At 67.7% G+C, this 57,047-nt stretch carries 51 protein-coding genes and 3 pseudogenes; 37 read left to right on the top strand and 17 right to left on the bottom strand.

The window, feature by feature from the left end; translation table 11 throughout:
• From ACFWN7_RS05545 to ACFWN7_RS05580, 8 genes and pseudogenes are all read left to right on the top strand, one after another.
• Positions 1-225: hypothetical protein (locus tag ACFWN7_RS05545; RefSeq protein WP_376937741.1), on the top strand; the 225-nt coding region annotated here is incomplete at its 5' end.
• Positions 226-267: 42 nt separating this feature from the next.
• Complete coding sequence (locus ACFWN7_RS05550; RefSeq protein ID WP_376937920.1) at positions 268-744, top strand: ATP-binding cassette domain-containing protein; 477 nt, start codon at positions 268-270, stop codon at positions 742-744.
• Positions 745-761: 17 nt separating this feature from the next.
• Positions 762-2,411: an amidohydrolase gene (locus tag ACFWN7_RS05555; RefSeq protein WP_376937742.1), complete on the top strand. Its 1,650-nt coding sequence runs from the start codon at positions 762-764 to the stop codon at positions 2,409-2,411.
• Between the two features lie 111 nt (positions 2,412-2,522).
• A complete protein-coding gene (locus tag ACFWN7_RS05560) occupies positions 2,523-3,797 on the top strand; it encodes a flavin-dependent oxidoreductase (RefSeq protein ID WP_376937743.1) in 1,275 nt (424 codons plus the stop codon).
• The gene (locus ACFWN7_RS05565; RefSeq protein ID WP_376937744.1) at positions 3,794-4,093 is read left to right on the top strand and encodes a hypothetical protein; all 300 of its coding nucleotides are present in this window, start codon (positions 3,794-3,796) and stop codon (positions 4,091-4,093) included. The genes ACFWN7_RS05560 and ACFWN7_RS05565 overlap by 4 nt, the downstream gene beginning before the upstream one ends.
• 29 nt (positions 4,094-4,122) lie before the next feature.
• Positions 4,123-4,515 (top strand): annotated as a pseudogene (locus ACFWN7_RS05570) (sugar ABC transporter substrate-binding protein); the annotation flags it as partial.
• 161 nt (positions 4,516-4,676) lie between these two features.
• Positions 4,677-5,231 carry an ATP-binding protein gene (locus ACFWN7_RS05575; protein WP_376937745.1) on the top strand — a complete coding sequence of 185 codons (555 nt, stop codon included), beginning with the start codon at positions 4,677-4,679 and terminating at the stop codon, positions 5,229-5,231.
• A gap of 39 nt (positions 5,232-5,270) precedes the next feature.
• Positions 5,271-5,936, top strand: a complete 666-nt coding sequence (locus ACFWN7_RS05580; protein WP_376937746.1) for a DUF4143 domain-containing protein — start codon at positions 5,271-5,273, stop codon at positions 5,934-5,936.
• Between the two features lie 31 nt (positions 5,937-5,967).
• On the opposite strand, the gene ACFWN7_RS05585 is transcribed toward ACFWN7_RS05580, so the two are convergent.
• Together ACFWN7_RS05585 and ACFWN7_RS05590 are read right to left on the bottom strand one after the other, a co-directional pair.
• On the bottom strand, positions 5,968-6,282 hold the full coding sequence (locus ACFWN7_RS05585) for a CocE/NonD family hydrolase (RefSeq protein WP_376937748.1): 315 nt from the start codon (positions 6,280-6,282) through the stop codon (positions 5,968-5,970).
• Positions 6,272-6,739, bottom strand: a complete 468-nt coding sequence (locus ACFWN7_RS05590; protein ID WP_376937749.1) for an SRPBCC domain-containing protein — start codon at positions 6,737-6,739, stop codon at positions 6,272-6,274. Before ACFWN7_RS05590 ends, ACFWN7_RS05585 begins: the two co-directional genes overlap by 11 nt.
• 524 nt (positions 6,740-7,263) lie before the next feature.
• Between ACFWN7_RS05590 and ACFWN7_RS05595 the strand changes: the two genes are divergently transcribed.
• The gene (locus ACFWN7_RS05595) at positions 7,264-7,749 is read left to right on the top strand and encodes a DUF1269 domain-containing protein (RefSeq protein ID WP_376937750.1); all 486 of its coding nucleotides are present in this window, start codon (positions 7,264-7,266) and stop codon (positions 7,747-7,749) included.
• Positions 7,750-7,865: 116 nt separating this feature from the next.
• Positions 7,866-8,378: a hypothetical protein gene (locus ACFWN7_RS05600; protein ID WP_376937751.1), complete on the top strand. Its 513-nt coding sequence runs from the start codon at positions 7,866-7,868 to the stop codon at positions 8,376-8,378.
• Between the two features lie 27 nt (positions 8,379-8,405).
• Here ACFWN7_RS05600 and ACFWN7_RS05605 read toward each other — a convergent pair whose 3' ends face one another.
• Positions 8,406-8,867 carry a MarR family winged helix-turn-helix transcriptional regulator gene (locus tag ACFWN7_RS05605; protein ID WP_376937752.1) on the bottom strand — a complete coding sequence of 154 codons (462 nt, stop codon included), beginning with the start codon at positions 8,865-8,867 and terminating at the stop codon, positions 8,406-8,408.
• A gap of 153 nt (positions 8,868-9,020) precedes the next feature.
• Between ACFWN7_RS05605 and ACFWN7_RS05610 the strand changes: the two genes are divergently transcribed.
• Positions 9,021-10,538 carry an MFS transporter gene (locus ACFWN7_RS05610; RefSeq protein ID WP_376937753.1) on the top strand — a complete coding sequence of 506 codons (1,518 nt, stop codon included), beginning with the start codon at positions 9,021-9,023 and terminating at the stop codon, positions 10,536-10,538.
• Positions 10,539-10,616: 78 nt separating this feature from the next.
• Here ACFWN7_RS05610 and ACFWN7_RS05615 read toward each other — a convergent pair whose 3' ends face one another.
• On the bottom strand, positions 10,617-11,621 hold the full coding sequence (locus tag ACFWN7_RS05615; protein WP_376937754.1) for an SDR family NAD(P)-dependent oxidoreductase: 1,005 nt from the start codon (positions 11,619-11,621) through the stop codon (positions 10,617-10,619).
• A gap of 230 nt (positions 11,622-11,851) precedes the next feature.
• Positions 11,852-12,076: a hypothetical protein gene (locus ACFWN7_RS05620; RefSeq protein WP_376937755.1), complete on the bottom strand. Its 225-nt coding sequence runs from the start codon at positions 12,074-12,076 to the stop codon at positions 11,852-11,854.
• A 243-nt stretch (positions 12,077-12,319) separates the two neighbouring features.
• On the opposite strand from ACFWN7_RS05620, the gene ACFWN7_RS05625 reads away from it, so the two are divergent.
• Both ACFWN7_RS05625 and ACFWN7_RS05630 read left to right on the top strand, forming a co-directional pair.
• Positions 12,320-14,557 (top strand): MMPL family transporter, encoded by a 2,238-nt coding sequence (locus tag ACFWN7_RS05625; RefSeq protein WP_376937756.1) that lies wholly within the window; start codon positions 12,320-12,322, stop codon positions 14,555-14,557.
• Between the two features lie 275 nt (positions 14,558-14,832).
• Positions 14,833-15,255, top strand: a complete 423-nt coding sequence (locus tag ACFWN7_RS05630) for a DUF1269 domain-containing protein (protein WP_376937757.1) — start codon at positions 14,833-14,835, stop codon at positions 15,253-15,255.
• Positions 15,256-15,367: 112 nt separating this feature from the next.
• Here the strand turns inward: ACFWN7_RS05630 and ACFWN7_RS05635 are convergent, their stop codons facing one another.
• The 3 genes from ACFWN7_RS05635 to ACFWN7_RS05645 are packed head-to-tail and all read right to left on the bottom strand — an operon-like array spanning position 15,368 to position 17,642.
• Entirely contained in the window at positions 15,368-16,033 is a 666-nt protein-coding gene (locus tag ACFWN7_RS05635; RefSeq protein WP_376937758.1) for a response regulator, read from the bottom strand.
• Positions 16,030-17,220 carry a sensor histidine kinase gene (locus tag ACFWN7_RS05640; protein ID WP_376937759.1) on the bottom strand — a complete coding sequence of 397 codons (1,191 nt, stop codon included), beginning with the start codon at positions 17,218-17,220 and terminating at the stop codon, positions 16,030-16,032. The genes ACFWN7_RS05635 and ACFWN7_RS05640 overlap by 4 nt, the downstream gene beginning before the upstream one ends.
• On the bottom strand, positions 17,217-17,642 hold the full coding sequence (locus tag ACFWN7_RS05645; RefSeq protein WP_376937760.1) for a hypothetical protein: 426 nt from the start codon (positions 17,640-17,642) through the stop codon (positions 17,217-17,219). The genes ACFWN7_RS05640 and ACFWN7_RS05645 overlap by 4 nt, the downstream gene beginning before the upstream one ends.
• A gap of 987 nt (positions 17,643-18,629) precedes the next feature.
• Between ACFWN7_RS05645 and ACFWN7_RS05650 the strand changes: the two genes are divergently transcribed.
• From ACFWN7_RS05650 to ACFWN7_RS05690, 9 genes and pseudogenes are all read left to right on the top strand, one after another.
• Positions 18,630-20,054: a GH1 family beta-glucosidase gene (locus tag ACFWN7_RS05650; protein WP_376937761.1), complete on the top strand. Its 1,425-nt coding sequence runs from the start codon at positions 18,630-18,632 to the stop codon at positions 20,052-20,054.
• Between the two features lie 78 nt (positions 20,055-20,132).
• The gene (locus ACFWN7_RS05655; RefSeq protein WP_376937762.1) at positions 20,133-21,383 is read left to right on the top strand and encodes an extracellular solute-binding protein; all 1,251 of its coding nucleotides are present in this window, start codon (positions 20,133-20,135) and stop codon (positions 21,381-21,383) included.
• A gap of 125 nt (positions 21,384-21,508) precedes the next feature.
• Positions 21,509-22,393, top strand: a complete 885-nt coding sequence (locus ACFWN7_RS05660; protein WP_376937763.1) for a carbohydrate ABC transporter permease — start codon at positions 21,509-21,511, stop codon at positions 22,391-22,393.
• 100 nt (positions 22,394-22,493) lie between these two features.
• Positions 22,494-23,297 (top strand): carbohydrate ABC transporter permease, encoded by an 804-nt coding sequence (locus ACFWN7_RS05665; RefSeq protein WP_376937764.1) that lies wholly within the window; start codon positions 22,494-22,496, stop codon positions 23,295-23,297.
• Positions 23,298-23,314: 17 nt separating this feature from the next.
• Positions 23,315-24,907 (top strand): glycoside hydrolase family 5 protein, encoded by a 1,593-nt coding sequence (locus tag ACFWN7_RS05670; RefSeq protein WP_376937766.1) that lies wholly within the window; start codon positions 23,315-23,317, stop codon positions 24,905-24,907.
• A complete protein-coding gene (locus ACFWN7_RS05675; protein WP_376937767.1) occupies positions 24,894-26,141 on the top strand; it encodes an ROK family protein in 1,248 nt (415 codons plus the stop codon). The genes ACFWN7_RS05670 and ACFWN7_RS05675 overlap by 14 nt, the downstream gene beginning before the upstream one ends.
• 48 nt (positions 26,142-26,189) lie before the next feature.
• Positions 26,190-26,336, top strand: a complete 147-nt coding sequence (locus ACFWN7_RS05680; protein WP_376937768.1) for a hypothetical protein — start codon at positions 26,190-26,192, stop codon at positions 26,334-26,336.
• Positions 26,327-26,473, top strand: coding sequence for a hypothetical protein (locus ACFWN7_RS05685; RefSeq protein ID WP_376937769.1), 147 nt, complete (start codon positions 26,327-26,329; stop codon positions 26,471-26,473). Before ACFWN7_RS05680 ends, ACFWN7_RS05685 begins: the two co-directional genes overlap by 10 nt.
• A 138-nt stretch (positions 26,474-26,611) precedes the next feature.
• Positions 26,612-27,541 (top strand): annotated as a pseudogene (locus tag ACFWN7_RS05690) (IS1595 family transposase); the annotation flags it as partial.
• A 719-nt stretch (positions 27,542-28,260) separates the two neighbouring features.
• On the opposite strand, the gene ACFWN7_RS05695 reads toward ACFWN7_RS05690, so the two are convergent.
• Both ACFWN7_RS05695 and ACFWN7_RS05700 read right to left on the bottom strand, forming a co-directional pair.
• A complete protein-coding gene (locus ACFWN7_RS05695) occupies positions 28,261-28,482 on the bottom strand; it encodes a hypothetical protein (RefSeq protein ID WP_376937770.1) in 222 nt (73 codons plus the stop codon).
• A gap of 220 nt (positions 28,483-28,702) precedes the next feature.
• Complete coding sequence (locus ACFWN7_RS05700) at positions 28,703-29,929, bottom strand: DUF2130 domain-containing protein (RefSeq protein ID WP_376937771.1); 1,227 nt, start codon at positions 29,927-29,929, stop codon at positions 28,703-28,705.
• 106 nt (positions 29,930-30,035) lie between these two features.
• Here ACFWN7_RS05700 and ACFWN7_RS05705 point away from each other — a divergent pair, with 106 nt between their 5' ends.
• The 5 genes from ACFWN7_RS05705 (at position 30,036) to ACFWN7_RS05725 (ending at position 36,998) form a co-directional block, all read left to right on the top strand.
• On the top strand, positions 30,036-32,057 hold the full coding sequence (locus tag ACFWN7_RS05705) for a hypothetical protein (RefSeq protein ID WP_376937772.1): 2,022 nt from the start codon (positions 30,036-30,038) through the stop codon (positions 32,055-32,057).
• An 8-nt stretch (positions 32,058-32,065) separates the two neighbouring features.
• Positions 32,066-33,670 carry a type I restriction-modification system subunit M gene (locus ACFWN7_RS05710; RefSeq protein WP_376937773.1) on the top strand — a complete coding sequence of 535 codons (1,605 nt, stop codon included), beginning with the start codon at positions 32,066-32,068 and terminating at the stop codon, positions 33,668-33,670.
• Positions 33,667-34,884: a restriction endonuclease subunit S gene (locus ACFWN7_RS05715; RefSeq protein WP_376937774.1), complete on the top strand. Its 1,218-nt coding sequence runs from the start codon at positions 33,667-33,669 to the stop codon at positions 34,882-34,884. The genes ACFWN7_RS05710 and ACFWN7_RS05715 overlap by 4 nt, the downstream gene beginning before the upstream one ends.
• A gap of 68 nt (positions 34,885-34,952) precedes the next feature.
• Positions 34,953-35,606: a hypothetical protein gene (locus ACFWN7_RS05720; protein ID WP_376937775.1), complete on the top strand. Its 654-nt coding sequence runs from the start codon at positions 34,953-34,955 to the stop codon at positions 35,604-35,606.
• Positions 35,607-35,639: 33 nt separating this feature from the next.
• Positions 35,640-36,998, top strand: a complete 1,359-nt coding sequence (locus tag ACFWN7_RS05725) for a hypothetical protein (RefSeq protein ID WP_376937776.1) — start codon at positions 35,640-35,642, stop codon at positions 36,996-36,998.
• Between the two features lie 65 nt (positions 36,999-37,063).
• Here the strand turns inward: ACFWN7_RS05725 and ACFWN7_RS05730 are convergent, their stop codons facing one another.
• Positions 37,064-38,308: an ATP-binding protein gene (locus ACFWN7_RS05730; RefSeq protein WP_376937777.1), complete on the bottom strand. Its 1,245-nt coding sequence runs from the start codon at positions 38,306-38,308 to the stop codon at positions 37,064-37,066.
• 200 nt (positions 38,309-38,508) lie between these two features.
• On the opposite strand from ACFWN7_RS05730, the gene ACFWN7_RS05735 reads away from it, so the two are divergent.
• A complete protein-coding gene (locus ACFWN7_RS05735; RefSeq protein ID WP_376937778.1) occupies positions 38,509-41,697 on the top strand; it encodes a type I restriction endonuclease subunit R in 3,189 nt (1,062 codons plus the stop codon).
• A 171-nt stretch (positions 41,698-41,868) separates the two neighbouring features.
• On the opposite strand, the gene ACFWN7_RS05740 is transcribed toward ACFWN7_RS05735, so the two are convergent.
• The 5 genes from ACFWN7_RS05740 to ACFWN7_RS05760 all read right to left on the bottom strand — a co-directional run bounded on the left by ACFWN7_RS05740 (position 41,869) and on the right by ACFWN7_RS05760 (position 45,665).
• Positions 41,869-42,213 carry a DUF1036 domain-containing protein gene (locus ACFWN7_RS05740; RefSeq protein ID WP_376937779.1) on the bottom strand — a complete coding sequence of 115 codons (345 nt, stop codon included), beginning with the start codon at positions 42,211-42,213 and terminating at the stop codon, positions 41,869-41,871.
• A gap of 1 nt (position 42,214) precedes the next feature.
• Positions 42,215-42,442, bottom strand: coding sequence for a hypothetical protein (locus ACFWN7_RS05745; RefSeq protein WP_376937780.1), 228 nt, complete (start codon positions 42,440-42,442; stop codon positions 42,215-42,217).
• 257 nt (positions 42,443-42,699) lie between these two features.
• On the bottom strand, positions 42,700-43,323 hold the full coding sequence (locus tag ACFWN7_RS05750) for a TMEM175 family protein (RefSeq protein WP_376937781.1): 624 nt from the start codon (positions 43,321-43,323) through the stop codon (positions 42,700-42,702).
• Between the two features lie 72 nt (positions 43,324-43,395).
• The gene (locus ACFWN7_RS05755) at positions 43,396-44,244 is read right to left on the bottom strand and encodes an SDR family oxidoreductase (protein WP_376937782.1); all 849 of its coding nucleotides are present in this window, start codon (positions 44,242-44,244) and stop codon (positions 43,396-43,398) included.
• On the bottom strand, positions 44,241-45,665 hold the full coding sequence (locus ACFWN7_RS05760; protein WP_376937783.1) for a flavin-containing monooxygenase: 1,425 nt from the start codon (positions 45,663-45,665) through the stop codon (positions 44,241-44,243). The genes ACFWN7_RS05755 and ACFWN7_RS05760 overlap by 4 nt, the downstream gene beginning before the upstream one ends.
• Before the next feature lie 52 nt (positions 45,666-45,717).
• On the opposite strand from ACFWN7_RS05760, the gene ACFWN7_RS05765 reads away from it, so the two are divergent.
• From ACFWN7_RS05765 to ACFWN7_RS05805, 9 genes and pseudogenes are all read left to right on the top strand, one after another.
• Complete coding sequence (locus ACFWN7_RS05765; protein ID WP_376937785.1) at positions 45,718-46,359, top strand: TetR/AcrR family transcriptional regulator; 642 nt, start codon at positions 45,718-45,720, stop codon at positions 46,357-46,359.
• Positions 46,360-46,543: 184 nt separating this feature from the next.
• Positions 46,544-47,221, top strand: coding sequence for a GntR family transcriptional regulator (locus tag ACFWN7_RS05770; protein ID WP_376937786.1), 678 nt, complete (start codon positions 46,544-46,546; stop codon positions 47,219-47,221).
• A 109-nt stretch (positions 47,222-47,330) separates the two neighbouring features.
• Positions 47,331-48,230: a methylisocitrate lyase gene (prpB, locus tag ACFWN7_RS05775; protein WP_376937787.1), complete on the top strand. Its 900-nt coding sequence runs from the start codon at positions 47,331-47,333 to the stop codon at positions 48,228-48,230.
• Positions 48,231-48,392: 162 nt separating this feature from the next.
• Positions 48,393-49,250 (top strand): pyruvate, water dikinase regulatory protein, encoded by an 858-nt coding sequence (locus ACFWN7_RS05780; RefSeq protein ID WP_376937788.1) that lies wholly within the window; start codon positions 48,393-48,395, stop codon positions 49,248-49,250.
• A 26-nt stretch (positions 49,251-49,276) separates the two neighbouring features.
• Positions 49,277-51,662: pseudogene (gene ppsA, locus ACFWN7_RS05785) on the top strand (phosphoenolpyruvate synthase).
• 127 nt (positions 51,663-51,789) lie between these two features.
• The gene (locus ACFWN7_RS05790) at positions 51,790-52,920 is read left to right on the top strand and encodes an acyl-CoA dehydrogenase family protein (protein ID WP_376937789.1); all 1,131 of its coding nucleotides are present in this window, start codon (positions 51,790-51,792) and stop codon (positions 52,918-52,920) included.
• A gap of 95 nt (positions 52,921-53,015) precedes the next feature.
• Positions 53,016-53,792, top strand: coding sequence for an electron transfer flavoprotein subunit beta/FixA family protein (locus ACFWN7_RS05795; protein WP_376937790.1), 777 nt, complete (start codon positions 53,016-53,018; stop codon positions 53,790-53,792).
• Positions 53,793-53,803: 11 nt separating this feature from the next.
• Positions 53,804-54,790, top strand: coding sequence for an electron transfer flavoprotein subunit alpha/FixB family protein (locus tag ACFWN7_RS05800; RefSeq protein ID WP_376937791.1), 987 nt, complete (start codon positions 53,804-53,806; stop codon positions 54,788-54,790).
• 3 nt (positions 54,791-54,793) lie between these two features.
• On the top strand, positions 54,794-56,515 hold the full coding sequence (locus tag ACFWN7_RS05805) for a cytochrome b/b6 domain-containing protein (RefSeq protein WP_376937792.1): 1,722 nt from the start codon (positions 54,794-54,796) through the stop codon (positions 56,513-56,515).
• Between the two features lie 61 nt (positions 56,516-56,576).
• Here the strand turns inward: ACFWN7_RS05805 and ACFWN7_RS05810 are convergent, their stop codons facing one another.
• A complete protein-coding gene (locus ACFWN7_RS05810; protein ID WP_376937793.1) occupies positions 56,577-56,864 on the bottom strand; it encodes a HesB/IscA family protein in 288 nt (95 codons plus the stop codon).
• Positions 56,865-57,047 lie beyond the last annotated feature (183 nt).

Genomic DNA, 57,047 nt, shown 5'->3' on the forward strand with positions numbered 1-57,047 from the left:
AACGAGCGCACCTTCGAACGCATCCGACCGCAGATCGAGCGCGAGTTCGAGAACGGCGACGAGGTCGCGCGGGTGCTCCGACTGCTGCTCGACGGGATCCGGGTGAAACGCCTGCGCGAGCCCGAGACGAACTGGACCGACACCGACGACGACTGGCGCGTGATCCGGAAACTGCTGGACGGTTACCCCCGACGAGACGGCGAGCGCGAGCCAGACCGCCCGTGACGGCGTACCCGCCGCCACCGGCCGCGGCATCCGTCGTCTGCCATCGACGACCGCGTCCGCGAGCTCATGTCGCAGGTCCGCCTCGATGAGAGCCTGGCCGGCAGTCGACCGCGCGCCCTGTCGGGCGGCCAGCGCCAACGGGTGGCGATCGCACGAGCGCTTGCCGCCGACCCGGCCCTGCTGGTGCTCGACGAGGCCGTTTCGGCGCTCGACGTCACGACCCGGGTCGAGATCCTCTCCCTCCTCGATACCATCCGCCGGCAGACGGGGGTCGCGCTGCTGATGATCACGCATGACCTCACGGTCATCCGACGGCTGTGCGACCAGGTGGTGGTGATGCGGCACGGGCGCATCGAGGAGCGCGGCACCGCCGCGAAGATCCTCGATGCACCGACCGCGGAATACACCCGCCTGCTGCTCGACTCGATTCCGCGAGAGGGTTGGAAGCCCCGCCGTCGGCTCGGCCGCACGCGGTCGCTGCCGACGGTCACCCGCAGCAGCGCCATGATCCCCGAATGAACGGAGAGCCCACCCATATGTCCGAACCCGCAGATCTCCTCATCGTCAACGGCCGAGTGTTCGACGGCCGCGTGCGCACCCCGAGCACCGCGGTCGCCGTCACCGCGGGTCGCATCGCCCGGGTCGGATCCGACGCACGGGTCCTCGAGATGCGCGGCGAGGGAACGCGAGTGATCGACGCCGCAGGCGGAGTCATCCACCCCGGCTTCGTCGACGCGCACACGCACGCGGCCTTCGCCGGCGTCGAACGGTTGAGCATCGACCTCACGCCGGCATCCAGCGTCGAGGAGACGCTCGAACTGATCCGCGCCGGTGCCGAGCGCAGCGACGCCGAATGGCTCACGGGCGGGGGATGGAGCCACGAACTCTTCCCGATGCCGACGCGACAGCAGCTCGACGCGATCGTCCCCGACCGCCCCGTCGCCCTCAGCGACGCGGGCCATCACACGCTCTGGGTGAACTCCAAGGCGCTCGAACTCGCCGGCGTGGATCGCAACACGCCTCAGCCGCACAACGGACGCATCCACCTCGACGAACACGGCGACCCCAGCGGATACCTCAACGAGACCGCAGCGGAACTGGTCGGACGGATCATCCCGCCGGCGACCGAGGACGAGATCTACGCCGGCCTGCTGAACGCGCAGGAGTACCTCTGGTCGATCGGCGTCACCGGGTGGCACGAAGCGATCCTCGGCGAATACAACGGCAAGGCCGACTGCACGCCGGCCTATCTCCGCGCCATCGGCGAGGGAACCCTGAAGAGCGAGACATCGGGCGCGCTCTGGATCGCACCGGGCCTGCGCGAACAGGACGTGCCCGCGCTCGTCGACCGCTTCATCGCGCTGCGCGAACGGAACGCCGCGGCCGGCATGGTCACGACGACCGCGAAGGCGATGATCGACGGCGTGCCGCACGGCGAGACGGCGGCGCTCCTCGAGCCGTACTGCAACCACGGCGACGGTTTCGCCGGTGAGCTGCACTTCGATGAGCCGACGATCCGGGAATTCGTCGCCGCGCTCGACGCAGCCGGCTTCGCACTGCACGTGCACGTCATGGGCGATCGCGGCATCCGCGTGGCGCTCGATGCGATCGAAGCCGCACGATCGGCGAACGGCTCGGGCCCGCGCCACCACATCGCACACCTCTCCATGGTGCAGCACGAGGACGCCCGCCGATTCGGGCCGCTCGGGATCACCGCGAACATCCAAGGCCTGTGGGCCGCACCCGACCCGTTCGTCATCGACCAGATCGGCGAAGAACGGATGCTTCGGGGCTACCCGTTCCGCACCATCGCCGAGGGCGGCGCAGACCTCGCCATGGGCTCCGACTGGCCGGTGTCACCGGCCGACCCGTGGCTGGCGATCCACGTGGTCGTGAACCGGTGGGCGCCGCCCCCTCCCGGTGCTCCCGTGCCTTCCCTCCCCGACGGGGCCGAGCCACCGAACCTCGACGCGGAGCACCAGGCCCTCACCCTCGAGCAGGCGCTCGGCGCCTACACGAGCGGATCGAGCGGACTCGTGCTCGGCCGATCGGGCCGGGTCCGGGTCGGTGAACGGGCCGATCTCGCCGTGGCGACCGGTGACCCGTTCGAACTGCCGGCTCATGAGATCGCTTCGCTGAAGACCGCGGTGACCGTGGTCGGCGGGGCGGTCGTGCACGCGAACTGACCTCGCCGTCTTCACCAGTCGAATGATCGCGCCGCGCAGCGCCTCGACCGCTCAGACACGCAACATCTCGCTGCAAACCCACACACATAACGACAACGGGAGTTCATCACCATGAAGGTCCTCATCGTCGGCGCCGGCATCGGCGGGCTCGCCACCGCCCTCTCGCTCCACGACGCCGGAATCCGCGACATCTCGATCATCGAGCAGGTGCCCGAGCTGCGACCCCTCGGTGTCGGCATCAACCTGCTGCCGCACGCGGTCCGCGAGCTCACCGAACTCGGTCTCGGTGAAGAGCTTGCCGGCATCGGCATGGCCACGAGCCGGCTGACCTACACGAACCGGTTCGGCCAGGAGATCTGGTCAGAGCCGCGAGGCCTCGCCGCCGGCTATCACTGGCCGCAGTACTCGGTGCACCGCGGGGAACTGCAGATGCTGCTGCTCGACGCGGCGCGCGATCGGCTCGGTGCCGACCGGGTGCTCCTCGGCCTCGCCGCGGTGTCGTGCGACGCGCGAACGGATGCCACGTCCGTGACGGTGCGCGACGCAGCGGGCGCCGACCAGGTGCTGACCGGCGACGTCGTCGTCGCGGCGGACGGCATCCATAGCGCACTGCGGAAGCAGCGGTACCCATACGAGGGAGCCCCGGTCTGGAACCGCCTGATCCTCTGGCGCGGCACCGCGATCGCGCCGGCGTACCTCGACGGCCGCACGATGATCATGGCCGGCGACGGGATGCAGAAGTTCGTCGCGTACCCGCTCGAGACCCCCGGGCCGGACGGACTCGCGCGCATCAACTTCATCGCCGAGTACCGCGCAGGCGACGGCGACTCGGGCGTCTCGGACTGGAACCGGTCCGTGGACCCGTCGCGGGTGATCGACATGTTCGCCGACTGGCGCTTCGACTGGCTCGACGTGCCCGCCCTCATCGCGGCATCCGACCAGGTGCTCGAATACCCCATGGTCGACCGCGACCCGGTCGACCGCTGGACCTGGGGCACGCAGACCCTGCTCGGCGACGCCGCGCACGCCATGTACCCGATCGGGTCGAACGGCGCCTCGCAGGCGATCCTCGACGCCCGCACGATCGCGCACGAACTGGCCACCGCGGGCGATGTGCCGACTGCGCTCACCGCCTATGAGAACGCCCGGCGGCCGGTCACGGCAGCGCTCACGCTCAGCAACCGATCGCTCGGGCCCGAGCGGGTGATGCAGCTCGCCTACGAACGCGCCCCGCACGGCTTCGACGACATCGAGCAGGTCGTGCCGCTCGCCGAACGGCAGCGCATCGCGGCCGAATACAAACAGGCCGCGGGCTTCGATCCGTCTCTGCTGAATGATCGGCCGAGCCTCAGTGCGCGACCGGCGGCGGACCGCGCAGGCCGATGACCGTACAGTTGCGCCGGTACGAGGTCGGGGCCGACCGGCTCGAGGCGTTCGTCGCCTGGTGGCGCGAGCACCTCGTCCCGGCACGGCGCGCGGCGGGCTTCGAGATCGAGTTCGCCTACGCCATCCCGGCGACGGGTGAGTTCCTCTGGGTCGTATCCGTGCCGGGCGGGCCAGAGGCATTCGCGTCGGCCGAGCGCGACTACCTCGGTTCGCCCGAACGGGTGGCGGCCATGGCCGCTCTGCCCGCCCCGATCGCGAACCAACGCGTCGACACGGCGACCACAGTCTTCGCGTGACGTGCGATTAGGGCCCGCGGGATCCGGCGATCGCGCTCGACACCCCGCCAGCCGACCCCGATTCGGTCGACATCACGTTCGCCACCGACAACTTCCTCGCCGGGCAGGAGATCGGCGAGTGGACCGCCGCGAAGCTCGGCGGGCAGAGGGCCACCATCGCACTCGTCGACCTGTTCGACGACAAGGTCGTCTCGGTCGACGTCAACCGCAACCAGGGATTCCTCGACGGACTCGGCATCGACCTCGCCGACCCTGCGGTGAAAGGCGACGAGAAACCCACTGGCAACTACAGCGGCGGCAACTACGAGATCGTCGGCAACGAGGCATCCCACGGTGCAGAAGATGGCGGCCGCACCGCCGCCGAGACACTGCTGTCCAAGAACCCGCGAACGAGCGGGGTGGCATCAGCCGGCGACCATGCCGTGCGGGCTCGGGTGGCCGGCGACGGGAACCGCGGATGAGCTGGTCAAACCTGGAGGACCGGGTGGAGGTGTCAGAAGTTCCATTCAGTGGGTGTCAAAAAACCCGATCTGAACAAGGAAATAAGGCCGATTTCGAGTTGTCAAAAGCGTAGACTTCCAGCATGCCCGACTACTACCCCCGCATCGCCGACAACGAGCTCGCCGACCGGCTTCGCTCGATCGGTGCCGTGCTCATCGACGGTCCGAAGGGGTGCGGCAAGACCGAGACCGCGTCACGTCTTGCCAGGAGCGTTGTCAGACTCGACACGGACGCCGGCGCGAGGGCGCTCGTCGGGTTGAACCCGGAGTCGCTCTTCGATCAGGAAGCACCGGTGCTCTTCGACGAGTGGCAGCGGGTGCCGGAGATCTGGGATCAGGTCCGTCGTCACGTCGACGACTTGCGGCAGCGCGGTCTCTACATCCTCACCGGATCGGCCACGCCGACCGATGCGCGAGAGCTGCACTCGGGTGCCGGTCGGATCGGCACCCTTCGGATGCGGCCGATGAGCCTCAGCGAGTCCGGTCACTCGACCGGTGAGGTTTCATTGGCGGCGCTCATGGCGGGCGAGGAGCAGCGCGCGAAGCGTACCGAGGTATCCGTCCCGGAGCTCCTGGAGCGGATCGTGATCGGCGGATGGCCTGCCCTCCTCGGCGAAGACGAACGGTCGGCACGCTGATGGCTTGCCGACTACCTGAGCCAGATCGTCGAGGTCGACGTGCCCAGCCTCGGCACGACTCGGCGTGCCCCGGAACGGCTCCGCCGGGCGCTCGCATCCCTGGGTCGCAATGTCGGCCAGCCGATCAAGCTGACCGAGCTCGCCGCGGATATCGGCGGCCAAGGACAACGTCCCGCGGATGAGACGGTGCACGCATACCTCGACGCTCTTGATCGGCTGAAGCTGACCGACGACTCGCCGTCGTGGCGCCCGCACATGCGGACTCGGACCCAGCTTCGCGAGGCGCCGACACGATACTTCGTCGACCCGTCGCTGGGCACCGCAGCACTCGGAGTCGGGTCGACGGATCTCCTCGCCGATCTGAATGCGGCCGGGTTCCACTTCGAGGCCCTTGCCGTGCGCGATCTTCGTATCTATGCGCAGCCGTTGGGCGGGACGCTCTCGACCTGGCGTGAGGTGCGCGGGCGAAAGGAGGTCGACGCGATCGTGGAGACCCCGAACTCCTGGGCGGCATTCGAGGTGAAACTCACCGGCAACGAGCGCGTCATCGATGAAGCGGCCCGGCGGCTCATCGACTTCGCCGCGGAGATCGACACGCGACGGCACGGTGCACCTTCCGCACTGGTCGTGATCACGGCCACCGGCGGCGCAGGCAAACGTGCTGACGGGGTCCACGTGGTACCCATCACAGCACTCGGCCCATGACGACGGCCACGGCGTACCCGTGTGCCGTCCACTAGCCCGGGTCGACTGCCTCGAACACTTTCAGGCCGGAGAGGTCGCTCGCGTCGATACCGGTGCGCATGACGCTGCAGTTCGCGTTCCAGTAGCCGCCGCGTTTGCCATAAGGCGTGCAGATCAGGATGGTCGGCATCGGGCCATCCGCGCCGTCCGGTCGATAGACGTCTGCAGAGAGCGTCACCCCCGTCACGCAGCGGCGGGAACATCCTGTCTCGCCCCTGATTTGATGGAGGCTCTGATCGTCCCGAAAGAATGAGGAGCATGCCGCTGTCGCCACTCGGACTGCGACCCTGATCTCGTCAGCGGCCATAGGACGCCGCGGCTTCCGCTGCCCTCTTCAGGTCCGCCGTGAACTGCTCGAAGTTCTCGTCGAACGGCGGGATCATCCGGGCGACGAACGGGTAGAGCGGACCGCCGATGCGCTCGACGACCTCCACTCGCGTGCCGCCGGCGTCGCCGCTGAGCGAGTACGTGTGAGTGGACATCGCATCGCCGAACGTCAGGCGCGCGTTCGGCTCGAACTCCTTGACCTTCAAGCGAAACGTACGGCTCGGGGCGAGGGTCGAGACGAGCTTGATCCTCGAGCCGGGAGCGATCTGGCCATCCAGCGAGACGACCGTCGAGTTCCACCTCGGCCACCCTGCTGCAGTGGTCAGCAGTCGCCACACCGTGGCGGCGTCGGCATCGATGTGCCGGGCGATGCGGGTGGAGCGACTGAACGTGGTCCGGCTCGTCGAGGCGACTCCATCGGGCGCAGTGGTGGACATGTGATTCCCCGTTCCCTGCTTGAGGCCGATTGTAGAGCGCACGCTTACCCTTGCAGTGGATTCGTCGGATCGGGTTCCGAGAGGACTCCGCCGAGGAGGAGGTCGACTCCTTCAGCGACAGGTGAAGCAGCATCGAGGGCGCCAGCCTCAGGATCGAGGACCATCCGCAGGGCGGATGTGCTGCCCTGGGCGCCTAGCCGCGGCATCCGTTCCACCCATCACGGAGAAGCCGAAGAGTATCGCATGAAGAAGGATTTCGCGACGTCAACCACCGAGAAATCGACCGGCATGAGCAAACGGAGTCGGGGGTCGCAATTCGTCAACTGCTGATCGAACCGGGTGACATCGTGTCCTCGGCGACCGCATCGCCGAGGGCGGTCACGCGGCCCTGTAGCGAGGTCACCGTTCGCTTCGATTGGAGTACATGACCCGCTTCGTCGAGACGATGCGCGGTCGCACCGCTCGCGGGAGGGTGGTTTCAACAGGTGGAACGGATACCACCTCACGAGAGAAGGGGAGAGATCATGACCACCCAGACACGCAACGGCACGGCACAGCGCGAGATAGTCGCTGTGGCGTTCGCGACGCCCGACGGTGCCTCGCGCGCGGCGGCCTCGCTGGCGGGAGCGTACTTCGAGAAGATCGAGAACGCCGCAGTGCTGACGGTCAGGCCCGACGGCACCCCGAAGTTCATCGAATCGAGCGACTGGGGTATGGGCCGAGGCGCACTGGTTGGTGGAATCATCGGCCTCATCGGCGGTCCGTTGGGTGTGCTCGCCGGCAGCGGCATCGGCGCACTCGCGACCCGTCTGCGCGACACCGGGTTCCGCAACGACCAGCTCCGCCAGCTCGGATCCTCGCTGAACCCCGGGCGCTCCGCCCTCGTCGTCGAGATCGATGCATCCGTGACCATGGCCGCGACCGAGCTGCTGAGGTCGCTGGGCACGACGAGCATCGTCGTCGTGCCGATGACGGCGGACCTATCGAAACTGTTCGTGCCAGAACCATGACTGTCATGCGAAGGCGTGGCGCTCGTGCTCCTCGAGTCGAAGCGAGCGCTGCGCCGTCATTCATGAGCGGCGATCGATCTGCGCCGGAGGGCGATGAGTCGACGGTCGATCGATCGGTGTGGCAACGACTCCTCCATCTCCGCCTGGCGGTCGAGGACGCGGCTGCTCGCACGCAGGCCTACATCCTCGGCAACATCGCGGTGCTCGCGACCGTGGTCGTTGTTGGACGCGATTCGGAGCACCTCGCAGACGGCGTGCTGCTTCTGGCCTGCACCGTGCTCGTCACGTTCGCCGCACATGTCGTGGCGGAGGCGTACGCCAACCGGGTGAGATCAGGGCGGCGGCCCGATCGATCGAGCATCGTGCATTCGGGGCGAGACAGCCTGCCGATCGTCAGTTCGGGGATCTTCCCGGTTCTCGTACTCTGGATGGCTGCCGCGGGTGCGGTTCCGTTCACGGCGGGGTTCATTCTCGCCATCGCCTCGGTGATCGCCCGGTTCCTCTTTCTCGGAGCGATCATCGGGCGATTGCGCGGCGAGTCGAGTTCATGGCGCACGCAGACCGCGGGCGTCGTGCTGGCCCTGCTCGGAGTCCTGCTCGCGGGGGCGGAGTTGCTGCTCGCGCACTGACAGCGCCCACGCACTCCGCGCGCCTGATCACGCGATCGGGCGTGGTTCTCGGGGGCGGGATGTGGCGGCGTCGCTGTAGCTCTCGATGTCGAGGTTGAAACGGTGCAGGAGGTCGGCGAAGCGGTTCACGTCATCGAGCGACCACTCGGCGAGAATGCGGTCGAGCGTGCGGATGGAACGTTCCCGAGCCGCATCGAGACGCGCTTGGCCTTCAGTCGTGACGGCGAACTTGCGGGCGATGCCGCCATCAGGGTCGGGGATGCGTTCGACCAGGCCGGCGCGCATCGCCGAGCTCGTCTGTCGCTGCAGGGTGGAGGCGTCGAGCCGGAAGGCGTCGCTCAGCTCTCCGATCGACATCGGGCCTTGCAGGTGCAGCCGGCTGAGCAGCAGGTAGACGCTTCGATCGATGCGGTCGGGGCGGTGCTGAGCGACAGCGTGGCGGCTCAGCAGCATCTGCTCGTACTCGATGTCTGCGATCCGCCGATCCATGTCGCCTCCTTCTCAGATGCCCGGCAGTTCGCCGCGCTCGATCAACTTGATCCTATCTCGTGCATGTATAGTGCATATGCAAAGCACATATGTAGAGTACATATGTAGAGTACATATAACGTGCACTACACACATTTGAGCTGAAGGGACCAGATGTCCGCACCCGTGCCCGCCGCTCGTTCTGGGCTCCTCGTCGCGACGCTCGCCTTCGCGGGGATCGCCGCATCCGTCACGCAGACGATGATCACCCCGCTCATCCCGCAGTTGCCTGCCATCTTCGAGACCTCGCCCGCGAACGCCGCGTGGATCGTCACTGCGACCCTGCTCGCCGCGGCAGTCGCCGTGCCGATCGCGGGCAGGCTCGGCGACCTGTTCGGCAAGCGACGGATGATTCTGATCTCGACGGTGCCGCTCATCGCGGGCGGCGTCGTCTGCGCCATCGCGCCCAACGTCGAGATCATGATCGCCGGCCGCGCCCTGCAGGGCCTCGGCATGGGCATGGCCCCGTTGGGGATCGCCCTGCTGCGCGACGCCGTGGCGCGTGCCAAGCTGTCGTCGGCCATCGCGACCGTGAGTGCGACGCTGGGAGTCGGCGGTGCGATCGGCATGCCGTTGGCTTCTGGGGTCATCGAGTTCGCCGATTGGCGCACGCTGTTCTGGGGCGGCGCGGGGGTGACGGTGCTCGCGGCAGCGGCCATCTGGAAGGTCATCCCCGCCCTGCCGGCCGGCGCGTCGGGCCAGCGCTTCGACGGGGTCGGTGCGGTCGGCCTGGCCGTCGGACTGGTGTCGTTCATCCTCGCGATCTCGAAGGGGTCGGAGTGGGGGTGGACGTCCGGCCTCACGCTCGGCCTGATCTCCCTCGCCGTCGTAGCGTTCGTGCTCTGGGGTGTCTGGGAGACGCGTGAGAAGCATCCGCTCATCGATCTGCGCACGGCAGTGCGTCCTCGAGTGCTGCTCACCAATGCGGCGTCGATCTTCGTCGGGTTCGGGATGTACGCGAGCATGCTCGTCATGCCGCAGGTGCTGCAGATGCCGGCGCAGACCGGGTACGGGCTGGGCCAGTCGGTGCTCGCAGCAGGGCTCTGGATGGCCCCGGCGGGGCTCATGATGCTGCTGCTCTCGCCCGTCGGCGGGCGCCTGTCGAATGCACGCGGCCCGAAGTTCACCCTCACCCTGGGTGTCGTCCTCATCGCGACCGGGTATGGCGTCGCGCTGCTGGGAATGGGCAGCACGTGGGGTCTGCTCGCGACCGGCATCGTCGTGAACAGCGGCGTCGCATTGGCATACGGCGCGATGCCCGCGCTCATCATGAGCTCGGTGCCGCGCAGCGAAACCGCCGCGGCGAACGGCTTCAATACCCTCATGCGTTCGCTGGGAACGACCATCGGCGCGGCGATCGTCGGCGTCGTGCTCGCCCAGATGACGACGACCATGGGTTCTGTGCAGGTTCCCTCGGAGGCCGGGTTCCGCACGGTGCTCGTGATCGGAGCGGGCGTCTCGCTCGTGGCCGCGGCCGTCGCGGCACTCATCCCGGCCGTGAAGTCCGAGCTGCCGACCTCGGGTGAAGAACCCGCGCAACCCGATCGGTTCGTGGGCGCTGCCTCTGAACCCGAGCAGGGGGACCGGCTCGTCGGCGCTGCCGTGGGCGCCGGCGCAGACTCCCGGGCCTGAAGGGCACCAGACAGAGTCGGTGACAGGCAGAGGGGCGGGGTGCCGCATCGGCACCTGGCCCTCTGTCATGTCCCGCCTCTACTGCACCGACCATCCGCCGTCGGATGCGAGCACGGCGCCGTTGAGGTTCACGCCGTCATCCGACAGCAGGAACGTGATCGACGCGGCGAGCTGCTCGGCGGTGGCGACGGTGGGGATCTGACCCTGGAACGGCTTGAGCCGGGCCGAGCCCGCCGCAGACACGTTCGGAGGGAACGGGATGCCCGTGGCGACGCCGCCTGGCGCGACGGCATTGACCCGGACGCCCTGCGGGCCGTACATGAACGCAGCCGACCTGGTGAGGCCGACGACCGCGTGCTTGGACGTCGTGTAGGCGTTGCCCGACGCGTTGCCTCGCAGCGCCGCTTCGCTCGCGACGTTCACGATCGAGCCCCGCCCGGTTTCGAGCATGACGGGAAGCGCGGCTCGGGTGAGCTTGAACGTGCCGGTGAGGTTCACGCCCATCACGCGATCCCACATAGCGTCGGAGGTCTCATGCAGCGGCGAGAAGTCGTCGTTGATGCCGGCGATGTTCGCAAGCGCGTCGACGCGCGATCCCGCCGCCGCGATGATCGCGTCGACCGACTCCTGTTTCGTGATGTCTGCTTCGACGACGACGACGTCGGCGTCGGGGAGCGAGGACGCGAGATCGTCCAGGCGGGCGGCCGACACATCGACGGCCACGACCCGCCCGCCCTCGCGGGCGATGCGCGAGGCGGTCGCACGGCCGATTCCCGAGGCCGCGCCGGTGACGATCACCGTCTTCCCGGCGAACCGGGCCGGCGTTACCTGCTCCTGCCAGGCGCCGCCTTCGTCTTCCTCCGGAGCGACGCCGTCGTTCGCCTGCAGCACCAGCCCATCGATGACGCTCTGCGAGAGCTTCCCCTGACTGAGAGCGACGAGCTGCTGCAAGGGGAGGCCGCGTACGGGGGCGAGCGTCTCGACCGGTACGCCGGCCTGAGCGAGCAGCCCCTGGATGAGCGGGCCGCCGTTCTGGCTGTCGAGCCAGTCGCCGATGGTGGAGTTCGCAGTGAGGGTGGTCATGAGTTGCCTTTCCTTGTTCGTCCGGGGGTCGGACTGTTCTGTGGTTGTGGTCGATGTACCTGGGGAACGTCAGCTGCGAGTGCTGATCGTCCTCTCGCGTCTCGGCATGTCCGCGATCAGTGGCGTCATGTCGATCTGCTCGGTCGGTGGGAGGGCGACGGGGGCCGGGTCGATGCGACGGACATCGTCTCGGGGTGTCCTGGCCGCGATGCGTGTTCTCCGGTCGATGCTCATGCGGCGACCAAACCGCGGGGGTGAGGCTCGAGGATGGTGATGGCGTCAGTCTGCGATTCTGAGGGCATGCGTGAACTGCTCAGGCGCTGGGAACCGGCGGCGGCCAGCATGCCGAGGACGTGAAGCACGGTGCCGCCCACGGTCATCGCCACGAACACGGCCTGCAGTGTCCACTGGACTGGTGCGGTGACGACTCTGAAGGTCTTTCGGTTGCGGGTCATGGTGTGCCTTTCGCTCGGAGTGGGTAATTGGTTCCAGCATCCGTCGGTGACGGCGTACCAGAATCGTCCGAACGGGTCGTCCCGTCTCATCCGTTTGCAGTAGATCGCTCCGCGGCTACTGCGAACACCGAACTACTGCAAACACAGTAGGCACGATGGTCCGATCGCACGGTTCGCTGCATGCCGGTCCGGGGAATCCTTGAACTCGAACTTCTTTCGAACTCACTCAACGAGGGAACCCACATGTCTACGTTCTTGTCATACGTCGGGCGCTTCAGCGCCCGATTCCGATGGGTGGTGATCGTCGCGTGGCTGGTGATCTTCGCCGCCCTCATCGCGGTGTTCGCCGCCGGCAGCAGCTCCGGGTCATCCGCAAAGGCGGAAACATCGATCCCCGAAACGGGGGCGTCGCTCGCGCTCGAGCGCATGAACGACGAGTTCCCGGCCGCGGCCGATGCCGACGGCGCCACCCTGCAACTGGTCTTCCACCCCGAGAGCGGTGACGTCACCGATCCGGGCATCACGACAGAGATCACGAGGGTGGTCAGCGAAGCAGCAGATCTTCCCGGCGTACAGTCGACGAGCAACCCGCTCGATCCGGCACATCCGTACGTCTCCGAAGATCTGACGCTCGCAGTCGCGACGCTGTCATACGGTGAGCTCACCGAAGACGAGCAGAAGGAGTTCTACGACGCCGCGCTCAACGTTCAGGAGAACGCACCACCCGCGCTCGGAGTCGAACTGGGCGGCAACCTCGCGCCCCTCGGCGCGCCCGCACCCGGGCCAGGTGAAGGCATCGGCGTGATCATCGCCTTCATCGTGCTCGCACTCACGTTCGGATCCCTGCTCGCCGCGGGCGCGAACCTCCTCATCGCCGTGCTCGGCGTCGGCGTCGGCCTGATGGGCATCCTCGCCTACGGCTCGCTCGTGCCGATCGATGACAACAGCATCATCCTGGCTTCGATGCTCGGTCTCGCCGTCGGCATCGACTACAGCCTGTTCATCCTCTCCCGCTTCAAGAACGAGCTCCGAAGCGGAAGGACCGTGAATGACGCGGTCGCCCGTGCTACTGGGACAGCCGGCACCGCGGTGGTCTTCGCCGGGCTCACGGTCATCGTCGCGCTCGTCGCGCTGCTGGTGGCGAATCTGAGCTTCGTCACCGAAATGGGTATCGCGGCCGCGTTCGCCGTGCTCGTCTCCGTGCTCCTCGCGTTGACGTTGCTTCCCGCCCTCATGCGGTTCCTCGGCTACCGCGTGCTCTCGAAGAAGCAGCGTATGGCGCTCGAACGCGGTGAGCTGTGGACCGAGGGTCAGAAGCAGAAGCGCGGAATCATGCGCGGCTGGGGAAGCTTCGTCGTGAACCGCCCCATCGTCTCCCTGTTCGCCGGCGTTCTGATCCTCGTCGTCGCCGCGCTGCCGATGCTGAGCATGAAGACCGCATTCAATGTGCCCGGCGGCGCCGACCCTTCGTCGACCGAGCGCGCCGCGTACAACCTGGTACTCGACGAGTTCGGCGGCGTGCAGAGCCCGCTCATCGTTCTCGCCGAGGGCGAGGGCATCGCCGCCGAGACGGCGACGATCGAAGGCGACCTGGCGACGCTCGACGGCGCCCAGCAGGTGATGCCCGCCGAGGTCAGCATGGACGGCGACGTCGCACGCATCATCGTGGTGCCCGAGGCGGGCCCGATCGACGACGCGACGAAGGACCTCGTTCATGAGATCAGAGACGATGCGGATGCCGCTTCCGGCGTGCACCTCGAAGTCACCGGTGAAACGGCGATCGGCATCGATCAGGACGAACAGCTGATGCAGGCGCTGATCAAGTACGTCATCGTGATCGTGGTGATCTCGATTCTCCTGATGATCCTGCTGTTCCGGTCCCTGCTGATCCCGGTGGTCGCCACGATCGGATTCCTGCTCTCGGTCGGTGCATCCTTCGGCGCCAGCGTCGCCGTGTTCCAGTGGGGCTGGCTCGACCCGCTGATCGCAGCCCCGCAGGGAGATCCGATGATGAGCCTGCTGCCGCTGCTGCTCGTCGGAGTGTTGTTCGGCCTCGCCATGGACTACCAGGTATTCCTCGTCTCGAGAATCCAGGAGATGCATCGGAAGGGGATGTCGCCGAAGCAGGCGATCCGTGAAGGATTCGCCCGCTCGGGCCCCGTGTTGGTCGCTGCCGCGACGATCATGATCGTCGTGTTCGCCGGGTTCGCCACGAGTGACTTCGCGGTGGGGGCATCCATCGCCTTCGGCCTGATGGCCGGCGTCGCCGCCGACGCGTTCATCGTGCGCCTCGTGCTGATGCCCGCGGTGCTCTCGGTGCTCGGCAAGTCCGCGTGGTGGATCCCGAAATGGCTCGACCGCATCCTGCCTGACGTCGACGTCGAAGGCCACTCGCTCGACGTCAAGACGCCCGACTCGACCGCGACGCCCGCGTCGCCAGGGGCGCCTGAGACGCGGAGTCAGCCGGCACTGATCGGCTGACGCCGCCACCCGCACCGACGGGGCCGCTGCCAACCACGCAGCGGCCCCGTCGTGGCGCTTGGTGGGGCGGATGCCGCCTGCTGTGAATGGATGAGTCGGATCGGTTCAGCGGGACGACGAGCCGAATCGCCGCAGCGAGACACGATGGATGTATCCAGCCGGGAAGGTCTCTCGGAGGGAAAAGGAGGAGAACCCATCATGACGTATCGACCACACGACAGATCCTCGCCGCCTCGTTCGCGACCAGCGACGGCGCGACCCGCGCGGCCACGTCGGTGCTCGGAGCATACGGCGACAAGGTCGCCAACACCGCCGTCATCCACGTGAAGGCAGACGGAACCCCGCACTTCGTCGAGCCGAAGGACTGGGGTCCCGGCCGCGGCGCCCTCCTCGGCGGCGCCATCGGCCTCATCGGAGGCCCGCTCGGCGTCCTCGCCGGCGGCGGCATCGGCGCCCTGGCCAGCAAGCTGCGCGACATGGGCTTCAAGGACGCGCAGTTGAAGCGCCTCGGCGAATCGCTGAAGCAGAACGAGTCGGCGGTCATCTTCGAGATCACCACCGACGCCGCTCCGACGGCGGCGAAGCTTCTCGAAGCGCTGTCTGCCCGTCAAGTGGTCACTGAACACGTCGACGCGAGCGTCGCTGCGCTGTTCGATGACGCACCGGAGCCCGTCTTCGTACACGAGGCAACCAGCTGATGTTGCGAGGCGCCTACCCCGCGCGCACGAGAAGACCCGGCCGAGCGTTGGCCGGGTCTTCGACGCTCCGTGCGAAGATACCGCACCGTCTCAATCGCCGATCGGCGCGTGCTCAGCGATCGGCGACGATGCCGGCCTGATAGGCGAACGCCACGAGCTGGGCTCGGTCGCGGGCGCCGACTTTGGACATGGCGCGATTGGCGTGCGTCTTGACGGTGAAGGGGGAGACGAACATCTCGCCGGCGATGTCATCATTCGACAGTCCTCGGGTGATCGCGACGACGACGTCGTGTTCCCGCGGTGTGAGCGCTTCGAACCGGCGTGCCAGGTGCTCATCCACCCGATGGACGGGAGTTTCGGCGACGCGGCTGATCGCCGTCGCGGCGGCGGCGGCCGAGAGGGCGCCGCCGCCGCTCATGACGTCGCTGATCCCCGCGATCAGCTCGGCGGGTCCGACTCCTTTGCCGAGGAATCCGTTGGCGCCGGCGCTGAGCGCGGCGACGACGTTCTCGTCGTGTTCGAACGTCGTGAGGATGATCACCCGTACCTGTTCGGCCGTGTGGTCGCGGCGGATGCGCGCGGTGGCTTCGACCCCGTCGATGCCCGGCATCCGGATGTCCATGAGCACCACGTCGACCGAGGTCGTCTCGAGCAGTTCCAGTGCGGCGAAGGCGTCGCCGACGTCGGCGACGACCTCGATCTCGGGGCTGGAGGAGATGATGGTGCGCAGCCCGGCGCGAATCATCTCCTGGTCGTCCACGATCAGCACTCGGATCATCGCTCGCTCGCTTTCGTCGGTAGTTCCACGTGCACACCGAACTCATGCTCGGTGCGGGCGATCTCGATGGTTCCGCCCGCGGACTGAGTCCTCTCACGCATTCCCACGAGCCCGTAGCCGGCGCGAGCGCTGGATTCGGTCGCGGCAGCGGCGGCGACCTGGTTGACGACATCGATGACGAGGCTCGCACCGGTCGAGCCGATGGTCAGGCGCACGGGGGCGACGCCGTGTCGCTCCGCGTTGGTCAGCGCCTCTTGAACGATGCGGTAGGCGGCCGCCGAGACATCCGCGTCGAGCGCGGGCAGGTCGTCCTCGATGCTCGCCTCGACCTGCACGCCGGTGGTATTGACGCGATCCACCAGGGAAGGGATGTGCTCGACTCGTGGGAGTTCGGTTCGTTGATCGGATTCGGCGTCGGTCGCGCGCAGCAGGTCGAGGATCTGCTGCGTTTCGTGCAGCGTGCGCTGCAGTCCCTCGCGTGCTGACTGGAGTGCGCGCCGCGCATCGTCGGCCTCGCTGGGGAGGGAGACTTCGGCGACCCCGACGTTGATGTTCACCACGGCCAGTTCGTGCCCGACCACGTCGTGCAGGTCTCGCGCGATCCGCAGTCGCTCGTCGTTGACGGCTTGCCGCAGTTCGACGGCCTGAGCGGCGGCGAGGTCGGCGGCGCGGTGTCGTGCCGCGTCCCAGGATTCGGTCTGCAGGCGCACGACGCTGCCCGCGGCCGCAGCGGCAAGACACGAGGTCGCGGCGATCAGCGCGATGGGGGAGTCGACCTGGCCGTCTTCACGGGCGGAGAGCACGAAGTAGAGGAAAGCGGCGACCGCCGTCGCCGTCGGCAGCACGTGGCGGCCCTGCCGGGCGAACAGGAACATTCCGAAGACGGTGACCGTCCAGATGCCGATGTACTCCGAGGCGAAGAGCATGTTGACGCCCGCTCCCACTGTCATCAGTGCGAGTCCGACCCATCGTGCGCGGAAGATGACCAGCAGGCCGAGCGCCGAGAGCAGGAGCCCGACGAAACCGATGGCGGTCTCACCGCCGAGGGCCATCACCGAGAACTCCGTGACCAGCGCGCCGATGCTAATGATCACCATCACTGTCGACAGCAGCGGGCCGCGCAGGAACCAGGACTGCTTCGGCCACGCGACATCCGCAGACGCGGGTGACGGGGTCTCGGAACTCATCGACTCATCATCCGGCATCGGCGCTCGAACGTCCACGGCATCCCGTGAGGATGCGCGGTTGGCCGGGTGGGGCGGGTTTGCCTGGTTCGCCAGAGCATCTCCGCTCCGACGACCGCCGCGGCCACCCCGAATCCCGCGGCAGCAAGGGTACTGGTCAGTACGCTTTCGGGCTGGCGGGCCGAGACGAGCGCCGCCTGTGCGAGGGAAATCAGCACGAGCGCGGAGGCGAGGTTCATGCGGCGCACGGCCGATGCGAGGGGTTCGGTGTCGTGCCGGCCGGCGATGGTGGCGACCAGCGAGAGGATCAGCTCGCTGAAGGCGACAGCGGCGATGGTGATGCCCGCCCAGAGGTCCTGGCCGAGAAAGGTGTCGGTTCCGAGAAGTGCCGGCGTCAAGGTGAGCAGATACAGCACGCTCAGCACGACGATGGTGGCGCCCGTTCGCCGGTAGCAACGCTGCTCGGCGTTTCGTGTGAGGGGTGGCTCGAGGCGGAGGATCGCGGATCGCCGACTGAGGAGGGCGAACTTGGTCGCGACCGCACCGGTTGCGAACACGATGTTCGCCAGCAGAAACCAGTCGGGAGCGGCGATGAACAGGCCGAGCTTCGCGATGAGCAGAAATGTTCCACTGACGATCGAGACACCGGCGAAGAAATACAGGCGGGGAAGGCGCGCCAGCAGGGTCGCGCAGAGCGCGTGCCGCCCGTGCCCGAAGCGCAGGGGCGCCGGCCGATTGCTCGGCCGGCGCCGCCTGCTCGGTCACGCCCCGGCTCGCGAGGCCTTGCGGATTCCGATTACTGTGCCGACAGCGGCGATAGCGCTCGCCACAGTGAATCCGATCGCGATCTTCCTGCCCTTGGACATCGAGTGTTTCCTTTCGTACCGCCCGTCAACGGGATGTGGTTCCACTCTCCCGGGTTCGTGCTGCAAGGGAATCGTCCGGACGGATCGACCGCGGTACTGCGATTGAAGTAGCAGGCACGACGGCGGCCGGTCGTGACACGGATCCGTACTGCGTTTGGACGAGCGCGATTCGTCCCGTTGCACGACGCCATCGGAGCCGAGCCCGGAAAGGCTGAGAGCAACCTCGATCACCCTTCGTACCAAGGAGCATCACATGCCCAGTCCCGCCGTCCGTCTCCCGCAGCCGTCGCCCGCACCTAGCATCGGTGACCCGGCATACAGCCTCTGGGAACTGGTCGCCGGCTCTCTGGTTCAGGTCGGCACGCAGGCGACCGGCTACGTCAGTAGCTTCGCCCTCGCTCCCAGCGACGAGGATGGCCTGGTGGCTGCGGCAGGTGGTCGGTCGGTGAAGAAATCTCGGCCGACTACTTGCCAGCGATAAAAGTACGTTTTAGAATAAGATCAAGATAAACCCGATCCGGGACTCACGATCAGGAGCACGTTTCAATGTCGAATCCGTCGCCGCGGCAGGTCGCCCGCCTCGAAGCACAGCCGTCGCTCTCGCACGAGCTGCTCACTCTGCTTCCCGGCGACTTCCGCCTCGGCCTCTCGACTGCCGCGTACCAGATCGAGGGTGGCGTCTCGGAGGGCGGACGGGGGCCGAGCATTTGGGACACGTTCGCGCACACCCCCGGCCTGACCCGCAACGACGACAACGGCGATGTGGCCTGCGACCACTACCATCGCTGGGAGTCGGACCTCGACCTGCTCGCCTCCCTCGAGGTGCGGCACTACCGGCTGTCGGTCTCATGGAGCCGGCTGCAGCCGATCGGATCCGGTGAGCTGAACCCAGAGGCGGTCGCCTTCTACCGTGACCTGCTCACCGGCATGAGAGAACGAGGCATCCGACCTCTCGTCACGCTCTACCATTGGGATCTCCCGCAGCCGCTCGAAGACCGTGGCGGATGGCCCGAACGCAGCACCGCAGAACGCTTCGCCGACTATGCGACGCGCACGGTCGCCGCGCTCGGCGACCTCGTCGACGACTGGATCACGCTCAACGAACCGTGGTGCTCCGCATTCCTCGGGTACCACACCGGTGCACACGCCCCCGGTCGACGCGACTTCGATGCCGCCGTCGCCGCGGCACACCACCTCAACCTGGCCCATGGTCTCGCCGTGGCGGGCATCCGCCTCACGGCTCCGAACGCTCGCGTCGGCATCGCGAACATCGTGACCGAACTGCGCCCGATGAACGACACCGAGGCCGATCGCGGCGCCGTCGTGCGGGTCGATGCCGCGAGCAATCGCGTCTTCCTCGACCCGGTCTATCTCGGCGACTACTCGGCGTCGGTTCGCGACACCCTCGGTAGCGCGCTCGCGCGAGTGATCCGCGACGGCGACCTCGCGAAGATCGCGGCGCCCACCGACTTCGCGGGCATCAACCACTACCAGCGGATCCTCGTCAGCTATGACCCGATCGGCGGTCCGCTGGCCGCGCGAGAGCAACCCGCGACGCCGGCGACCACGTCATTCGGCTGGTCGGTGATCCCCGACTCGCTTCGGGTCGTGCTCAGTCGGGTCAGTCGGGAGTTCACCGACCTCCCCGTCTACGTGACCGAGAACGGCGCGAGCTTCGACGACTATGCCGACCCCGAGGGCGATGTCGTCGACCTCGATCGGGTCGAGTACCTGCGCGGATACCTCGCCGCGCTCATCGACGCCGTCCGCGACGGCGCCGACATCCGCGGCTACTACGCCTGGTCCTTCCTCGACAATTTCGAGTGGGCCGAGGGGTACAGCAAACGTTTCGGTGTCGTGCACGTCGACTACGCCACCCAACGTCGCACCCCGAAACTCAGCGCCCTCTGGTACCAGCGCCTGAATGCCCAGCGCAATGCGCTCCTCGAACTCGTCGGCCAGGCAGGCTGACGCACCCGGCCCGAGCACCCCGCAGCGCGACCTGCACACCCCACCCCATCGCACCCCACCGCACAGAGAGGCACCTCAATGAAGAGCATCACAAGGATCGCGACCGCAATCACCGCGGTCGCCGCAATCGGCGCCCTGGCCGGCTGCACCTCCGGCGGATCCGGCGGCGACGCCGAAGCAGACGGTCCGCTGACGGTCTGGATCATGGGCGACTCGGGCACGAACTTCGAGCAACTCGTCGCCCCCTGGTCTGAAGAGACCGGAACCGAGGTCGAAGTCGTGGCCGTTCCCTGGGACGGCGTCGACGAGCGTCTGACGACTGCGGTCGCATCGGGCTCCGGCCCCGATGTGCTGCAGATCGGGCTCTCGAAGCTCCGCACCTTCGCCGACGCCGGCGCGCTGCTTGCCCTCGACGACCACATTGCGGATCGCCCGGCTCTCGCGGCCGAGAACTTCCCCGACGCGATCGGGGGCGAGGCCTCGGCGATCGGGGGTGAGATCGTCAGCATCCCCTGGGTGGGCGACACCCGCGTGCTGTTCACCCGCACCGACGTCCTCGCCGAGAACGGCATCGATGCTCCGCCCACCACCTGGGACGAGGTGCGGGCAGACGCGAAGGCTCTCGCGGCTCGCGGCGACGGGCAGTTCGGCTACTACATTCCGCAGTGGGACAGCCCGCTGCCGGTGGTCATGACCTGGTCCAACGGCGGTGACATCATCGATGCCGACGGCAACGTCGACTTCGACACCCCCGAGTTCGAGGCGGCGGTCGACACATACACCGGCCTCTACGCCGACGGCAGCGTTCCCACCAACGCCGACTTCGACCAGGCACAGGGCTTCATCTCGGGTGTCGCGCCGATGCTGATCAGTGGACCCTACCTCGCCAAGTCGATCGCCGAATCGGCGCCCGAGCTCGAAGGCAACTGGGCCGTCTCACCGGTACCGGCCGGCTCCGACTCGGCTACCTCGCTGTTCGCCGGGTCGAACCTCGGCGTCTGGCACAACAGCGACCAGGTCGATCAGTCGCTCGTCCTCATCGAGTACCTCTCAGAGCCCGAGACCCAACTCGAGTGGTTCGAGGTCAGCGGCGAACTGCCGACCAACGTCGACGCGCTCGCCGACGAGACCCTGCTTGCCGACCCGCTCGTGCAGGTGTATGCCGACCAGCTCGCGGAGTCGCGCATCCTCCCACTCGTTCCGAACTGGGACGGCGGAGTCGGCGCCGATCTGCTCACCGCGCTCAACTCCATCGTGCTGAACGGCGAGGATCGTGACGCCGCGATCCAGGCCCTCATCACGAAGACCGAGGGCATCTCGGTCAACTGACCCATTCCGCCGGGCGGTGGGATCGCGCGATTCCCCTGAGTGCGATCCCACCGCCACAACCCCCACTAACGCTCACCATCCGCGGTCCCATCGCCACCACACCCCACGACAGAGAGGAGCGACGCATGAGCATCGCCGCCAAGGCCACTCCCTTTGCATTCGTCGGTCCCGCAATGCTGCTACTGGTCGCGTTCGGCGTCCTGCCGCTCGTCGTGGCCCTCGGCATCAGCTTCACCGACATGGACATCTCGGGCCTCGCGAACTGGGCCAATATCGGCTTCGCGGGCACCGAGAACTACGAACGGCTGTTCGCCGACCCCGACTTCTGGCAGGCGTTCGGCAACACCATCTTCTTTCCTCTCATCGGCGTTCCCTCCGTTGTCATCCTCTCGCTTGCCGTCGCACTGCTGCTCACCCGAAGCGACAACCGATTCTTCCGCGCGCTCCGCACGTTCTACGTCATCCCCGCCATCACGGGCATCGTCGCCATCGCACTCGTGTGGGGGTACTTGTACAACACGCAGTTCGGCTTATTCAACTGGCTGCTCTCATTGGTCGGGGTGCCACCCGTGCGATGGCTCTCAGACCCGCTTCTTGCCAAGTTCTCGGTCGCCTTCGTCGCGATCTGGCGGGGGACGGGCCTGAACATCATCATCTTCCTTGCCGCGATCCAGGGCGTTCCCAAGGAGTATCGCGAAGCCGCGGCCCTCGACGGGGCGAGCTCATGGCGCACCACCTGGTCGGTCGTGATCCCGTTGCTCCGCTTCGCCATCCTCTTCGTCACCGTCACCACAGCGATCTTCTGGCTGCAGTTCTTCGACGAGCCGTTCGTCCTCACCAGCGGCGGACCGCTCGGCGCAACCACGTCGATGCCGATCTTCCTGTACAAAGAGGGCTTCGAGCTCAACCAGTTCGGGTACGCCAGCGCCGGCTCCGTCGTTCTCTTCATTGTGATCGCCGTGGTCACGGTCATCCAACTGCGCTTCCGGAGAGCTGATGTCGAGTACTGAGACACCGACGCGCATGACGTCCGAGACCCCACGACGGATGCCCCAGCCGATGCCACTCCGTCCGTCACTGTCGCCTCCGCGACGCAAGCGCCGCGGTATCGTGCTCACGATTCTCATCGGGGCGGCACTCGCGATCGGCGCGGTCATCACGGCATTCCCGTTCCCCTGGATGCTGCTGTCCTCGGTGAAGCCGCAGAGCGAGTCCATCGACTACCCGCCGACGCTTCTTCCCCAAGACCCGACTTTCGAGTACTACATCCGACTGTTCACCGAACTCGACTTCGGGCGGTACCTCGCGAACACCCTCATCGTGGTGCTGATCGGCGGCGTCGGGCTGCTGCTCATGGCGATGGCCGGTTACGCATTCGCCAAATTCGACTTCCGCGGCAAGAGCGGGCTCTTCTTCCTGGTTCTCTCGACCATGATGATCCCCGTCCAGGTCACGATGATCCCGACGTACCTCATCCTCAACGGGATGAAGCTGACCAACACCCTCGTCGGCATCGCACTGCCGACCCTCGTCAGCGGCTTCGGCATCTTCCTGTTCCGCCAGTTCATGTCGACCATCCCGACCGAGCTGCTGGAGGCGGCTCGACTCGACGGGGCGCGCGAGTTCCGCATCTTCCTCACCATCGTGCTGCCGATCTCGAAACCCATCCTCGCCGTTCAAGCGGTGCTCGTCTTCATCGGCGGATGGAACAGCTTCCTCTTCCCGCTGATCGTCGCCAGCGACCAGAAGCTCTACACCCTCTCCGTCGGGCTGGCACTGCTCAACGAGCAGATCGCAGTGAATCCATCCCTGCAGATGGCCGCCGCGTCGGTCATGGTCGTGCCTATCCTCATCGTCTTCATCGTCTTCCAGCGCTACATCGTTCAGGGCTTCGCCCTCTCCGGACTCAAGTGACCCACGTAAGGAGCACCGTGACCATCACCCAGACCAGCCCCCGACGCACATTCGCCCGCCGGCCGGCCGTGCTCGACGGATTCGTCCGCCGCGAAGGCACCGAGCTGGTCGACGGCACCGGCAACGTGCTGCAACTGAGGGGAGTCGGGCTCGGCAACTGGCTCCTCCCCGAGGGGTACATGTGGCGCTTCGGCCCGGGCGCCGAGTCCCCGCGTGAGATCGAGGCGCTCTTCGCGCGCCTCATCGGTGCCGATGCTGCCGAGCGATTCTGGCGCGAGTTCCGTGAGCGGTTCATCACCGAGCAGGACATCGCAGAGATCGCCGCGGCGGGCTTCGACCACGTGCGCCTGCCGATCAACGCCCGCATCATCCAAGACGCGTCGGGCACGCCGATCGAAGCGGGGTACGCGTTGATCGACCGACTCATCGAGTGGTGCCGCACGCATCGCCTCTGGATCCTGCTCGACCTGCACGGCGCGCCCGGCGGGCAGACCGGCACGAACATCGACGACTCCCCGAACGGGAAACCTGAATTGTTCATGGTCGACGAGTACCGCGACCGCGCGATCGAGCTGTGGCGTGAGATCGCCCGACGCTACCGTGACGAGCCGGTGGTGCTCGGCTACGACCTGCTGAACGAACCGATCCCGAACGAGTGGCAGCACCGGTATGCGGACGAACTCGCCGACCTCTACCGCGACCTCACTGCCGCGATCCGCGAGATCGATCCCTACCACCTGATCGTGTACGAGGGCTCGCATTGGGCGACGAACTGGTCCATCTTCACCGAAGTCTGGGACGAGAACTCCGCGCTCCAGTTCCACAAGTACTGGTCCCCAGCCGACCGTGCGAGTATCGCCGCCTTCCTCGAGACTCGCGACCGCCTGCAGCTGCCGATCTACATGGGCGAGGGCGGCGAACACAACCTCGAGTGGCTGTACGCGGCCTTCAGACTCTACGAGGGGCACGGCATCGGCTGGAACCTCTGGCCGTGGAAGAAGGTCGACACCCGAACGTCACCCGCCTCGGTCGTGCCGCCTACCGGTTGGGAGGACGTCATCGCCAGCGTCGGTGGAACAGCTCTCGACCGGGCAACCGCGCAACTCATCCTCGACGATCTCATCGAAGCCATCGAGATCGACCGGTGCAAACGTCACGATGACGTCCTGGCAGCAGTCTTCGCCGACCGACCGGCGGTGATCCCCGCCTGGGGGTACGGATTCGACGGGGCCGGGCGCTCGTACGAGGCCGACGCATCCCCAGACGTTCCGAACCTCCGCCTCGGCGACACCGTCGCGTTGCGATACGCGTTCGACATCGAGCACCCGTCGAACCCGTTCGAGTCCCACGCCGGCGACCCATTCCGGCCCGACGAACTCGTCGTCGTCGACCTCGCTGCCGGCGAATGGCTCGAGTTCGTCGTCGAAGACGGAACCGATGCCGTGGACTACACCCCGCTGAGCCCGGACGGGAAGGCCGTACCCGCCCGCATCACCCGCACCGACGGGGGCCTCCGGGTCATCGCCGCCGCACCGCTCAGGCTCGCCTGGCTAGTGCTCGATGGGTCGAAGTATCCATTGGTAGCCTTGGTCGATCATGGCCAGGCGTGAAGGCGAGCAGCGGATGACGCGGCAATCGCTCACCATCAGATCGCTCCGAACGCAGAACCGCTCGGCTGCGCTTGCCCACCTGATCACCGCTCGCGACGGTACGCGTGCCGAAATCGCCGCGGCGGCAGGGTTGTCCTCGGCGTCCGCGGCGAACATCGTCGCCGACCTCATCGCCGAAGGGCTCGTCGCCGAGACGGGCCTGCTCGCATCGCAGGGCGGCCGGCCGACGTCCGTCCTCGAGCCCGTCGCCGATGGCGCATACTTCATCGGCGCCGACGTCGGCGAACGCGGCGTTGCCGTCGAACTGTTCGACCTGACCATGACCCGGGTCGACCGGGAGTTCCGCGGCGGCAGCACCGAGGAATCTCCCGACACGATTGCGCACGATCTCACCGACGCCGTCGAAGCCCTTCGGCAGCGCAACCGTGACCGCTGGTCCCGTGTCGTCGGCGTGGGGCTCGGGCTACCGGGCATCGTGGAGACCGACGACGCCGGCGTACAAACGCTCTACGCCGAGAACCTCGGCTGGGATCCGGTCGCGGTGCGACCGTTGCTCGGACACGACCTTCCGCTGTTCGCCGAGAATGGCGCGAAGACCCTCGCGAAGGCCGAGCAGTGGTTCGGCGCCGCGCACGGTGTCGAGCACGCCGTCGTGGTCCTGTTCGGCCGCGGCGTGGGCTTGGGCGTCATCTCTGACGGAGAGTTGCTCCGCGGCTCCGCAAGTAGCGCCACCGAGTGGGGCCACCTCTGCCTTGACCGCAGCGGCCCGGTATGCCGCTGCGGACGGCGCGGCTGCGTGGAAGCCTTCCTCGGCGCTCAGGGCATCCTCGACCGGTGGGCCGCCGCAGGCGGACGCTTCGACGGGAGCGGCTGGACAGCGATCGGCGAACTCCTCGACGCCGCCCAAACCGGCGACCCCGTCGCGCACGACACCGTCGAGAACCTCATCGACGACCTCGGCACCGCTCTCGGCGGACTCGTCAATCTGTTCAACCCGGAACGCGTCATCGTCGGCGGCTGGGTCGGCATGCGCCTCATGCAGCACCTCAGCCCGCGGATCGAGGCCACGACACGAGCCGCGTCCCTGGCTCGACCCGGTGCTCAGTTCGAGCTCCGAAGCTGCACCTTCGGCGGCGATACCGTTGCACTCGGAGCTGCGGTCATGCCGCTCGAGTCGCTCATCGCAGCCCCGGTTGAAGAGGTGCGGTCGCGCGCCGCACGAGCGGCCGGATAGAACTGCCGGCCGGATGCCGGGGTTGCGGTTCAGCTGTAGAAGCGCTGCATGCTCCGCGCCACGACGGCGGGCTTCGTGCCGCAGCACGGCGACCGGTACGCCAGCCTGACCCAGAGCCCGGCGTTCGTCTTCGGTGAGGGGCTCTCGTACACGCGGGTTCTCGACTGCTGGCCGACCGCGCGTTCGTGGCCGTGAAAGACACGGATACGCCGAAACTCTTCAAGTGGGAGCTCGACAATTGCCACAACATCGACGTGCTCCGTCGAAACGACACTCGTCGAGATCCGCACGACCTCGCCGAGTTCATCGGCACCGTGCCGCTCGAGCCATAGCCGACCTGCAAACAGCGGACCGACTTCCCGGATTTGAAGAAGCGCGTGGAGACTCGATGCGCGCACGCTTATTCAACGAAAGTGGCTATCCATCTTGTTGCCGTGATGTCGGGGGTCCTGGGTAGCTTCGTCGCATGATTGATCGTCCGCTGCGGGGAGCGCACTACCCGGGGGTCGCTGCCGGAGGTGAGGCGTTGGTTCGCGTCGGAGGACGCGTGTCTGGACTATCTGGACTGGATTCGATGGCCGGAGGGTTTCTGGTGTCCGTGGTGCGCGGGCGTCGCGGACTGGACACGGGATGGCGTCGCGCATCGCTGCGGTGACTGCGGACGGCGCGTGACCGCGACAGCGGGGACCGTGTTCCACCAGACGCGGACGCCGTTGTCGGTGTGGTTCGAGGCGGCGTGGCTGCTGACCACGTCGAAGCAGGGCGTGTCTGCACTGGAGGTGCAACGGGTGACCGGGCTGGGCAGCTATCAGACCGCGTGGGCGATGCTGCATAAGCTGCGCACCGCGATGTCACAGCACGGCCGGGACCGCCTGCTCGGTCGCGTCGAGGTCGACGAGGCACTCTACGGCGGGGCCGCCGCAGGGCTGCCGGGCCGCTCACCAGACGGGAAGACGCTCGTCGCTGCTGCCGTCGAGCGGCGCGGACGCGGGTTCGGCAGGATTCGGATGCAGCTGCTGCCCTCGGCGACCAGTGATCACCTCGCCGCGTTCCTGACCGCCACGGTGACGCCGGGCTCGACGGTCATCACGGACGGCTGGCGGCCTTACCCGTCCGCGATCCGTGCGGCCGGCTTGTCTCACGAGCGCCACGTCGTCTCCGGCACCGGCCTGCCTGCTCACGAGGTGCTGCCCGGAGTGCACCGGGTGTTCTCCCTCAGCAAGCGCGTGCTGGAAGGCACCCACCAAGGCGGTGTTCAGGCCGCGCACCTGCAGGCGTATCTCGACGAGTTCGTGTTCCGGTTCAACCGGCGCACAGCCAGCGAACGCGGTCTGCTGTTCCTTCGCCTGCTCGAGAACGCCGTCGCCTACGCCGCCACGCCTTACAGAAGCCTCGTCGCGACACCAAGCCCCCGGCTCCGGCCGCGTCCGACAATTGCCGCGGCGCGATCCCTCCCCGCGAGCCTCACCGAATCGCCACTCGACCGACCATGGCGGAAAGCCGCGTGATCACGGCACCAAGTTGGATAGCCACTTCAACGGATATCGATGCGAACTCACTCCAGACGTTCCCAGCCCGACCGAGTAAAGTCGCCGCGGTAGCATCCGTTCTCGCAAGGAATCCCGGGCCAGTCCGAGATCATTCGAGATTTCCGGAGCGAAGTGAAAGACTCACGAGCGGCCCCGTCGTCTCCGTGGTGTCGCGGGTTCGAGTCCCGCCCTCGCTACCAAGACCCTTGGATTACCGGGGATTCTCGCGTACTCGTCGGCTGCGATCGTTCAACGCTTATTCGTCGAAACGCTAGGTTCATCGGCCCGTCTCGGCCGGGCCGGCCCGACTTCGAGATATTTGCGGCGACGGCACGGGCGGCGCCGATGACGATGTTGTCGCGCTCGCTGTCGCGGTCGCTGAAGCCGGGTGCCTGGCCCTTGAGGATGCTCCAGAGTTTCGCGGGTTGTGAGCGGGATGCCTTGTGCTCCCCAGGTCGGGTTCCCGACGTCGAATAGAGAACGAAACGACGCGGACGTGTAAACCGCGGACGTGTAAACAGGGAGTCGGTGAACGCCGGCACCCGCTCGTCCGTCTCGGGCATGGTGAGGATGGGGCCGGCGTAGGTGCGCTAGAGGTGGTATCCGCGGCAGGCGGGGCAGGCGTAGGTCACGAGCGAGATGCGGGGCTCGGCGGCGCGTCGGGCCGCAACGGCGTGTCGGGCTTGGTGCCGGTCGCGATACCGGGCGAGACCGGAATGCTCACAACGCGGCAGCTTGTGTCGGTGGGCGTCGCCCGAGCTGCGCGGGCGGATGCCCAGGTCCGAGTCAATGCGGCGGTTGCGGTTCGTCATGGTGTTGCTCCTTCGGTGTCGGTGTCGGTGTCGGTGTCGGTGTCGGTGTCGGTGTTTCGGTGTACTGACGCTCCGTCGAGGCATCGCGAGGCATCGCGAGGCATCCAGTGGCGCGGTGCCTGACGATGCCTAGCAGAGCGAGGTAGCGGCGGTAGGGAGGGGCCGACGAGCGCGGCCCGAATCCTCGGGAGGATCCGGGCCGTCCTACCCGGCAAGGGCGTTAGGCGGCGTCCTGGTCTTCCGGAGCTTCCAGCTCGGCGAACTTGGCCTGCATGGTCGGGTTGCCCTTCGTCAGCTTCTTGACGGTGAGCGCGGTCGCCTTGTCGTTGGCGAGCCGCAGGTTGTTCTCTGAGCCGAGCAGGCCGTCCTTAACCTTCTGCAGCCGGTCGATGGCGAGGTCGATGTCCTTGATCGCGGCGTCGAACTTGCGCTTGGCGAGGTCGTAGTTGCGGCCGAACGACGACTTGAAGGCCTCGAGCTCGGACTCGAAGTCGGTGATGTCGATGTGCTGCTTCCTGGCCTGCTCGAGTTCGGCCTTCACGAGGATCGTGTCCTGTGCGGCGTTGCGGAGCAGTGCGATGATCGGCAGGAAGAACTGGGGGCGGACGACGAACATCTTCGGATACTGGTGCGAGACGTCGGTGATGCCGGTGTAGAGGTCGGACTCCTCTTCGAGCATCGAGACGAGCACCGCGTACTCGCAGCCCTTGTCGTTGCGGTCCTTGTCGAGCTTGGCGAAGAAGTCACTGTTCCTCTTGCGCGTCGACGAGGCATCCGCTTCGTTCTTCATCTCGAACATGATCGAGACGTACTCGACGCCCTCGTCGCTGAAGTCGCGGAAGACGTAGTCGCCCTTCGTGCCGACCGAGGCATCGTTGTCCTTACCGAACTCGGCGTTCGGGAACGCGAGCGAGCGGATGCGGTTGAACTCGACCTCGCAGTGCTGCTCCAGAGTCTCGCCGAGCAGCTTGACCGAGAGCTTCGCCTTCATGTCCTTGTAGCGCTCGATGAGGTCGTCCTTTAGAGCGAGCTCCTTGGCGTGCGATTCCTTGAGCGCGGCGTCCTTGACCTTCTGCTCGGCCGACTGCAGCTCAAGTTTGTTCTGCGCCTCGCCGAGCTGCTTCTCGGTTGCGGCGACGGCATTCGCGACCGCGAGGTCCCGTTCGGTGCCGGCGGACTTCAGCTCGGCCTGGAGCTTCTGGATCTCCGCGTCCTTCTTCGCGGCCGACTGCTGCGACTCCTGCGCCGCATTCGCGACAGCCAGGGCGATCTCGGCCGTCTTGACCTTCTCGGCCTCGGTGAGGCGTGCGTGGAGCTCGGCCTCGAACTCCACGGTTCGCACCTGCTGCACGATGTCGGCATAGTTGGCCTCATCGATGGTGAAGACGGTTCCGCAGTGCGGGCACTTGATCTCGTTGGTAGCCGTGTTCGGCGTGATGTTGTTCATGTGGCGATCATGGAGCTCCCTAAAGCCTTCATGCCTACTTGAAGCTGATAACCCCACTTATCAAGTAGAACCTCCACAAGCGCCGGATTCTCGATACGGTGACTCCATGACCACGAACCCGTCACTTCTCATCGACCTGGCCGGCGTCGCCCGGCTGGCCGGCGTGCAGCGACCCGTGGCGTCGATGTGGCGCACGCGCATCGCCAGGGCCGCGGATCCGTTCCCGAGCGCAGTCGACGAGCAGGGCGGGCGAATGCTGTTCGATGCGTCTCAAGTGGCCGAGTGGCTCTCGCGCACCGAGCGTGGCAACAATCCAGACGCACAGGCGGATGCCGCGGCTGCAGCTGCTCCGCCCGGTTTCTCCTTCTCGGACCGACGCGCAGTCGAAGAACTCGAAGCCCTCATCACGCTGTACTCGCAGCGCGGCACACTCGAGGATCTCTCTCCCGCGGACCTGCGGATGGTCGCAGCAGAGACCGACCCGAACGACGAGTTCGTGCGCGCCGAACTCGAGGCGCACGCCAGGCGACGCGCGGAATGGCTCGACTATGCCGAGCAGCTGATCGATGCGACGTACTCGCCTTCGGCGGCGCTGGCGCTCGTCGGCCGACGCCACGCCACCTCGGTGAGCATGGCAGGCTCGACGGGAAGGCTCAGGGATGACGCGATCGAGCTCGTTGCGGCGGCGACCCGCGCCCTGGTCATGAATGCCGCAGCCGAGTCCGGAGACGACGTGGCGGTCATGCTCGATGCCCACGACGTCGAGCTCACTGCAACGTTGGCCGAGGCGCTCGGCGATGACGTCGATGTCTCGCTGCCGCCTGGATCCGACGCTCGACGCGCGCGCCGCCGGCTCATCACGGGCGGCCGCTGGTTGGTCGACACGGCCGCGATCGAAGCATCTCGGGCGGTCGTGGTGGCACGTGTCCCCGCCGGCCGCGGCGATGACGTCGCAACCATGCTGCGAGCGGTCGACGAAGTGTCGCTGTCGATGCGCGACACGGATTCGGCCATCGTGATCGGCCCGGCACGAGCGCTGGTCGACGCGCTCTCCCCTGAGGCAGAACTCGTGCGAAGTGACATCCTGCGAACAGGCCGTGTCCGAGGCATCGCCAGACTCGCGCCCGGGTTGATCGAGGCCGCCCCGCGGGAGTCGCTCGCGGTGTGGGTGCTCGGAGCGCCGATGGGGCAGGTCAAGATCGCCGACCGCTTCACCGTCGTCGCGGATCTCATCGACGCTCCGCTCACCACCGCCACCCGCGCCGACCTCGTGATCGACTTGGTCGCCAGCATGGGCAGCGCCCGCGAGGTTCGCGGACACACGTTCCGCTTCGGGCGGTTCGTTCGAACCCCGAACATGCTGGCGCGTGGTGGCTCGCTCACCGATTCAGTGGCAATCACAGGGCGATCGCGTGCGAGTACGGCTGACCTCCCCGTGTTGATCGATGCCGCGGCCGACGCCGTTCGCACTGACCTCGAGCCCATCGTGGTCGTGCCGACTTCTGCGTCTTCTCGCGAGCCGCAGAGCATCGCCGACCTGATTCGCGATGGCCACCTCCGCGTCGTCTCAGGTACGCGGGTCGACCCCGAACTGCACGGACCTGAGGGTCTGGTCGTTGTTGCGGCATCCGACCTCGACGACCCGAGCACGGTCGGCAGTGTCCGAGTCGATCAGCTCGTGTTCGCGGAGCAGCATCCGTCGACCGGTCTCACACGCCCTGGCGACGTGATCTTCCGCACCGGCCCGACCGCGGCCGCATGGGTCGATGTCGACGGCTCGAGAGTCGTCGCCTACCCGGCCCGCGTGCTGCGCATCACCGCGGCCGACCCTGGTGGGCTCGTTCCCGAACTCATCGCGGCGGACATCGTCGGTCAGCCGGCCGGGCCCGGCGCCTGGAAACGATGGATGCTCCGCCGCGTCTCGCCTCAGGCGGTCGCCCCGCTTCGGGGGGCACTCGCCGACATCGCCGCCCGGAGCGACGCACTCCGCGATCGGGCTGCCAGACTCGACCGATACGCGGAACTGCTCGCCGCCGGTGTCGTCGCAGGAGCAGTCACCCTCGAATCCAAACCCCGCGCAAACGAATCCATCGACGCCACCGCCGCTGACGCGGCATCCACGCAGTAAGGAAGCACATGCCCCGCACCCCGAAAGCCGCCCCGCGGGCGCCGTCGACCATGAAAGAGCTGAAAGACACGCTCTGGAAGGCCGCCGACAAACTGCGCGGATCGATGGATGCCTCGCAGTACAAAGACGTCATTCTCGGGCTCGTCTTCCTCAAGTACGTGTCGGACGCCTTCGACGAGCGCCGTGGCGGAATCCGCGCCGAGCTCGCCGCCGACGGATACGACGGCGAGCAGATCGCCGACCTCATCGACGACACCGACGAGTACACCGGCCGCGGAGTCTTCTGGGTGCCCGCGAACGCGCGCTGGGGCTTCCTCGCCGAGAACGCGAAGGGCGCGACGATCGACAGCCTCGAGAAGTCGATCGGCCTGCTGATCGACGAGGCGATGGATGCGGTCATGCAGTCGAACCCGCAGCTTTCGGGCACCCTGCCGCGCATCTTCAACCGCGACAACGTCGACCAGCGGCGCCTCGGCGAACTCGTCGACCTGTTCAACTCGGCGCGTTTCGCGGCGCAGGGCCAGGGTGGGTCAGACGGACGCCGCGCCCGCGACCTGCTGGGTGAGGTGTACGAGTACTTCCTCGAGAAGTTCGCCGCCGCTGAGGGCAAGCGGGGCGGCGAGTTCTACACGCCCGCCGGAGTCGTGCGTGTGCTGGTCGAACTGCTGCAGCCGACCCACGGACGCGTGTACGACCCCTGTTGCGGATCGGGCGGCATGTTCGTGCAGGCCGAGAAGTTCATCGACGCCCACCACGGTGAAGGCAGCGACATCTCGGTCTACGGCCAGGAGCTCAACGAGCGCACCTGGCGCATGGCGAAGATGAACCTCGCGATCCATGGGCTCTCGGGCAACCTCGGGCCGCGCTGGGGCGACACCTTCGCCCGCGACCTGCACCCCGACCTGCAGGCCGACTTCGTCATGGCGAACCCGCCCTTCAACATCAAGGACTGGGCCCGCAACGAAGAGGACCCCCGCTGGCGGTTCGGCGTGCCCCCCGCGAACAACGCGAACTACGCGTGGATCCAGCACATCCTCTCGAAGCTCGCCCCCGGCGGACAGGCCGGCGTCGTCATGGCCAACGGCTCGATGTCGTCGAACTCGGGCGGCGAGGGCAAGATCCGCGCCGAGATCGTCGAAGCCGACCTCGTGTCGTGCATGGTCGCGCTGCCGGCCCAGCTCTTCCGCTCGACCGGCATCCCCGTGTGCGTGTGGTTCTTCGCGAAGGACAAGGGCGCGCGCGCCGGCGAGGTGCTCTTCATCGACGCCAGGAACCTCGGCCACATGGTCGACCGCGCCGAGCGCGCGCTGAGCGACGAGGACATCGCGAAGATCGCGGGCACCTTCCATGCCTGGCGTGGAGTCGAATCGGATGCCGCACCCGACCAGTACGCGGATGTTCCGGGCTTCTGCTACTCGGCGACGCTCGCCGAGATCAAGGCCGCCGACTATGCTCTGACCCCCGGCCGCTACGTCGGCGCCGCCGAAGCAGAGGATGATGGCGAGCCGATCGAGGGGAAACTTGCCCGGCTCCGCACCGAGCTGGAGGCACAGTTCGTCGAATCTGCTCGACTGGCCGCGGTCGTGCGCGAGCAGCTGGAGCGGGTTTCATGAGTCAGGCTCTCGCGGACGTCGGTGTCTCTGTCCTCGACTGTGAGCACAAGACACCCGCAGCACAACCCTCAGGTTTCCCCTACATCGCCATTCCCGACATCCAAGACGGCAGGGTGCTCGTCAATCAGGCGCGTCTCATCTCAGAGGCGGACCTCGCTGAGTGGACCCGTCGTACCACTCCCGGCAGAGGCGACATCCTGGTCACACGTCGCGGGCGCGTCGGTGACACTGCTCCGATTCCCGACGGGCTGCGTTGTGCAATCGGGCAGAATCTCGTTCTCCTTCGAAGTGACGGCACATTGGTCGACCAGGCCTTCCTTCGATGGGCTGTCCGCAGCCCTCAATGGTGGTCTGAAGTCGATCGGCTCATGAACGTGGGCGCTGTATTCAGCAGCTTGAACGTCAAGGACATTGCACGAATCCGTCTGGACTTCCCGCCGCTCCCCGAACAGCAGGCGATCGCGGAGGTGCTGGGCGCGCTCGACGACAAGATCGCCGCCAACACCGCCCTAGCGGCTACACAACGTGAGATTGCACGAGCGAGATGGGACGCACACAGGCGAGGTGTCAAAACGGTGCCACTTGGCGACCTTGTTGAGACCGGCTTGTCCGGCGTGTGGGGAGACGAGAGCCAGACCCCGAGCGCGGGAACCGAAGTGTTGGCACTTCGCGGGCGGGATCTCGAAGATGTTCTCGTCGGCAAGCCTTTGGATGCGCCCCATCGTTGGATCTCGTCTACCCAGGCCACTCGGAGGATCGCACCTGATGCGCTCGAAGTTTGGACGGCGGGATCAGGGACGCTCGGGCCAACACTACTGATCACGCCTCAATTGAGACGCTCCCTGCCATTGCCGCTTACATACAGCAACTTCGTGAAGCGACTCGTTGCTCGCGAAGACGCTGCGGGTCACCTCCCCTCTGCCTGGTTTGCGATTTGGGAGGACTGGGAACGAGGGAACTTCGAAAATTATCGAACCGGAACCGCCATGCCAAACCTTGATGTCTCGGCTCTCTTGGCTGGTGTTCAAGTGCCGCTCCTAGCTGGGTCAGAACGAGCCGACGTGCGCGCGTGGGCGGACCTCATCCTTCGGCAGGAGCTCGAAGCCGAGAACCGCACCCTCGCCGCAACCCGCGACGCGCTGCTTCCGCAGCTCATGTCGGGCAGGCTCCGCGTTCGCGATGCCGAGGCGGCAGCATCCGCCGCCGGCGCCTGAGGGCGAGCGCAAAGACCGGATAGATTCGCAAGACTGCACCGTCGCATGTAACTGGGGAGATTGAACGCATGACCACCACGGCCGCGCCGCCTTCGGCGGCCCCGACCCCGCCGACACCCGCGAAGCGAACTTCCGTCTGGGCGAAGATCCTGCTCGTCGTCTTGGTGCTGGTGGTCGCCGCCGCAGCCGCCTTCGCCGGCCTCACGGTGGGCAAGTTCCTCGGCGCGGGCGAGGAACGCGACGTGCAGGTCGTCCGATCGGTCACAGGAGAGGAACAGGTGATCCTGGTCACCGCCGGGCTCACCGACATCCAGGAAGAGAGCGACAGCCAGACCTTCTTCGGTCTGTTCGACATCCCACTGAGCGACCGCACGGCATTCCTCCGCTACGAGTTCGACGCGAAGCTCGGCATCGACGGCCGGCAGGTCGAGATCGAGCCGCTCGGTGACAAGCGCTACCGCATCACGATCCCGGAGTTCATGTTTCTCGGGTACGACAACCCCGACTTCAGCGTTGCGACCGAGGCGAACGGCATCCTGAGCTGGACTACGCCCGAGATCGACATACTGGAGGCGACCGAGGAACTGCTCACCGATGCGGCGGTCGCGGAGCACATCGAGGGCCTCCGCCCCCTGCTCGAGGAGCAAGCGGTCACCTTCTATACCCGCATTGTGTCGAGCATCGAGCCCGACGCGACGCTCGAATTCGAGTTCACTCCATAATCCCTGATAGCCCCCGACAGAAAGACGACCGCCATGACCATTGATTCCGACCCTCGCGAGGCTCCCACCGACGCACCGGGGAGCGAGATCGAGTTCATCAGCGACGGCGATGGGCTGGTCGTCTTCGGCAAGCCTGCAGCCGTCGAACAGTTCGTCGCGTCGGCGGGCGTTCCGTCACGCGACCTCGACCTCCGGCCGCTGGCGCCGGCGATCGCACGAGGCGGGTCGGCGCTGCAGACGGCGTCGGAGGTCTCGGCGAACGCCGGGCGATGGATGAAACTGACCGAAGAGTCAGCGCGAGCCGCTCACGGCGCGACCCTCGTGCAGCGATCGGGTGGCGAGTTCGTACAGGCGACCACCCGTGCTGCCAACGGTCAGTTCGCGAAGAACCTGCAGTTCGTGACCAAGCCGGGCGCAATGCTGACCAATCCCGCGATCCTCGCCGGTGTCGGCGGCATCATGGCGCAGTACGCGATGCAGCAGACGATGGAGGAGATCACCGAGTACCTCGCCAAGATCGACGCCAAGGTCGACGACATTCTCCGCGCGCAGAAGGACGCGGTGCTCGCCGACATGATCGGCGTCGAGTTGATGCTCGACGAAGCCCTGGTCGTTCGCGCCGAAGTCGGCCGAGTGTCGGAGGTGACGTGGTCGAAGGTGCAGGGTTCGGCTGCGACGATCGCACGCACCCAGGCGTACGCACTGCGCCAGCTCGACGGTCTCGCCGAGAACCTGGAGCGCACAACCAAGGTCGGCGACCTCGCCGATCTGTCGAAGCAGGCCGAAGACACCGTCGTCGAGTGGCTCGCGGTGCTCGCGCGCTGCTTCCAGTTGCAGGAGGGGATGGCACTGCTCGAACTCGATCGAGTGCTGGATGCCTCGCCCGACGAACTCGACCAGCATCGCGTCGCTCTCCAGACGGCGAGACAGCGACGACGTGAACTCATCGCCACGACGACGACGCAGCTCGTGGCGCGGATGGACGCCGCCGCGAGTCGGGCGAACGCGAAGGTGCTGTTGAACCCGTTGCGTCGAAAGTCGTTGTGCACGCGAGCAACGAGGTCGCGTCGGGTGTCGGTGACCTGCATGCGACCCTCGGCCTCGCCGATGAGCGCGCAGCCCTCGAAGCCCGCCGTTGGTCCGCGGCGGCCGCGGATGTGCGCGACGACATGGTCGGTGCGAGCAGGGATGGCCTTCAGGCTGCGGGTCGATTCGGGACGGGGACGCTCGAGAACGCCCGGATGTCAACGGGCCGGCTGGCAGAGAAGCTCGCGAACCGTCTGCAGCGCACCGAGGAGACCGCTTCGGCCCCACCCGCTGAGCACGAGGGCAGAGAGCACTGAACGGTTATGGAATCGCGCAGAACTCATAACCGGGATCGCGTGTCGGTGATCAAGGAGGGAGGGCTCGCGAGCCCACCGCTAGGCCAACACGAGAGTACGTCACTTCACCGCCGGTCACAGCTCCCAGAGCGCCGAGACGGGGAGGGTCCGAAGCCGATCGCCGAAGAACGAGCCCTGTTGGCTAGCGTTCAGCACGTACCCGCCGAGGAATCGCTCGCCCAGCTTGTCGCGGAGTGTTCGGAGCCCAGCGAAGTGCTCAGCCTTCGCAGTGCTCCCGGACTTCACCTCGATGCCGATGACGCTGCCGTCGAAGAACTCGGCGACGATGTCGACTTCGAGGCCGGTGCGGTCTCGAAAGTGGAACAATTCGAATTCCTCACTGCTCCATCCGCGTTGCTTTGTGAGCTCCGTCACCACCAAACCCTCCATCGCCGCGCCCAGGTAGGGGTTGGCGAGCGGCTTCAAGTGGTCCGCTGTCGTCTTAGCGAGGCGCAGGGCAAGGCCCGGATCGGTGACATAAGCCTTGGGCTTGGACGCCTGCCGACTCGTGAGGTTCGGCGTCCATGGTCGAAGCGTGCCCACCAGATACATGATCTCCAGAAGGTCGATGTAGGTTGTCACCGACGTCTCGGGCACGTTCGCGTCGCGTGCGATGCGTGCCTTGACCAGCTCACCGGTCTGATTCGCGGCCACCAGGCGCAGGACGGCGTGGAGCCGAGTGGCGTCCACGCGCGGGGCGATGTCACTCACGTCCCGTTCGAGCAGGCGCCCCACATAGCTGTCGAACCAGCTGGCTCGCAGCCGATCGCTCACGGACAGAACCTCGGGGTAGCCGCCGCGGGCGATGATCTCGGCGTAGTCGGATCGCGTCGAATCGGTGGTGAAACGGACGGCGTCCGCGCCCGCCTTGAGGCGTCCGAGAAGGTCGTCCCGGCGACTGCGGATCTCACCCTGACTGAGCGTTCGAAGGTTCACGGTGATCGCGCGGCCGGCGAGACTATCCGGTGTCCGCGTGAGACGCAGCAGATCGCTCGAACCGGTCAGCACGAACCGGCCCGGGCGCCGGTTACGGTCGATCGACGCCTTGATGGGGAGGATCAGTTCCGGGGCGCGCTGAAGCTCATCTATGACGAGCGTGCCGTCCGGTATCTGATCGACGAACGCGGCAGGGTCGTCCGTTGCCGCTTCAAGGGTTCGCTCATCGTCGAGCGTCGCCAGCGCTGCGTTGCGGCCGCTGACGAGCAGTTCGGCGAAAGTGCTCTTACCTACCTGTCGCGCACCCTGGATAACGACCGTCGGAAAGGCTCCGAGAAGTTCGCCCGCCCACTCGAGGGAATGGCGCGGCAGCAACGGTTCCATGAGTACACCGTACGCTCAACTCGTAGGTTCGCAAGACTATACTCGTACTTTCGCAACCATCAACTCGTAGGTTCGCACCGACCAACTCGCGGATTCGCTGACCACAACTCGAGGATCCGCTGGACGCGACTCATAGGTTCGCATTCGTCAACCCGTAGATTCGCAGCGCCCTGCGGCGCGACACCGACAGGAGCGCACGCATGACCGTCCTCGCCGAATCCGCATGGGAGAACGACGCCCTCGACACCCTCGCGGAACCGCTGGGGTGGCGGCCGCTCGCCGGCGAAAGGATCGCCCCGGGCACCGGCGAGCGCGAGACCTGGGACGACCTGCTCATCCGCCCGCGCCTGCTCGACGCGCTGCGCCGCCTGAACCCCGGGGTTCCCGGCGAGTACCTGCAGCAGGCGGTCGCCGAGATCGCGGCGCCCAAGTCGCAAGACGCGATCACCGAGAACCACCGCATTCACCAGTACCTCGTCGGCGGCTACCCGCTGAGCTACATCGACGCATATGGCGTCGAGCAGAACCCCCGGCTGCGCCTGCTCGGCGCCGAGCAGGAGAACGACTGGCTCGCCGTCAATCAGGTCACCATCCGCAGGGGTGACCTGCATCGCCGGTTCGACATCGTGCTGTTCGTGAACGGGATGCCGCTGGTGATCGTCGAGCTGAAGCGAGCAGGTTCGGCATCCACCGGGGTCGCCCCCGCCCATGCGCAGCTGCAGACGTACCTGCGTGAGTTCCCGATGGCCTTCCGGTTCTGCGTGCTGACGCTCGCGAGCGACGGGCTCGAGGCGAAGTACGGCACACCGTTCACGCCGCTCAACCACTTCGCGCCGTGGAATGTCGATGACGACGGCACGCCGCTCGAACAGCCGCGCGTCGAGGAAGGGGTGTCGGTCGAGCCGATCGACGACGCGCTCAACGGTCTCTTCAACCCTGAGCGGTTCCTGCAGCTCGTGCGCAGCTTCACCGCGTTCGACGAGAACGCCGACGGGCTCACCAAGCGCATCGCGAAGCCGCACCAGTACTTCGCCGTGACGAAAGCCGTCGGCAGCACCGTGCAGGCGGTCGAGACCAACGGCAAAGCCGGCGTCGTCTGGCACACGCAAGGCTCCGGCAAGTCGATGGAGATGGAGCTGTACGCGAACCTCGTGTCGCGGCATCCGAAGCTCAAGAACCCGACGGTGATCGTCGTCACCGACCGCACCGAGCTCGACGGTCAGCTGTTCCAGACGTTCGACCAGAGTCTGCTCCTCGCCGAGAAGCCCGTGCAGGTGCGTGAGCGCCGGCAGCTGCGCGACGAACTGAGCAACCGGGTGACCGGCGGAATCTACTTCACGACGCTGCAGAAGTTCGGGCTGACCGAGACCGAGAAGCAGTCGGGCACGCAGCATCCGCTGCTCACCGACCGGCGCAACGTGATCGTCGTCGTCGACGAGGCCCACCGCAGCCACTACGACGACCTCGACGGGTACGCCCGGCACCTGCGCGACGCGCTGCCGAACGCGACGCTCATCGCGTTCACCGGCACCCCGATCTCGTTCGCCGAGCGCGACACCCGTGCGGTGTTCGGCGACTACATCGACATCTACGACCTCACCCGGGCCGTTGATGACGGAGCAACCGTTCCGGTGTACTTCGAGCCGCGGCTCATCAGGGTCTCGTTCGCCGATGGCGCGACCGAAGAGGATATCGACCGGGCCGCCGACGAGTACACGCTCGGGCTCGACGACACCGAGCGAGCGCGGCTCGAGGCATCCGTCGCCGTCGTCAACGCCGTGTACGGCGCACCCGAGCGCATCGAGACCCTCGCCGCCGACCTCGTGCGGCACTGGGAGGAGCGGCGCGAACGCATGAAGCCGTTCGTCGAGTCGCCGGGCAAGGCACTCATCGTCGGCGGCACGCGTGAGATCTGCGCACGGCTCTACACGGCGATCGTCGCGCTGCGACCCGACTGGCACTCGGACGCGCTCGACAAGGGCCGCATCAAGGTCGTCTACTCGGGGTCGGCGTCGGATCAGCCGCCTGTGAGCGACCATGTGCGGCGCGACTCCGCGAACAAGGCGATCAAGGCGCGACTGAAGGATGCCTCCGACGAGCTCGAACTGGTGATCGTGAAGGACATGATGCTCACCGGGTTCGACGCCCCGCCGCTGCACACGCTGTACCTCGACCGTCCGCTCAAGGGCGCGCTGCTCATGCAGACCCTCGCGCGCGTGAACCGCACGTTCCGAGGCAAGGAGGACGGGCTGCTCGTCGCGTACGCCCCGCTGGCCGACAACCTCGCCAAGGCGCTGTCGGAGTACACCGTCGCCGACCAGGAGCACAAGCCGATCGGCCGCGACGTCGACGAGGCCGTCGCGATCGCGACCGAGCTGGTGGCACAGATCCGCGAGATGCTCACAGACTGCCCCTGGCGGTCGATCGTGGCGCAGGGCGGGTCTCGGGCTTGGCGCACGGCGGCCACGACGGCGACGAACAACCTGCGGGATGCCTCGAACCCGCTCAACGCCGCAGAGCTCGGCGCTGAACGGCTGTCGTCGCGGTACCGCATCGCGACCGGGCAGCTCGCCCGGGCGTGGGCTCTCGCGTCGGGCCGCGACGGCCTCGCCGAACTGCACGACGAGATCGCCTTCTACGAAGAGGTGCGGGTGTGGATGGCGAAATTCGACGCCGCCGAACGTCAGTCGCGCGACGAGCCGATCCCCGAAGAGATCTCGCGCCTACTCGGAAACCTCGTCGCCGACTCGATCGCCCCAGGCGACGTGCTCGACATCTACGAGGCCGCCGGCCTCCCGCGCCTGGCGCTCGACGACCTCGGGCCGGAGTATCTCGCGAAGGCCCAGGCAGCGCCGAACGCGCACCTCGCCATCGAGGCGCTGCGCAAGTCGCTGACGGATGCCGGCGCGTCGGCGACGCATGGCAACCTGGTGCGTCAGCGTGCGTTCTCGGAGCGGATCGCCGAGATCATGAACCGCTACACGAACCAGCAACTCACCTCGGCAGAAGTCATCGCCGAGCTCGTCGAACTGGCGAAGGAGGTCGCGGCCGAGGCATCCCGAGGCTCGCACTTTTCGCCGCCGCTGTCGAGCGACGAACTCGCGTTCTACGACGCCGTGGCGACCAACGAATCAGCGATCGACGTGCAGGGCGAGGATGTGCTCGCGCAGATCGCCCGCGAACTCGTCGCCGTGATGAGGCGCGACGTGCGCACCGACTGGACCGTGCGCGACGACGTGCGGGCGAAGCTCCGTTCGTCGATCAAGCGGCTGCTCGTGAAGTACAAGTATCCGCCCGACAAGCAGCCCGAGGCGATCAAGCTCGTCATGGACCAGATGGAGTCGATGGCGCCGCGGTATGCGGACGAGCGTGGGCAGCACGCCGACTGACCAACTGTCGGGCCCGCGCTCAAGCAGCGAGCGGATGCCGCTTCCGACCCTCGTCGGCACCCGGACTCACGGAACCGGCGCCGCCTGAGCCGCCGTCGCCGCGGCCGGCGAGCAGGACGACGACGCCCACGCACCCCGCCGCGACGGCGAAGCGCGTCCTCTATGCTGCCGTCACCCCTGGAGCACGATCGAATGGTTGAAGCTGGTCGTCGGCACTACGAGCATGCGCAGGCCGAGGACGCGGCTGTCGGTGCTGCCGGTGCGCCAGCACCAGTCGAACGCGCGGCTCGGCAGGTGCGTCATGAAGGGTCCGGCCCACACCTGGCCGCCGTCGTTCTCGGCGTACCAGAAGTACTTCGCCCCGTTCGAGGCGCCGCCGCGCACCGTGGCGCGGCCGCCCGGCGCGATCGCCCACCATCCCTTCTTCGCCCAGTTGTCGCCCTCGCAGTTCGGCGAGTGGTAGGCGAGGGCGACGTACATGGTCGTGGCCGAACCGTTGTGCACGTAGATGGCCATCTCAGTGCTCCTCGACGTTGCGCGGGTTGGGCGGGGTGTCGGCCTCCGACGCCGCCGCGTCGGCGTACGCGAGGATGCCGGGGAGGTGGGCCTCCGCGGTCGATTCGTCTCCCTGGCCCGGCCGCGCGGTCGTCGGACTCTCCTCGTCCGAGTCCGAGTCCGGGAGCGGGGCGAGGGTGGCGGCCTCATCGGCACTCAGGGTGCGGACGAGTTCGGCTGGATCATGCATGCGAGACCTCGATTCGTCGGATGCGGCTCCGCCCGGCCCGGCGCGACGACCCGCGACGCACCTCTCGACCGCGGCCGCGTCGGCACGGTCGACGGGAGCGCGGCGTCCGTCCGATCGCATCCGCGGATCGCGTCCCGACAGCCCTGGTCGATGATCCCCCGATGCGCCCCACCGGACGCAGCCCCCGACACGCCGGAATATAGTCCTCGCCCGGGCGAGCGGCAAGGGCGGTGAGGCGGATGCCGCGGCCGGGGGCGTCAGGCGCCCTTCCCACGCAGGAGACGCGTGAACAGCCCGTCGAACAGGAACAGCAGGAACGCCGCGGAGCCGATGAAGGGCGCGAGCACCACGACGGCGACGGCGATGATGATGGCACTGAGCGATCCGCGGCCGGAGGCGGCCGCCTCCGCGTCATCGAGATCCGGCAGCATCACCTCGCGATGGCGCATTGCCCAGGCCCACTGGAGCCAACCGCACAGGATCGCGAAGAGGAACGTGACGGGCATCGCCAGCCGCCCGGCGAAGTAGTCGGAGTACTCCGTCGTGAGATTCGTCGCGAAGGGCACGAGCACGATGAAGAGCAGCCGGACGTTGTTGAGCCACACCACCGTCGAATCGACGCGGGCGATGTGCTCGAATTGCTGCACGTGCACCATCCACAGCAGGCACAGCAGCACGAAGCTCAACGCGAAGTTGACGAACAACTCGCCCATGCCCGCGAGCGCCGACCACATCTCGGCGTCCGACCCGACCTCGCCGAGCGAGTGCGACGTGAGGTCGAGCACGAGGAGCGTCGCCGCGATGGCGAAGACCCCATCGGTGAACGCCTCCAACCGGGTGGTCCGCTGCGTCGCCGCGGGATGCTGCCGCTGCCTGATCATGGGGACAGGTTAGTGACCTGGCGCGGTGAGGGCTGCCAGGGGTCGCGCCGGGGTGAACATCGATACTGCGATTCAGGACGGGTTCAGGAACTGCGCCTCGTAGCCCGCACGGGCGTTCCGATCCGCTGTGCGCACCTGATCGGGCACGAGCCTGCGAAAGAGCCCGTCGTGCAGCGCGGGCGGCAGGATGTCGATCGCGCGCCGGGAAGGCCCCAGGTATGCGGGGACGGTCACCTCGAATCGGGGGTGAGCGATGGTTCGCGACACGGCCCGGGCGACGTCGGCGGGCTGGAGCAGCTTGGCGGCGCCGGTGGACGTCCCCGCGGCGAGCGCGGTTTCGACCACCGCCGGCATGATGACGGAGATCTCGACGCCGGAGCCTCGCAGTTCGGCGCGAACCGCCTTGAGGTATCCGAGCACGCCGTGCTTGCTGGCCGCGTACGTGGCCTCACCGGGCGTCGGCAGGAGCGATGCCGCGGATGCGATCGTGATGATGTGCCCTCTCCCGCGCGCCACCATCATCGGCGCCGTGGCCCTCACGCCGTGGATGACCCCGAGCAGGTTGACCTCGACCTGTCGGCGGACGGCTGCCTCGGGCTCGGCATCGAACGCCCCCACCCACATCACACCCGCGCTGTTGACCAGCACATCCACGCCACCCCAGGCGGATTCGACCGCTGCGAGGAACGTCTCGAACGATGCGGTGCTCGTGACGTCGAGATCCAAGCCGATCGCCGTTCCGTCGAGCGCTTCCGCCGTCTTCCGGGCGGCGTCGCCGTCGCGGTCGCCGATCGCCACGCGTGCCCCGGCGAGGGCGAGCAGGCGCGCGGTCTCCCGGCCGATGCCGTTCGCACCGCCGACGACGGCGATGATGCGACCGCTCACGCCATTCGCACCCTTCGCGCCCTTCGCGCCGCTCATGGTCGGTCTCCATGGCTCACGGCCGGTGCTCTTCGGGTGGTGACGGCCGCCTCGCGGCGCCTGGCGCGGCCACGGCCCCGCTTGCGTTCCCGCGCGAGATCCCACAGGTAGTGGTCGAAGTCGACCTCCATCGTGTGCCGGGGCGACACGTAGAACTGCCGCTTGTTGTGCTGGTGGTCGCGCTCCATCTGCACGCGCACCTCGGTGTCCGCCGGGGCGACGTAGCTGCCCGCGAGCATCTCGGCCACCCACGCGCTCTGCGCCTCCGCGAGCGGCATCACGGCGCCGACCGGTTGCAGGAGGCCGATGAAGTAGAGCCCGGGGAGGTCGGGATGCACGGTCCGCTTCCACAGCGGGAGCTCGTTGTCGGATGCCTCCACGAGGTCGGGGCCGAGGAAGGGGAACGTGACGTGGTAGCCGGTCGCCCAGACGATGAGATCCGCCTCGGCCCGGGTGCCGTCGGTGAACACGACCCCGTCGCCGTCCAGGCGCTCGATGCCGGGTCGAACGGTGACGCGTCCGGCGGCGATGCGCTCGCGGATCCGATCCGACTGCACCGGATGCGACTGCCCCGGAGTGTGCGGCGGCTTCGGCAGCCCGTAGCGGGCGAGGCCGCCCGAGGTCAGCGCGCCGACCCGCAGCCGCAGGGCGGTGGCCCACCAGGGCATCCAGCCGGGCAGGGCGATCTGGTCGGCAGGCCGGCCGAGCAGCCATTTGCGCATCACCCATTGCCCGCGGCGAATCGACAGGGTGGCGGTCAGGGCGCGGTGGGATGCCTCGACGGCGATGTCCATGGCGGAGTTGCCGGCGCCCACGACGACCACCCTGCGGCCCTCGAGTTGGGCACCGGATCGGTAGTCGTGCGCGTGCAGTTGCTCGCCGTGGAACTCGCCCGGGTACGGGTCGGGCCAGCGCGGATCCCAGTGGTGTCCGTTGGCGACGAGCACCGCGTCGTACTCGCGCACATGGTCACCGTCTGGGCCGCTCGTCTGCACGAGCCATCCGCCGTGCTCGTCGCGCGTGACCCGGGTCACCGTCGTGTCGAAGGTGATCCGGTCGCGGAACCCGAAGTGGTCGACGTACTGCTCGAAGTACGCGTGCACCTGGTCGTGACGCGCATACTCGGGGTACCTGGCCGGCATCGGGAAGTCGGAGAAGGCCATCCGGGCGCAGGAGGTGTTGATCTCGAGGGTCTCGTAACAGGCGGAACGGCCGTTGGGATTCTCGAAGAGCCAGTTGCCGCCGATCGCGCTGCCCTGCTCGAAGCAGTCGAATGGCATGCCGGCCAGGTGGAGCGCCTTCGCAGCCGCGATGCCGCTCGATCCTGCGCCGATCACGCAGGCCCGCGGAAGTGATTCGTCGACGGTGACGGAGGCGGTCACCGCAGCGGCGCGGTGCCCGGCCTTGACGAGGTAAGGCATGCCCGCGATTATTGCATCGAAAATGCTCAGTTTCAATGGAATGATGGACGCCATGGCGGGTGTCCGAACGACCGAGGCGCTGTGGCACGGCACGGCACAGCACACCCGCGACGCAGCGCGCCGCCGCCGGCTGCTGGACGCCGCGCTCGAGCTGTACGGCACGATCGGCTTTCGCGCGACCACCGTGCAGGCGTTGTGCAGGCTCGCCACGGTGTCGACCAGGTCGTTCTACGAGCTGTACGCCGATCAGGAACGGCTCCTCGAGCAGTTGTACCGCGAACTGAACGACGAGGTGCTGGCCGGTTTCGCCCTCGCGGTGGTCGAGCCGGGCGTGGGCCTGGCCGTGTCGCTGCGGCGGCTGGTCGCGGCATCCTTGGAACCGATGCTTCTCGACGAGCGGAAGGCGCGCGTGCTCGAGATCGAATCGGTGGGGGTGTCCGCCGAGCTGGAGGCGCAGCGCCGCACCGCCTATCGCACGTTCGCGGTCGCGATCGACGCAGCCTGTGAGGAGTTCGTCCGCGCCGGGCTGATCGGCGAGGCGCCCGCCGGGCTGGCGAGCCTGATCCTCGTCGGGGGCATCACCGAGGCCCTGGTCCAGCGCGTGCAGACCGACGTGTCGTCTCGCGAACCGGATGCCGCATTCATCGATGCGATCGCGGCAGTGATCCTGCGGGTGATCGGCGGACCGGACTGAAGGACCGGACTGAAGGACCGCCTGAAGGACCGACGTGTCGGCGCGTCGATTCGCCCGATCACCTGCCGAGCTCTCGTGGGCCAGCCGCGTGTGTGTATACGAAAATATGAATGATCCGGCCAGACTGCGGACCGGAGCGAATCTATGTATACAATAACTGTACGGGTCGAGAAGGGCGGGCCACATGCGGGCAAGCGATCGCGCGTACCTGTCGCTCCTCGAGGAGATCCAGTCGGGGGCGCTCGCACCCGGTACTGTGCTCGCCGAGGTCGAGCAGGCCGCCCGCCTGGGCGTGAGTCGCACGCCGCTGCGCGAGGCGCTCGGCAGGCTGGCGGCCGACGGGCTGGTGGTGCAGCAGTCGCCGCGCATCACCGTCGTCAGCGACATCGACGCGAGCGACATCCGCGAGCTGTTCGAGGTCCGCCGCGCCCTCGAAGAGTCCGCGGCTCGTCTTGCGGCCGGTCGAGCGGATGCCGCGACCTTCGCCGCGCTGGCCGGCGAGTTCGAGCGGGCGAACCTGTCGGGTGCCGAGGGGCTCGACGCGTACTACGCCCTCATCGCGCGCTTCGACGCGCAGCTCGACGCCTCCGTCCACAACGACTACCTGACCGCGGCATTGCGCACGATCCGCACGCATCTGGTGCGGGTGCGCCGGCTCGCGCGCGACAACCCCGACCGGCTCGCGGCATCCGTCGCCGAGCACCGCCTCATCGCGTCGGCGATCGCGGCGCACGACGCCGACCTTGCCGCTCACGCCACGCATGTCCATCTCCACAACGCGCTGACGAGCATTCTCGCCTCGCTCGACGGCGCACCCACCCAAGCCCACACCGAACGCCACGTCGAACCGGGAGCAGCATGACCCTCGTCCACGACCTCCGCGTCCACCCCGACGACCTCCAACGCACCGGGCGGCTCGCCTGACGTATCGCCGAGGTCGTGACCGCCCCAGCAACGAAAGGACTGTTCTGATGCTGTACACGCAGACCTCGGCCGCCGAGAAGCGGCGCCGGTTCCGCGAACGACTCGCGACCGGGGAGCTGCTGCGGTTCCCGGGCGCGTTCAATCCATTGAGCGCGAGGCTGATCGAACGCAAGGGCTTCGAGGGGGTGTACATCTCGGGTGCAGTGCTGAGCGCCGACCTGGGCCTGCCCGACATCGGCCTGACCACCCTCACCGAGGTCGCCGGGCGGGGGCAGCAGATCGCGCGGATGACCGAACTGCCGGCGATCATCGACGCCGACACCGGGTTCGGCGAGCCGATGAACGTGGCCCGCACGATCCAGACGCTCGAGGACGCCGGGCTCGCCGGCGCCCACATCGAGGATCAGGTCAATCCCAAGCGATGCGGCCACCTCGACGGCAAGACCGTGGTCGACGACGACACGGCGATCAAGCGGATCCGTGCGGCCGTCGATGCGCGACGCGACCCGAACTTCCTGATCATGGCGCGCACCGACATCGCTGCGGTCGACGGGCTCGACGCGGCGATCGACCGGGCCAAGGCGCTGGTGGATGCCGGCGCCGACGCCGTCTTCCCCGAGGCGATGCGCGACCTCGGCGAGTTCGAGACGATGCGAAACGCGCTCGACGTGCCGATCCTCGCGAACATGACCGAGTTCGGCAAGAGCGACCTGTTCTCGTCGCAGCAGCTCGCCGATGCCGGCGTGAACATCGTGATCTGGCCGGTGTCGTTGCTGCGGATCGCGATGGGCGCCGCGGGCCGTGCCCTCGACACCCTGAACGACGAGGGGCATCTCACGGGCAAGCTCGACGAGATGCAACACCGCGCCGACCTCTACGACCTCATCGACTACGAGGGCTACAACCAGTTCGACACGAGCGTCTTCAACTTCGAGATCACCCGCTGAGCCGCGGCATCCGAGCACGAGGTGAACGGGTGATCTTGACCGAAGCGTAAGAAGCGCACTTCTTTCATGCCCTCGGTGGTGGGTATGGTCCATTCTTTGCCTGAGGATGAAGACCATGAGGAGTTCTTGCAGTCGAGACGCCACCAACGACGCGTGCGTGGCATGATCGACCGCACCGTCCCGATCGCCACGGGCTCCGTCCCCGTGCAAGCGGCGAAGCGGAACGCGTACTTCGTGTCCGACAGCACGGGCATCACGGCCGAGACGGTCGGCAACGCCCTCCTCGCCAACTTCCCCGGCATCGGATTCGGCCGGCACACGATCCCGTTCGTCGACACCGTCGAGGGGGCGCGCAGCGTCGTGCGCGAGATCGATCGCGCGGGCGCCGAGGGCGGCCCTCCAATCGTGTTCACCACGGTCAAGGCGGCCGACGTGCGGTCCGTGATCGCCGGGGCCAACGCGGTGATCATCGACCTGCTCGCGGGCCACCTGGTCGAGTTGGAGGAGGCGCTGGGCACGTCGGCGTCGGCCCAGCTCGGCCAGTTCCACGGGGTGGGCGACGTGGAGAAGTACTTCGCACGCATGCGCGCCGTCGAATACGCCATCGAGCACGACGACGGTCAGAGCCGACGCGCCCTCGACCTCGCCGATGTCGTGCTCATCGCCCCGAGCCGGTGCGGCAAGACGCCCACCACGATGTACCTCGCGCTGCAGTACGGGCTCCTCGTCGCGAACTACCCGCTGACCGACGACGACCACCCCGCCGAGGGGCTGCCCCGCTCGGTGGCCCAATACGCCGATCGCTGCTTCGGGCTGACCACGACGCCGCTGCGGCTCAGCCAGGTGCGGCACGAACGTCGGCCGAACTCGCGGTACGCGAGCCTCGAGCAGTGCACGCTCGAGCTGCGGCGCGCCGAAGACCTCTACCGGCGCAATCACGTCCCCTTCCTGAACTCCTCGACGAAGAGCGTCGAGGAGATGTCGGCGGTCATCATGCAGACCATGCACCTGCGCGCATGACCCGAACACCGAGCGAGGTACACACGATGAGCAACATCCTCTGGTTCGACGAGATCGGGCATGGCCGACCTCCTCCGGGTGGGCGGCAAGAACGCGTCGCTTGGCGAGATGGTGTCGCACCTCGCAGATGCCGGCGTCCGCGTTCCCGGCGGGTTCGCGACGACCGCCGACGCGTTCCGCACCTTCCTCGCCGAGGGCGGACTCCACGACCGGATCAGGGCGGCCGTCGAGCAGCTCGACATCGACGATGTGGCAGAGCTCGCCCGGATCGGCTCGTCGGTGCGGTCGTGGATCGAGGAGCAGCCGTTCCCGCACGACCTCGAGCGCGACATCCGCTCGGCCTACGCGAAGCTCCTCGAGAACGACCCCGACCCAAACTCCGTCACCTGGGCCGTGCGCTCGAGCGCGACCGCTGAAGACCTGCCCGAGGCGAGCTTCGCCGGCCAGCAGGAGACCTTCCTCAACATCGGCGGCATCGAGAACATCCTCGCGGCGATCCGCAGCGTGTTCGCGTCGCTCTACAACGACCGCGCGATCGCCTACCGTGTGCACCACGGCTTCGACCACCACGACGTCGCCCTGTCGGCGGGGGTGCAGCGAATGGTGCGGTCGGATGTCGGCGCCTCCGGCGTGCTGTTCACCGTCGACACCGAATCCGGCTTCGACCGGGCCGTGTTCATCACGAGCTCGTACGGACTCGGCGAGGCCGTCGTGCAGGGTGCCGTGAACCCCGACGAGTTCTACGTGCACAAGCCCGCGCTGCGGGCCGGGCACCCGGCGATCCTGAAGCGGTCGGTCGGCGAGAAGGCGATCGCGATGCGCTACGCCGACGGCACGAGCGTCGGCGGCAGCACGGTGTTCCGCGACGTCCCGCAGGCGGATCGTGTGCGCTTCAGCATCACCGACGACGAGGTGGAGGAGCTCGCCCGTCAGGCGCTCACGATTGAGGAGCACTACGGCCGGCCGATGGACATCGAGTGGGGCAAGGACGGGGTCGACGGCCGGCTGTACATCCTGCAGGCCCGCCCCGAGACCGTCGTCTCACGTGCCGACGGCAACGTGATGCGCCGCTTCGTGCTCGCCGAGCGCGGCGACGTCATCACCGTCGGCCGGGCGATCGGCCAGAAGATCGGCGCCGGGCCGGTGCGCGTGCTCGATTCGGTGGCGCAGATGGAGGGGTTCGAAGTGGGCGATGTGCTCGTCGCCGACATGACCGACCCCGACTGGGAGCCGATCATGAAGCGAGCATCGGCGATCATCACGAACCGCGGCGGTCGCACCTGCCACGCCGCGATCATCGCACGCGAGCTCGGCATTCCCGCCGTCGTCGGCACCGGTGACGCGACCCGAGCGATGACCGACGGCACCGAGGTCACCGTCTCGTGCGCGGAGGGCGACGAGGGGTTCGTCTACGCGGGCCGGCTCGCGTTCGAGGAGCTCGAGACCCGCCTCGATCGGATGCCGGAGACATCCGTGAAGATCATGATGAACGTCGGCACGCCCGACCAGGCCTTCGCGTTCGCGAAGCTGCCGCACAAGGGCGTCGGGCTCGCGCGCCTCGAGTTCATCATCAACCGGCAGATCGGGATCCACCCGCGTGCGCTGCTGGAGTTCGACGCACTGCCCAGCGATCTGAAGGAGGAGGTGGCGGAGCGGATCGCCGCGTACCCGTCGCCGCGGGACTACTTCGTGAGACGGGTCGCCGAGGGCGTCTCGATGCTCGCCGCGGCATTCGCGCCCGAGCCGGTGATCGTGCGACTCAGCGACTTCAAGTCCAACGAGTACGCCAACCTCATCGGCGGCGAACGCTACGAACCGCACGAGGAGAACCCGATGCTCGGCTACCGCGGCGCGTCGCGCTACATCTCGGACGACTTCCGCGAGTGCTTCGACATGGAGTGCGAGGCGCTGCGCTACGTGCGCGACGAGATGGGCCTGACGAACGTGCAGATCATGGTCCCGTTCGTGCGCACCCTCGGCGAGGCGAGCGCCGTCATCGACCTGCTCGCGGAGAACGGCCTGCGTCGCGGCGAGAACGACCTCGAGGTCATCATGATGTGCGAGGTGCCGTCGAATGCGTTGCTGGCCGACGAGTTCCTCGAGTACTTCGACGGGTTCTCGATCGGATCGAACGACATGACGCAGCTCACGCTCGGCCTCGACCGGGACTCGTCGCTCGTCGCTCAGACGTTCGACGAGCGCGACCCGGCCGTGCTCAAGATGCTCGCGATGGCGATCGAGGCGTGCCGCCGCCACGGCAAGTACATCGGCATCTGCGGCCAGGGCCCGAGCGACCACCCCGATCTGGCGGACTGGCTCCTGGGGCAGGGCATCGAGTCGATGTCGCTCAACCCCGACACCGTCGTCGAGACATGGCTGCGACTCGCGAAGCTCGCGCCCGTGTCGGCCTGAGCCGAACGGATGCCGCTCGGCGGACTTCTTCGCCGCGGGTACTGCCCGGGCGCGGCATCCGGTATGAAGAGAGCATGAAGCTGCGTCATCCCGGCGAGACACAGACCGCACCCACCCGCACGGGATCATGACCGAAGAGCGCGACGCCCTCATCGCAGCGGTGCGCGAGTTCGCCGACGCGGAACTCGCGCCGAACGCGGCGCGCTGGGATGCGGAGAAGCACTTCCCGATCGACACGCTGCGCCGTGCCGGCGACCTGGGTCTCGGCGCGGTGTACGTGCGGGAGGAATTCGGCGGGTCGGGTCTGTCGAGGCTCGACGCCGTCGCGATGTTCGAGGAGCTCGCCAAGGGCGACACGACGATCGCCGCCTACATCTCCATCCACAACATGGTCGTGTGGATGATCGACGCGTTCGGCGACGACGCGCAGCGCGAGCGCTGGGTTCCCGGCCTCGCCGCGATGACCGACCTGGGCAGCTACTGCCTCACCGAGCCGGGTGCGGGGTCGGATGCCGCGGCGATCACGACCTCGGCCCGCCGCGACGGCGACGACTACGTGATCAACGGCGTGAAGCAGTTCGTCTCGGGTGCCGGTTCGTCGGCGGTCTACGTCGTCATGGCACGCACGGGGGAGCCCGGAGCGAAGGGGATCAGCGCGATCGTCGTCCCCGACGGAACCGATGGCCTGAGCTTCGGGCGCAACGAGAAGAAGATGGGCTGGAACGCCCAGCCGACCAGGCAGGTCGTCTTCGAGGATGTGCGCGTGCCGATGTCGAACCGGCTGGGCGCCGAGGGCGACGGGTTCGGCATCGCCATGAAGGGGCTCAACGGGGGCCGCCTGAACATCGCCGCGTGCTCGCTCGGCGGCGCGCAGTGGGCACTCGATCAGTCACTGCGCTATGTGCGCGAGCGAGAGACCTTCGGCGCACCGCTCGCCGACAACCAGTCGATCGTGTTCACCCTCGCCGACATGGAGACCCGGTTGCAGGCCGCACGCGCGCTGTTGGAACGTGCAGCCGCCAAGCTCGACGAGGGCGCGCGCGATGTCGTCTCCGCGTGCGCCATGGCGAAGCGATTCGCGACGGATGCCGCGTTCGACGTCGCGAACTCGGCGCTGCAGCTGCACGGCGGATACGGGTACCTCCATGAGTACGGCATCGAGCGCGTGGTGCGCGACCTGCGGGTGCACCAGATCCTCGAGGGCACCAACGAGATCATGCGGCTGATCGTCGGCCGGAATCTCGTGAACCGGTTGTAGGGTCGGCACAATCCACACCACCGGACTGAGTTAGGCATGATTAACTGGTTCCGGTGTGCGCTGCAGCTCGCCGATGAGGAAAGGACCCGGGCCCGATGAAGATCATCGTCCTCGTGAAAGAGGTACCCGACACCTTCGGGGAGCGCAAGCTCGACCTTGAGACGGGGCTCGCCGACCGAGCCGCGAGCGAAGCCGTGCTCGACGAGATCAGTGAGCGGGCCCTCGAGGTGGCCCTTGCGTACGCCGACTCGTCCGGCGACGCGGAGGTCATCATCATCTCGATGGCGCCCGAGCGCGCCGCCGCGACGATCCGCAAGGGACTGGCGATGGGAGCGGCATCCGCGGTGCACGTCGCCGACCCCGGTCTCGCCGGAGCCGACCTCGGCCTGACCGCCCGCACGCTCGCCGCCGCGATCCGCCGAACCGGGTTCGACCTCGTCATCACCGGGAACCTCTCGACCGACGGCAGCGGCGGCGTACTGCCCGCGATGCTGGCCGAACTGCTCGAGGTGCCGAACGCCACCGCCCTCTCCTCGGTCGAGATCGCGGCCGACTCGGTGTCGGGAACGCGCAGTTCCGACGACGGCGACCAGCGCGTGAGCGCGCCGCTGCCGGCGGTGATCTCGATCACCGAGGCGCTTCCCGACGCCCGCTTCCCGAACTTCAAGGGCATCATGGCGGCGAAGAAGAAGCCGTTCGAGACGCTGAGCGCGGCCGATCTCGACATCGAGGCGACGGATGTCTCGGTGCCCGCGTCGATCATGACCGCCATCGCCGAGAAGCCCCCGCGCTCTGCGGGCGTGAAGATCACCGACGAGGGCGACGGCGGCACGAAGATCGCCGAGTACCTCATCGAGAACCGGCTCGTCTGAGAGGAAAGACCATGACCGACCACCCCGCAGACTCGATCCTCGTCCTCCTCGAGATCTCGCCGACCGGCGAGCTCGCCAAGAGCACGGCGGGCCTGCTCGGCGCGGCCTCGCTCATCGGCACGCCGGTCGCGCTCGCCGTCACCGGCCCGGGCCAGGCGCAGGCGCTCGCCGAGCAGGCCGCGGCGGCGGGCGCCGACAGGGTCCTCGTCGTCGAGACCGACTCGGCGCAGTCGCAGCTCACGGTTCCGCTGGTCGACGCGCTCGCCGCGGCAACCCTGGCCGTCGCACCTGACGCCGTGCTCATCTCGAACTCGATCGAGGGGCGGGATGTCGCGGGCCGCTTCGCAGCACGCACCAACGCCCCGATCGCGGTCGACGCGGTCGGCGTCTCGCGCGACGACGAGGGCATCGTCGCCCGCCACTCCGTCTACGGCGGCGCGTACAACGTCGAGTCGGCGCCGACCTTCGGACCGGTCGTCGTGACGGTTCGGCAAGGCGCCATCGAAGTGCGCGCCGAAGCCAAGCCCGTCGCCGTCGAGACGCTCGAGGTGGCGGCATCCGGCGCAGCGGCCGCGGCCATCGAGTCGTTCGAGGCCTCGACCGAGACTTCGAGCCGGCCCGAACTGCGCGGAGCGACCCGCGTCGTCTCTGGCGGCCGCGGCCTCGGCTCAGCTGAGAAGTTCGCGCTCGTCGAGGAGCTGGCCGACGCGCTCGGTGCCGCGATCGGCGCATCCCGGGCGGCCGTCGATGCCGGATACATCCCCGCGACCCACCAGGTCGGCCAGACGGGTGTCTCGGTGTCGCCGCAGTTGTATGTCGCGCTCGGCATATCCGGCGCCATCCAGCACAAAGCGGGCATGCAGACGGCCAAGAACATCATCGCGGTGAACAAGGACCCCGATGCGCCGATCTTCGAGGTCGCCGACTTCGGCGTCGTCGGCGACGTCTTCACCGTGGTGCCGCAATTGATCAGCGCGCTCGCCGAGCGGAAGAAGTGACCCGTGGCCACCTATTCGCGAACGCTGCGGAGAGGGCTGCCGCGCGAACCCGGCGGCGAGGCGTGGCCTCCGGCTGGAGACGCGCCCGTCGCGGTCGAAGAGGCCCCGGGTGCGTCGCGGGTGCCCGCTGCGGTGTCCGTCGTCGCTGAACCGACGGTCGAGATGACGGATGCCGCGGCACCGCAAGTTTCCGAACGCCCGACTGTCGCTGTCGCTGCCGCTGCCGATGCCGCTGGGCCTGCCCGGTCGATCCGGCGCGGCCTGCCCCGCGTTCCGGGCGGTGAGCCGTGGCCGGCCGCGGGCGCCGTGCCGAGCACGCCGGCTCCGGCCGCGGCTGCGCCGCCCACCGCCGGCGCGGCCGCCGCCCCTGCTGCCGCCGCGACTGCTGCCGCCGCGACTGCTGCCGCCGCGACTGCTGCCGCCGCGACTGCTGCTACCGCGGCAACTCCGGCCGCGACGGCCCCCTCCGCCTCGGTGCGAGCCGCGGCGACATCCGATCGTCCGCTCCGTCGCGGTCTGCCTCGCGTGAAGGGCGGCGAGCCGTGGCCGCAGGCGGGGTTCGCCCCGGCGCATCCAGTCGCGGCGATTGCTCCGGTCGTGGCCGCGACGCCCGAGGCCGCCGAGCAGGTCGAGGTCGTCGTGCAGGTCACGCCCGAGGCCGCCGAGCAGGTCGAAGTCGTCGAGCAGGTCGAGGCCGTCGAGCAGGTCGAGGTCGTCGAACAGCCCGCGCCCGCGGCATCCGCCCGCCCGGTGCAGCCGACCCGCCCCCGACCGGCGGCCGCGCGGCCCCGACCGGCACCCGCGCCGCCGCCGACGAAACCCGGACGCTTCGGCGACTACACCCCCGGGCAGCTGCTCGGGGCCGCCGTGGTCGGCGGGTTCGGGCTGTTGCTCGCGGCGACGGCGGCGGTGGTGGTCACGGCGTGGTTCATCGGCCTCCCCTTCATGCGGGACTTCCTCGCGGCCTACCCGGGCGAGTACGAACTGCCCGAGGGCGCGCCCGTGGGGATCCCGGCATGGCTCGGCTGGCAGCACTTCTTCAACGTGTTCCTGATCGTGCTGATCATCCGATCGGGGCTGCAGGTGCGCACCGAGAAGCGCCCGGCTGCATACTGGACCCCGCGCTGGTCGAAGACCCGCAAGATCAGCCTCGCGCTGTGGTTCCACCAGTCGCTCGACATCCTCTGGATCCTCAACGGCGTGGTCTTCGTCGTGCTGCTGTTCACGACGGGCCAGTGGATGAAGATCGTGCCGACGAGCTGGGAGGTCTTCCCGAACGCGATCTCGGCGGCGTTGCAGTACGTGTCGCTCGACTGGCCGACCGAGAACGGATGGGTGAACTACAACAGCCTGCAGCAGCTGACGTACTTCGCGACCGTGTTCCTCGCCGCGCCGCTCGCGATCATCACGGGCGTGCGCATGAGCGGCATCTGGCCGAAGAACGCGAAGACCCTGAACCGCGTCTACCCCGTGGAGTGGGCGCGTGCCGTGCATTTCCCGGTGATGCTCTACTTCGTGGCGTTCATCGTCGTGCATGTCGGCCTCGTGCTCGCGACCGGGGCACTGCGGAACCTCAACCACATGTACGCGTCGCAGGACGCCGTGAACTGGGTGGGGTTCTGGATCTTCGTCGCGTCGCTCGTCGTGATCGTCGCCGCGTGGGTCGCCGCCCGCCCGTCGGTGCTCGCCCCGATCGCCGGGCTCTTCGGCAAGGTCGGGCGGTAGCCCGAGACGCGAGCGCCCCCGCGACCCGGAGATCGCGGGGGCGCCGGCGCGCGACATCCGGTCAGGGATGCTGCGGCACGATGTCGAAGGCCACGCGGCCGTCGTCGGCGACCCGAGCGTCGAGCGTCTTGTCGTCGAGCGACTGCGCGGCGACCTCGCCGAGGTAGACGCGCGCGCCGTCCTGCTCCACGACGGCGTCGTGCTCCTCGGGCATGGGCACGATGGCGACGGCGTACTCCGTGCCGCCCGCGTCCTCGGCGTCGATGCGCAGTCCGGCCCCCTCGGGGCCACCCCGGCGGGAGACGATCTCCTTGACGACCGTGCTGGCGGTATCGGTCAGTGTGAGCATGCTGCTCCTCCTCTGCGATCACGAACGTCCCACCCTTCCGAACCCGCGACGGATCCGCCACCCCCTTGCGATCGGCGAGCGGATGCCGCACACTGGGCGACCCTCGGTCGCCCCCCGCGCCGCACGCAGCGGTGTTGCACGACGTTTCCACCGCAAGACGACCCTTCCGACGCATCGTGCGGC

Origin of the sequence: Agromyces sp. NPDC058484 (genome assembly GCF_042720415.1) — a bacterium.
GTDB lineage: Bacteria > Actinomycetota > Actinomycetes > Actinomycetales > Microbacteriaceae > Agromyces.

Coding starts and splice junctions, on each gene's coding strand:
- ACFWN7_RS05555 (WP_376937742.1), top strand. CDS start 762: ATGTCCGAACCCGCAGATCTCCTCATCGTCAACGGCCGAGTGTTCGAC.
- ACFWN7_RS05560 (WP_376937743.1), top strand. CDS start 2,523: ATGAAGGTCCTCATCGTCGGCGCCGGCATCGGCGGGCTCGCCACCGCC.
- ACFWN7_RS05565 (WP_376937744.1), top strand. CDS start 3,794: ATGACCGTACAGTTGCGCCGGTACGAGGTCGGGGCCGACCGGCTCGAG.
- ACFWN7_RS05575 (WP_376937745.1), top strand. CDS start 4,677: ATGCCCGACTACTACCCCCGCATCGCCGACAACGAGCTCGCCGACCGG.
- ACFWN7_RS05585 (WP_376937748.1), bottom strand. CDS start 6,282: ATGGCCGCTGACGAGATCAGGGTCGCAGTCCGAGTGGCGACAGCGGCA.
- ACFWN7_RS05590 (WP_376937749.1), bottom strand. CDS start 6,739: ATGTCCACCACTGCGCCCGATGGAGTCGCCTCGACGAGCCGGACCACG.
- ACFWN7_RS05595 (WP_376937750.1), top strand. CDS start 7,264: ATGACCACCCAGACACGCAACGGCACGGCACAGCGCGAGATAGTCGCT.
- ACFWN7_RS05605 (WP_376937752.1), bottom strand. CDS start 8,867: ATGGATCGGCGGATCGCAGACATCGAGTACGAGCAGATGCTGCTGAGC.
- ACFWN7_RS05610 (WP_376937753.1), top strand. CDS start 9,021: ATGTCCGCACCCGTGCCCGCCGCTCGTTCTGGGCTCCTCGTCGCGACG.
- ACFWN7_RS05615 (WP_376937754.1), bottom strand. CDS start 11,621: ATGACCACCCTCACTGCGAACTCCACCATCGGCGACTGGCTCGACAGC.
- ACFWN7_RS05620 (WP_376937755.1), bottom strand. CDS start 12,076: ATGACCCGCAACCGAAAGACCTTCAGAGTCGTCACCGCACCAGTCCAG.
- ACFWN7_RS05625 (WP_376937756.1), top strand. CDS start 12,320: ATGTCTACGTTCTTGTCATACGTCGGGCGCTTCAGCGCCCGATTCCGA.
- ACFWN7_RS05635 (WP_376937758.1), bottom strand. CDS start 16,033: ATGATCCGAGTGCTGATCGTGGACGACCAGGAGATGATTCGCGCCGGG.
- ACFWN7_RS05640 (WP_376937759.1), bottom strand. CDS start 17,220: ATGAGTTCCGAGACCCCGTCACCCGCGTCTGCGGATGTCGCGTGGCCG.
- ACFWN7_RS05650 (WP_376937761.1), top strand. CDS start 18,630: ATGTCGAATCCGTCGCCGCGGCAGGTCGCCCGCCTCGAAGCACAGCCG.
- ACFWN7_RS05655 (WP_376937762.1), top strand. CDS start 20,133: ATGAAGAGCATCACAAGGATCGCGACCGCAATCACCGCGGTCGCCGCA.
- ACFWN7_RS05660 (WP_376937763.1), top strand. CDS start 21,509: ATGAGCATCGCCGCCAAGGCCACTCCCTTTGCATTCGTCGGTCCCGCA.
- ACFWN7_RS05675 (WP_376937767.1), top strand. CDS start 24,894: ATGGCCAGGCGTGAAGGCGAGCAGCGGATGACGCGGCAATCGCTCACC.
- ACFWN7_RS05680 (WP_376937768.1), top strand. CDS start 26,190: ATGCTCCGCGCCACGACGGCGGGCTTCGTGCCGCAGCACGGCGACCGG.
- ACFWN7_RS05695 (WP_376937770.1), bottom strand. CDS start 28,482: ATGACGAACCGCAACCGCCGCATTGACTCGGACCTGGGCATCCGCCCG.
- ACFWN7_RS05700 (WP_376937771.1), bottom strand. CDS start 29,929: ATGAACAACATCACGCCGAACACGGCTACCAACGAGATCAAGTGCCCG.
- ACFWN7_RS05705 (WP_376937772.1), top strand. CDS start 30,036: ATGACCACGAACCCGTCACTTCTCATCGACCTGGCCGGCGTCGCCCGG.
- ACFWN7_RS05710 (WP_376937773.1), top strand. CDS start 32,066: ATGCCCCGCACCCCGAAAGCCGCCCCGCGGGCGCCGTCGACCATGAAA.
- ACFWN7_RS05715 (WP_376937774.1), top strand. CDS start 33,667: ATGAGTCAGGCTCTCGCGGACGTCGGTGTCTCTGTCCTCGACTGTGAG.
- ACFWN7_RS05720 (WP_376937775.1), top strand. CDS start 34,953: ATGACCACCACGGCCGCGCCGCCTTCGGCGGCCCCGACCCCGCCGACA.
- ACFWN7_RS05725 (WP_376937776.1), top strand. CDS start 35,640: ATGACCATTGATTCCGACCCTCGCGAGGCTCCCACCGACGCACCGGGG.
- ACFWN7_RS05730 (WP_376937777.1), bottom strand. CDS start 38,308: ATGGAACCGTTGCTGCCGCGCCATTCCCTCGAGTGGGCGGGCGAACTT.
- ACFWN7_RS05735 (WP_376937778.1), top strand. CDS start 38,509: ATGACCGTCCTCGCCGAATCCGCATGGGAGAACGACGCCCTCGACACC.
- ACFWN7_RS05740 (WP_376937779.1), bottom strand. CDS start 42,213: ATGGCCATCTACGTGCACAACGGTTCGGCCACGACCATGTACGTCGCC.
- ACFWN7_RS05745 (WP_376937780.1), bottom strand. CDS start 42,442: ATGCATGATCCAGCCGAACTCGTCCGCACCCTGAGTGCCGATGAGGCC.
- ACFWN7_RS05750 (WP_376937781.1), bottom strand. CDS start 43,323: ATGATCAGGCAGCGGCAGCATCCCGCGGCGACGCAGCGGACCACCCGG.
- ACFWN7_RS05755 (WP_376937782.1), bottom strand. CDS start 44,244: ATGAGCGGCGCGAAGGGCGCGAAGGGTGCGAATGGCGTGAGCGGTCGC.
- ACFWN7_RS05760 (WP_376937783.1), bottom strand. CDS start 45,665: ATGCCTTACCTCGTCAAGGCCGGGCACCGCGCCGCTGCGGTGACCGCC.
- ACFWN7_RS05765 (WP_376937785.1), top strand. CDS start 45,718: ATGGCGGGTGTCCGAACGACCGAGGCGCTGTGGCACGGCACGGCACAG.
- ACFWN7_RS05770 (WP_376937786.1), top strand. CDS start 46,544: ATGCGGGCAAGCGATCGCGCGTACCTGTCGCTCCTCGAGGAGATCCAG.
- prpB (WP_376937787.1), top strand. CDS start 47,331: ATGCTGTACACGCAGACCTCGGCCGCCGAGAAGCGGCGCCGGTTCCGC.
- ACFWN7_RS05780 (WP_376937788.1), top strand. CDS start 48,393: ATGATCGACCGCACCGTCCCGATCGCCACGGGCTCCGTCCCCGTGCAA.
- ACFWN7_RS05790 (WP_376937789.1), top strand. CDS start 51,790: ATGACCGAAGAGCGCGACGCCCTCATCGCAGCGGTGCGCGAGTTCGCC.
- ACFWN7_RS05795 (WP_376937790.1), top strand. CDS start 53,016: ATGAAGATCATCGTCCTCGTGAAAGAGGTACCCGACACCTTCGGGGAG.
- ACFWN7_RS05800 (WP_376937791.1), top strand. CDS start 53,804: ATGACCGACCACCCCGCAGACTCGATCCTCGTCCTCCTCGAGATCTCG.
- ACFWN7_RS05810 (WP_376937793.1), bottom strand. CDS start 56,864: ATGCTCACACTGACCGATACCGCCAGCACGGTCGTCAAGGAGATCGTC.